Genomic DNA, 55,892 nt, shown 5'->3' with positions numbered 1-55,892 from the left:
CCAGTGGATCAGATGCCGAAGAAAAAGACCTGCGCGTCGGGGATGTGGTTCTGGAAGTGAATCAGAACGCGGTATCGACCCCGAAAGATGTCGAAACCGAAGTTCAATCAGCCCTGGATTCAGGCCGGTCTTCGGTCCTGCTGAAAGTGTTGCGCGGGGATCGTAAGATCTTTGTCGCGGTGCGCTTCGCCCGATAAGAGGCTGCGCATCAAGGTCTCTCCTGTCCGGCGCTCGCCATAAGCCCGGTTGGGAACAAAGCCCCCGGACCCGAAAGGGCCGGGGGTTTTGCATTTCTGGGGGCTTTGCTTTTAGGATCAAACTATCTTGCCCCACTGCAAGGCTTCAGCTATGGCATTGACTATCGTGCTTGAGCTCATGCGAGCGCATGATGCTCGTATCCTTTTATGACTCTTAACAGGATTCCCATGACAGAGGCTCGCAACAAAGAATATCCCGTTTCCTGGGAAGAATTGCACCGTAACGCCCGTGCCCTGGCATGGCGATTGGCAGAATTGCAGCCCCTGGATGGCGTTGTCGCAATCACGCGGGGCGGATTGGTCCCTGCCGCCATTGTGGCGCGGGAACTGGATGTGCGGCTGATCGATACGGTCTGTGTCGCGTCCTACGACCATAAAAAACAGGGCGCAGCCTCCATCCTGAAGAATGCCGGACAGGCGGGCGATGGCGAAGGCTGGTTGATCGTGGATGACCTGGTCGATACCGGAAACACCGCCAAGATCGTGCGGGAAATGCTGCCCAAGGCGCATTTCGCCACCGTCTATGCCAAACCGGCGGGCCGCCCGCTGGTCGATACCTTCGTTACCGAAGTATCCCAGGATACCTGGATCCTATTTCCCTGGGATGTGGAACTGGCCTATGCCGAACCAATCCGCACACGGGGGCAAAAGCGCTGATCAAACGGCGCGCAGGGATCGCAGTTTCGGGTCCAGCGCATCGCGCAGCCCGTCGCCCAAAAGGTTAAGCCCCAACACCGTCCAGACGATGGCAAGACCCGGCAGGATCGCCTGCATCGGGCTGAGATACAGCAGGGTCTGGGCGTCGGCCAGCATTTTGCCCCAGCTGGGATCGGGCGGCTTAATACCCAGCCCCAGATAGCTGAGCGCGGCTTCCGCCAGAATGGCTGCGGCGAATTGAACCGTCGCCTGCACCGCAACGACGCCCGCAATATTGGGCAGCAAATGCACCAGTGCGATGCTGGGCCAGGGACGCCCAATGGCGATGGCGGCCTGAAGAAAGGGTCTGGCCATGATGGACAGCGCCGCCCCCCGCACCACACGGGCAAAGACGGCGATGTTAAAGATCCCCACCGCCACAATCACATTGATCATGCCGGGCCCATGAATGGCCGCGATCAATACCGCCGTCAGCAGCGCCGGAAAGGCGAAGATCAGATCAGACCCCCGGGCAATCGCCGTATCGATCAGACCATTCCGGTTCATCGCGGCAGCCAGACCCAGGGGCAGCCCCCCCGCCAATCCAACCCCAATTGCCGCCAGCCCGACCCACAAGGCCGTCTGGGCCCCCCCCATAATGCGCGACAGGATATCCCGGCCATACAGATCGGTCCCCAGCCAGTGGGCCATGCTGGGGCCTTGCAGGCGGTCGATGATGGATTGCTGATCCGCCGGATATGGGGTCCAGAAACCAGCCACCAGGGCGGTGATCAGCACGATCGCCGTCAGGGTCCCGCCAACCCACAATTGCGGCAGGGCTCCCTGTGCTTTTCGTCCCAGCATCAGCAACCGCATCACCGCACCCTCCGCAAGCGCGGATCGATAAAGCCATAGGCGATATCAACGAAAAAGCTGAGCACGATCACAAATCCAGACAGCATCAACACCAGATCGCGCACCAGAATAAGGTCCCGCTCAAAAATCGCCTTCAACAGCAATTGACCGATGCCCGGCAGGTAAAACACATTCTCGACAATCACCGACCCCGCCACCAGAAAGGCAAATTGCAGGCCCATCAGGGTGGCAATCGGGATCATCGCATTGCCCAATGTGTGCCCGAACAAGACCCGCGAGACGCTCAATCCCTTGGCACGGGCCGTCCGGACATAATCTTCCCCAAGCGTCTCCAGCATCGCGGCACGCACCATGCGGGACAAAATCGCCGCCTCAGAAAAACCCAAAGCCAGGGCTGGCAGGAACAGCGCCTTCAGCGATCCGACAGGATCATCCTGCCATCCGGGAAAGCCCCCCGCATTGAACCAGTTGTTCAGAACCGCAAAGACAAGGATCAACAATAAACCGAACCAGAAATTCGGCACAGCCAGCCCAATTTGCGCAAAGCCCATCAGGATCAGATCCGACAAACTGCCCCGACGCATCGCAGCGACCATTCCAACGGGCAGGGCAATTGCGGTCGCGATGGTGAAGGCCATCACCGCCAGGGGCAGGGAAACCGCCAATCGATCCCGCACCATGTCCCAGATCGGGATTCCATAAACCAGACTGTCGCCCAGATCGCCCGTCAGCAATCCGCCAATCCAGTCGCCATATCTCAGCAAGGCCGGGCGGTCCAGTCCAAGCTGGGCACGGATCGCCGCCAGCGTATCGGGCTGAACTTCGGTTCCCAACAGCAATTGGGCAGCGTCACCCGGCAGTAACTCCAGAACCCAGAACACCATCAGCGAGGCAACGAACAGGGTCAGCACCAACATCATCAACCGATGGGAGATGAACCCTGCCATGGCCTAGTTACAGGCTCCCAACCCGGATGGAATATGGCCTCTTCCCGCTCCTACTCCCACTCCTACTCCCACCGGGCACCGGTCATATCATTGGCCTGGATCGGCGCATTCTGCCACAGGCCTTTCAGATCCTTGCGCTGGACTGTGACCTTGGCCAATTGGAACAGAAACGCGTTTGCCGCATCATCGGCCAGCATTCGCTGCGCTTCCTTATACAGCGTATTGCGTCCCGCCGGGTCTGACACGGTATCAATCTTTGACATCAATGTTTTAAAAGCCGGATTGTCATAGCCAAAATAGTAATCATCCCTTGCATAAATGCCGATATCCAAGGGTTCCGTATGTGAAACGATGGTCAGGTCGAAATCATGATCGCCCTTGAACACCTCTGACACCCATTGGCCCCAATCGACTGGAATCTGTTCAACGTCAAAGCCTACGGCCTTCAATTGTGCCGCCACAATTTCCCCACCCCGCCGGGCATAGGTTGGCGGTGGCAATTTCAGCACCAGCTTTGTTCCAGGCGCAACGCCAGCCTGGGCCAACAGGTCTTTCGCTTTTTCCGGATCATACGGGGTGGCTTCGGTCAGATCGGTATAAGCCGGATTATGCGGCGCGAAATGCGACCCGATCGGCGTGCCAAAGCCAAACATGGCCCCATCAATAAGCGCTTGGCGATCAATTGCATGCTGGATCGCCTTGCGGACCCGAACATCCTGTAACAGCGGGCGGCGCTCATTCATCGCCAGAATGGTCTCTCCCTCGGTCGTGCCCTGAGTGACCACAAATCGCGGATCAGCCTCAAACTGTGCAACCGATTCCGGCGCGCCGATATATGGGACCGCATCGACATCCCCCGCCAGCAGGGCCGTCACCTGCGCGGAAGGATCGGCGATAATTTTGAAGGTGACGCTGTCCATCGCGGGCTTTTGCCCCCAATAATTTGAACTGCGGACCAGACGGATTGAATCACCGCGCGTCCAGTTGTCCAATTTATAGGGACCCGTCCCAACCGGATTGGTCTTGTTGGTCTCAGCAGAGGCGGGATCGACGATCACTGCATCGCCCCAGCCCAGATTCCACAGGAACAGACCTTCTTTCCGCTTCAATTTGATCACGACGGTTTGTGGATCGGGGGTTTCTATTGTCTCAATGGCGGAAAAAAGACCCTTCTGCGCATTCTCTGACCCTTCGGCAACCGCCCGGTCGAAGGAGAATTTCACATCTGACGAGTCAAGGGATGCACCATCGTGAAACGTCACACCCTTGCGCAGGATAAAACGATAGGTCAGCCCATCATCTTCAATGACCCAGCGTTCCGCCAATCCAGGCTTAACCTGACCCAGCGCATCAATGCGGGTTAATCCCTCAAACAGATTGGCATAGACAACTTCATCGATGGCAGCAGGCGCGCCCGCCGTCGGGTCCAGATGCGGCGGTTCCAGCGTGATCGCCAGGACAACACCCGTCTTTGCCGATGCCGGACCGATCAGGGCCATTGCCATAAAGCCGCCGGCGACCAGCAACCCCATGGTCCGAAACAGGACGCGACCAATACCCGAAACAGATTTAATGCCGTTGTTCTTTGTCATTGCTTTCCATCCCCACACCGCTGTTTCCAAGTATCCAGTGTTTCCAAGTATCCAGGCCTTCAAACGGCCCTTTGCGCGGCGCGATTAAACCCTATTCCAACGCACCGCGTCTACAGTAACCCACTGATAGCCTTATGTCATAGCCCCTTGTTGAATTTATCACGCCAGGCAGGCCAGCTATTGCCCAGAGACCGGGCCTCATAAACGCCACGGGCGATGGCGCGCGCCAGGACATCCGCACCGATCGCCCCTAATCGCGCAAGACCAATGGCATCAACCGACGGACCCTGTGCCGTCGCCAGGGCAAAAACCGTGTCCCCATCAAACGGCGTATAGACAGGCCGCACGGCCCGTGCCAAACCGGCCTGGGCCATTGTTACGAAGCGTTGGGTATCTTCATGCGACAGCGCGGCATCTGTCGCGACCACGGCGATAGTCGTATTGCTGCGCGCATAGGGTTTTGCATCGGCCCCCAGCTTTGGAAATACCGGGCCTGATGGAACCTTTTGCGACGGGCCGCACCCGCCAAATTCCTCACCAAGCTCGAACGGGGCGGCATAAAAGCGACCATCGTCGCCACAGACATCGCCAAAGCAATTCACCGCCACCAAGGCCCCAACCGTCGCCCCCGTGACAGGATCAACTGCAGAGGCACTGCCCAGCCCGCCTTCCAGACCCCCTGCCCGCGCGCCATATCCGGCCCCCGCCTTGCCCTGGGCGAACTCAACCCCCGCCGCTTCTATCGCCTGCAGTCCCAAGGCCCGATAGGGCGCATCCATGCCCCAATCCTTGTCACCGCCATTGACCAGATCAAACAGAATTGCAGCAGGCACGATGGGAACAATTGGCCCGCCCGTTTGATACCCGAACCCATGGGCCGCCAGCCAAAGCTGAACCGATCCCGCCGCATCCAGACCAAAGGCCGACCCGCCCGACAGGACCACCGCATCCACCGACTGGACCAGCCTGCCCGGGGCCAGCGCATCAGTCTCGCGCGTGCCGGGCCCGCCGCCCCGCACATCCACGGCGGCCACAGCACGATTTTCACCACACAGAATGACAGTTGTGCCGGTCCGACATTTCACGTCATGCGCATTCCCAACGGTTAAACCGGCGACATCTGTCAGGGCATTGCGGGACCCGGGGCGCACATCGCTCATAACGCGTCCTTCTCATCCCCCACGGACCAATCCAGGTCTGGGTCCAGCGGATAGATCGGCCGACGCAGGGCCTTATACTCCAGTTTGGCGTTATCCGACGTCGTCACACCATCGCCATCCAATGTCAGGGTATGTTGAGCCAGAGCTCCAAAACCCGCCCGATAATGAATGCGGGATTTTAACAACAGGTACTTCGTCCGGGTCGGATCAATACCCATCATTCTGAAGACACCGATATCCCAGGGTTCATGGTGCAAAGAGGTAACGATCAACCGCACACCCTGGACTCGCAGCAAGGCTGTTGGACCGCAGGAGACTTCTACGCCGGTATACATTGGCCCTTCGACAGTAAATCGCCCATCCGACAGGCCTTCGACAATGCCGGTCACGGGCAGCGGCTGTCCCGTTCTGTTCAGGCTGGGCATATCGGTCTTGCCTCCCAGATCCAGCGATACAGTTGCACCCGGCCCGGCCTCTTTCATTGCCGCCACCGCCGCTGGATCCCAGACGGTGGCCACCGCCACGTCCTGCAAATCCTGATGCAGAACTTCCGCGATCACGGTCATGACGTCCTGCGTTGCGCCGGATCCACAATTATCCGCGTGATCCAACAATATGACGGGTCCGGTATTGTATCCTTTTGCCAGCGCCACCGCCTGACCCAGATCATGGGGTTGATAAATGAAGTCAGCTCTGGCGTCCCAGCATTTGGTCAACAGATCATCCCGCGCCGCTTCTGCCAGATCAAAATCCCCCTGATCGGCAATCACGATGGCGCTGGTTCCTGCATCTTCGATATCAGACAGGGCAAATCCGCCAAAGACAGTCGCCGCCCCGATCCCGTCTCGGGCTTCCCAATGGCGGCACTGGGCGATGATATCGCGCATTGGGGCGTCATCGGTCCCCTGCCTCAAGGTCTGCGATAACAGCGGCACCTGGCCCCAGGCCATGACCGGCCGTGCCTCCCCCCTTGCCGCAGCCAGCACAATCCGCCCCACCTGATCGGCGACCTCATACATATCGACATGGGGATAGGTCTTATACCCAATCAAGGCGGTGCAGTTTTCCACCATCTCTGCGGTCAGGTTACAATGCAGGTCACAGGTGACCGCGATGGGAAGCTCGGGGGCAATCTCTCGAATGGCGCGCAGCAGGGCGCCCTCTCCATCCGGCGTGCCGTCCGCCACCATGGCCCCGTGCAGGTCCAACAGGGCAATATCACAGCCGCGGGCAACTTCTTCCAATATCTGATCGGTCAAATGCTGATACGCCTCTGCCGTCACCAGGCCGGCGGGCATTGCTTCGGCGGCAACCGGGGTGACAATCTCCGCCCCTTCCGCCTCTGCCAGTTGGAAATAGGCGGCCAGCGGCATCCGCGTGTCGCGATAGGTGCGCACCACATCAGCCCCATACTGCAACCCCCAATCCTGAAACCGCGCCAGATCGGTCGGAATGGGCGAAAACGTATTGGTCTCATGCTTCAACATCGCACATAAAATGCGCATGGTCAGGCTCCATCCGTTTTTTGCATCATGCCAATCTGTCAGGACATTACAATGCGCGTTGACCGGAAATCAGCCATCATCGCTGCGGGCGCGTTCGGGGAGGGTTAAGGTAAAAACGGTGCCCGTCGAGCCGGTGGTGCGCAAAGCCAGGTCCCCGCCATGGCTGCGGGCCAGTTCACGGGCGATAGACAGGCCAAGGCCGGTGCCCCCTGCTTTTCCAGATCCTTCAAAAGGCAGGAAGATGTTTTCCAGGGCGCGGGGTGACAGGCCCGGACCATCATCCTGCAGCGTGATTTCCACCACATTATCCTTGCACCGGCCCGTGACGGTTATGCATATCGCCCCCGCCTCTGCCGCATTGCGCAAAAGATTGTTCATGATGCGGAACAATTGTGCCCGGTCGCCATGCACTGACAGCCCTTCATCCACGCCATTTTCCAGTTCCGCCCCATTGGGCAGGCCAAACCCGGCCTCTGTCACGACACTGGCGATCTTCACATCGCTGAGCATCAGATCCGGCGTATCATGGCCGACATAGTTCAGCGTCCGGGTGCACAGGGCGACCGCGCGGTCTATTGCATCCAGGATACCAGGGGCAATACGTCGCACCTCAGGATCTTCAGAGGTTTCCAATCGATCCGACACGACCAGGGCGCTGGACAGGATGCCGCGCAGATCATGATTGATCTTAGCCACCGCCGTGCCCAGGGCGGCCAGATGTTTTCGCTGGGTCAGCGCATCGCGGATTGTAGTCTGCATTGATGCCAGTTCCCGTTCCGCGACACCAATTTCATCCAATCGCGTGCTGGGGCGCATGACCAGGCTTTGGTCTTCTGGATGGGACCGAAACTGAATCATGTTCCGGGTGATGCGCTTCAACGGCCTTACCAATTGCCGCCGCAGCACCAGAAAAACCATGAATGCCGTTGATACCGAGATTGCGAGGCTGAGAAAGAAAATCCGCACCGCAAAGGCCCGGATCGCCTCCCGCAAGGGCGCATCGTGGAACACAATCTCGATCTCTACATCCGGATTCCGGGGTGACGGGCCAATGACGCGCACAACTTGTTCCTTGTCCTGAACCAGAGCCAGCAAAGCCTGACCGATCATGGTCATGGGGCTTTCCTGGGTCGGAATCAGGGTTGCCGCAATAGGGGGGGGCATTTCCTGCATCAGCGATAATTTTGAATCGCCGCGTTTTGCCGCCACAGAATAAGCGCCGACGAAACCAAGCAGTTCCGCTGTCATTTCCTGTGACACCATCCCGTCTGGCGAAACCTCCAGAACCAGCACCGCCAGATGCGCGGCCTGCAACCGGTCTGCCAGATAGGTTTCACGAAAACGTGCCACAGAAGGGGCGAAAATCAGCACTTCCGCCAGCATCACAAATATCACTGTCAGCAACAAAAGTCGTGCAGAGAGACTCTTCATAAACACCCCTAATTGCGCATTCTCAGGCTATTGACCCCTATCACAACACGAATCATGGCTGATTCGTCTTGCAACGCGTTGACTTGCGCGCCTCACCCCACTATACAGCGGCGTCGAAATCCGGGGCGCAACCCCAAAGACGTCGGAGACGGAACTGTGAAACGTACTTTTCAACCTAGCCGCATTGTTCGCAAGCGCCGCCATGGCTTTCGCGCGCGTATGGCAACAAAATCTGGTCGTATCATCCTGGCAAATCGTCGGGCTAAAGGCCGCAAGAAGCTGTCCGCTTAAGCCATTGAACAAGCCCGTTGTCTAACAGCCCACGCGCCGGTAGCCATGCTTTTACGGACGATCACGCTGGACAGACTGAAAAAACGGGCGGACTTCTTGCGTGTAACGCGTGAGCGGAACAGCGCGGGTATGCCTGGTCTGGTCTTACAAGCAGCCCCTTCCGGGGTGGCTTCCAGAGCAGTCGGGCCCGCTGCGGCGATGATCGCGGACCAGAACGCGCATTCAGACCAGACTGAACCAGCGGGCGGCGGAGACGGCGCCCGCATTGGCTTTACAGCAAGCCGAAAGGTTGGCAATGCTGTTGCGCGAAATCGGGCCAAGCGACGCCTCAGGGCATTATCAATGGAAGTGATGACACAACATGCCATGCCGGGACGGGACTATGTTCTTATCGCGCGGCAAACCACACCAACACGGGACTATAATGCGCTTCGGGGCGATCTGGAACGGGCGCTTAAGCGGTTAAAACTTTGGCGGTAGCACAGTTAGCGCCCCACAGGTGCAGAGGAAGAGGCAAGGCGGATGAACGAGAATAACAGGAATCTGGCGCTGGCAATCGGCCTGTCGATGTTGGTCTTATTCGGCTGGCCTTTCATCCAGGGTCATTTCTTTCCCGCGCCCCCGAAGCCCGTTCAAACCCAATCTTCCCCATCCAACACATCCTCTTCTTCCAAGGGAGACCAGGCTGGCACGGGAGAACAGGCTGGCGTTCCAGGTCTGCCCAACACAGGTGACGCGACTGCTACAGGCGTGGTGTCGCGCGATGAAGCGCTGACACAATCCCCCCGCATCACCATCAATACGCCCCGCCTTAGCGGATCGCTTAATCTAAAAGGCGCGCGGCTGGATGATCTGATTCTGAATGATTATCATCAGACCATCGAAGAATCGTCTCCGAAAATTGATCTGTTACAGCCGACGGGCGGCACCAATCCCTATTTCGCACAATTCGGTTGGACTGGCGAAAGCGGCTTGGATGTCCCGACCAGCGATACGGTGTGGAGCGCAGACAGCCAAGAATTGGATGTCGGCAAGCCGGTCACCTTAAGCTGGACCAACGATGCCGGAGTTCGGTTTGAACAGGTGATCAGCCTGGATCAGAACTTTATGTTCACGGTGGATCAACGGGTCATCAATAATTCAGGCGACACCATTTCCGCCACGCCCTATGGCCGGATTTTCCGGGGCGAAAAGCCGGAAACCCTTGGTTTCTATATCTTGCATGAAGGCCTGATCGGCGTTTTCGACGGCACGCTGCACGAACGTAAATACGATGATCTGCCCGACGAACCGGGCATGAAGGAGAGCTTCCCCACCACCGGCGGCTGGATGGGCATTACCGATAAATATTGGCTGGTTGCCCTGATCCCGGACCAGAACAATTCTGTTACCGGCACCTTCCGTCAGACCGGCACCGCGGACCCGCAATATCACGTGAATTATATCATGACGCCACAGGCCATCGCGCCGGGTGACACGATGGAACAAACCGGGCGGATTTTTGCCGGGGCCAAGGAAACAACGCTGCTAGACAGCTATTCCGAAAACCTGAACATCACCAATTTCGACCTGGCGGTTGATTTTGGCTGGTTCTATTTCCTGACCAAGCCGATCTTCTACGTCATCCATTGGCTCAACAGCGTGCTTGGTAACTTTGGTCTCGCAATCATCGGCATGACCACCTTGTTCAAGATTTTCTTGTTCCCGCTGGCGCAGAAATCCTACAAATCCATGAGCAAGATGAAGCTGTTGCAGCCGAAGATTGTCGAAATGCGCGATCGCGCCGGCGATGATAAGCAAAAACTGCAACAGGAAATGATGGCGCTGTATAAGAAGGAAAAGGTAAATCCCCTGGCTGGGTGTTTGCCGGTTCTGGTTCAGATCCCGATTTTCTTCTCGCTGTATAAGGTCTTGTTTGTCACCATCGAAATGCGCCATGCGCCGTTCTTTGGCTGGATTCACGATCTTTCCGCCCCGGATCCCCTGGGCATGCTGACCCTGTTCGGACTGATTCCCTGGGATGTGCCAACCCTTCTGCACATTGTGAATATCGGACCCTGGCCGCTGATCATGGGCTTTACCATGTGGTTCCAGCAAAAACTGAACCCGCCCCCTGCCGATCCGATTCAAGCCAAGGTTTTTGGCCTTATGCCGATCTTCTTCACCTTTATTCTGGGCGGTTTCCCCGCCGGTCTGGTGATCTATTGGGCCTGGAACAACTCGCTGTCGATCTTGCAGCAATATGTCATCATGCGTCAGATGGGCGTCGCGATTGGCGGCGGTAAGGCTGATACGTCAGACAGCACTGAAGGGACGAAATCCGTAGCGGGCAAATCCGCATCCCCGAAGGCGATTTCTGACGACAGCGCACAGAAAGCCACCTCAAAAGACCCTGATGTTTCAAATGCCGCTGCAAAAAAGACCGCTGGCAAGAAAGCCGCCGGTAAAAAAGCATCGGGGAAAAAGGCATCTGGCAAAAAGGCGCGTGGTAAGAATGCTCCGCCCGCAAAACCCAGCAACGACGACAGCGCGGCTGACTAACACCCCGCTGCACAGAGGCGCCATTCGCTATGGTCGATTTCGACGCCAACAGCCAGGATGAGGCCGCGCTGGAAACAGGGCGCCTGCTCTTTGCAAAAGAATGCACATTCATGCTGGGCTGCGTGACATTGGAGCAATTGCCAGCCCCGACCCTGCCAGAAATTGCCTTTGCGGGGCGGTCCAATGTTGGAAAATCCAGCTTGATCAATGCCCTGACGGGCAGGAAAGCCTTGGCCCGGACCTCCAACACGCCGGGGCGCACACGAGAGATCAATTTCTTCGAATTCCGCGACAGGCTTCGGCTGGTCGATATGCCAGGCTATGGCTTCGCCAAAGTGCCCAAAGCCGTGGTTGAAGGCTGGACACAGCTGATCCATGATTATCTGCGCGGTCGCGCCGTGCTGCGCCGCCTGTGCGTGCTGGTCGATGGTCGCCACGGCCTGAAGCCCAATGACGATCAGCTGATGACCCTGCTGGACAAGGCCGCTGTTAACTATCGTGTGGTCCTGACCAAGGCGGACAAGCCCCATTCCGCCGAAATACGCAGAATATACGACGATGTCGTGCTGGCGCTGAAGAAACACCCCGCTGCGGTTCCGGAACCCATGATCACCAGCGCCGAAAAGGGTCTGGGGATCGCAGAATTGCGGGCAGAACTTGCAAGCTTTGCGGAGCCCCCGGTATCGGGCTAATGTGGCAGCGGATCAAACAGGAAAACGGAATTGACCATGACTGAGGACGGAACGGCAGCAAGTCATCATCCAGGGGCGGGCGACAAGGCGCGACGCCGGGTAGAATGGCTGGCGCAAGCAGGCATCTTAACGGAAGCCCTGCCGTTTATGCGGCGTTACAATGACAAGACACTGGTCATCAAATACGGCGGCCACGCCATGGGTGACGCCCGATTGGCCAGCCTGTTCGCGCGCGATATCGTTCTGCTGAAGCAAGTCGGCGTGGATCCAATCGTGGTGCATGGCGGCGGCCCGCAAATCGGCCAAATGCTGAACCGAATGCAGAAAGAAAGCGTCTTTGTCGATGGCTTGCGGGTCACAGATCAGGAAACCGTCGACATTGTTGAAATGGTTCTGGCGGGCAGCATCAACAAACAGATCGTCGCCTCCCTGCAATCCGAAGGCGGGCAGGCAATTGGCCTGTCTGGCAAGGATGGCGGGCTGATCAAGGCACGCAAACTGTCACGCACGACGAAGGACCCTGAAAGCAATATCGAAATGGTGTTGGATCTGGGCTTTGTCGGCGAACCCTATGAATGCGACACGACCATTCTGGAAATCCTGCGCAAAAGCGATTTCATCCCCGTCATCGCACCGATCGGCATGGGGGAGAATGGCCAGACCTATAACATCAATGCCGATACAGCGGCGGGTGCCATCGCTGGGGCCGCAGGCGCCAAACGCCTGTTGTTACTGACCGATGTTGCAGGCGTGCTGGACAAACAAGGCCAGTTGATTCCTGAAATGACAGTATCCGAAGCGGAAAAGCTGCAGGAGCAAGGTATCATCAGTGGCGGTATGATTCCAAAGATCCAAACCTGTATCGATGCAGTCCGGGGCGGCGCTGATGGCGCGGTTATCCTGGATGGTCGATCACAGCACCAGATTCTGCTGGAACTGTTCACCGAACACGGCACAGGAACCCTGATCCGCGCGGATTAAAGCATTAGGGGAGCATGGTGCGGGCGACATCCTGTAACATGTGCAACTGATCGCGCACCGTCCGGATTTCATCCAGATCAAGGGTTGTTGTGATCAAGGCTGGCGTCAAATTCGCCCGAATCAGATCGCGCCCATCGGGGCCGCACACCTTACTGAGCCCTGAAAAACCCGGCCCCTGGTCTGAGGCCGCGAAATCGCAATAAGCAACGAAAATGCTATTCTCATAGGCGCGGCTGGGGATCACGACATCCGACACGATCCGCCATTTCGCATTCAATGCTGTGGGGATCAACAGGACGGACGCCCCCGCCAGTGCGGCCTTGCGGGCATTTTCCGGAAACTCGATATCATAACAGATCAACAAGGCGCATTGAACGCCCGCAACGGTGAACAGAGACCCCGAAGATCCGGTCGAAAAGCATTCCTTTTCATAGTCACAGGGCAGATACTGTTTACGATAATTATGGGCCAAAACGCCCGATGGATCGAAATAGGCCGCGCTGTTATAGCGCTGTGCACCTGCCTGTTCAGAATAGCCCAGCACCAACCCGACCCCATGGGCCTTCACAAGGGCACCAACCTGGCGCAGGAACGGGCTGTCCTGGGATACCGCCATAGCCCTGGCGCGGTCTTCCTGACCATAGCCGCAGACAAACAGTTCCGGCGTCAGCAACAGATCCGCCTGCTGCGCGGCCGCGTCCTTCAGGGCGGCCTCCAGATCGTTCAGAACATCAGAAAAACCGCGGTCCATGGGGGCCGCCTGCAAAAGCGCCAGGGTCATCATCGTCATAAAAATACAATCCGCATTCAATGCAGGCCCAAAAATTGTGGCAACCACAGGGACAGGGCGGGGATAAAGGTCACCATCAACATTACTGGCAGGGCGACGAAGAAAATCAGGGACAAAGCCGGTGCAACAGCCTTATGAATCGACACTTTCCCGATCCGACAGGCCATATACAGGATGGGTGCGACCGGGGGGCTGTTTGCCCCGATGACAACAGAACAGGCAACGATGGAGGCGTAATGTACCGGATCCACCCCGTTCGCTATCATCAAGGGCATCATCAGCGGCGCGATAACAACAGTGACGGACAAATCATCCATGATCATGCCCACAAAGATCAGGAAGGCATTGACCAACAACAGGATCAGGATGGTGTTTTCGGTCACCTGGGTAACCGCTTCTGTCAGTTCCTGTGGCACGCTTTCCGCCACCATGATGCGCCCGATCATAAAGGAAAACAGCAGGATCAGAATAATTGTCCCGGTTGTTTCACCTGCTTCCAGCAGACTCTTCTTAAATCGTGCCAGGGTTAAATCCCGATAGATGAAAAATCCAATCAAGATAGCCAGGAACAAAGCCACCGCCGCCGCCTCTGTCGGGGTGAAAACACCCCCATAAATGCCGCCTAGAATAACAACCGGCATCATCAGGGCTGGCGCCGCCCGAACCATAGCGCGAAAGCCCGTATCGCCATTCTCTTGCGCCTTCAATGCAGCAAGGCGTTCTGGCGTATCCTTCAGAATGCGACGCGTCGTCCATTTGTTGAACAACAGCAATCCGACCATCAGCATCAGACCCGGCACGACTGTTGCTGCGAACAGGGCCGTGATCGACTGTTTGGTCACAACCCCAAATAAAATAAGAGTGATAGAGGGGGGAATAAGAATGCCCAACAAAGACGAAACCCCAAGCAAGGCGCTGGTATAGCCCCTTGGATATCCTCGTTCCGCCAGGGGATCGATCATGATCGTGCCGATGGAGGCGACGGCGGCTGTCGCGGTCCCTGAAATCGCGCCAAATACCCCTGAAGACAGGATCATCGCCCCGCCCAGACCGCCCTTGCGGCCCTTCAGGGTCAGCGACATGAAACGGATCAAGCGCTCCGCCACCCCACCGCTTTGCATCAGATATCCCGCCAGAACGAACAGCGGCAGCGCCAGCAGAATGACGGAATCAAGCGATCGGAACCCCTGTAGCAACAGGGTCGATGTATTCACATCATACGCCCAGACCAGATACATCAGCACACCGGCAAAGGACCAGGCGACGGGCACACCAAACACCATAAGCCCCATCAACAACGCAATTGCCCAAACCGCTTCCATGGGTCAACCCTCCCTTGACGGGGACCGGACACAGACCAGTCGGACCGCATGGATAAAATCACGCAGGGCATAGACCGAACACAGCACCGCGGCCAACACGATGGCCGATTGCGGTAACATCAAAGGAAGGCCCAAGGCGGCGGTCGTCTGCGGCCGTTTGATCGACCAGGCGACCATATCCTGTGCCAGGCTGAGAAAGAACAGGCTGAGCACCACCATGATGACCGACACGGCCAGCGTGTGGAAGGCGCGCACCCGATCACTGCGAATGGAATTGGTCAGGAAATCAACAACCAGATGCTCTTTGTTTCGGGCGGCGATAACCGCCCCGCACATATACAGCCAAATCGCCGACAGCGTTGCCATTTCCAGCACCCCGACGACGGACCAGCCCAATACGAAACGGGCCAAAACCAGAAACAAAATAAACCCGGTGACAGCGAGATTGGTGACAATCACAACCAGGCCCATAATGCCCATAATCACCCGGTCGACTTTTTCAAGAATCTGCAACACGCGCACACCCCCACCAATAGCCCAAAGCAATGGGCCGCTGTCATTTCGACAGCGGCCCAGTACCTTTATTTCACATTCGCACGGATCAAGTCCATGAGTTCCTTACCAACATCATTGTCCATTTGTGCCCAGACTTCGGCCCGTACCTTTTTGGCAATCGGGGCGATCTGTTCATCCGTCAGTTCGATATATTTCATCCCTGACTGGATCGCCAAATCCACATAGTGCTGGTCTTCCGCTTGTGCTTCTTCAAACTGCTTTTCCATTTCAACAACAGCTGCATCCTGAATCAGCTTCTGATGTTCCGGCGACAGCTTTTCAAAGCTTTCCAGATTGGCCAGCAGGTTGCCGGTCACGAAAGTGTGCTTGGTGCGGACGTAATAATCCAGAACATCCCGGAAGTATTCATAATCCCAGTAAATGACATTACCGGCATCCCCATCCACAACCCCGGTCTGGATCGAGGTATAAACTTCGCCCCAATCAATCGCAGCCGTTTGATATCCCATGGCTTCCAGAGTTTGCGGGAAGGGGAAAATCGGCGGTGTGCGAACTTTAATATTCTGCGCACCCGCAATGTCCGTCGCATAACTTCCCCGTGTGGCAACACCGTTGAAGCCTTCCGGCCAGGCGCCAAAATATTTCAGTCCGATATCGTTGAAGACCTGATTGACGGCACCATTGACCCAGCCGCCTGGCTTATAGGCCTCAAAGGCCTCATCCCAGGAGGTGACCATATATGGGGTATTGAGGATACCAATACGCTTGTCATAAGAAGTAGACGGCCAAGACAGCATCAAGTCCACTTCCCCCGCAACAAAGAGGTCAAAAACCTCCAACTGACCGCCCAGTTCATTCTGATAGAATAGCTTTACCTTGATCTCCCCGTTTGAGCCTTCCTCAATGGCCTTAGCCCAACTGGCGATGGCCTGACCGGATGGTGAATCCCGGTCCCCGGAATCGGTTGCGATTTTCAGTTCGGTTTCGGCGAATGCCGGTGCGGCCATCAGGCCGGCGGCCATGGTCGCAGCGACGAGCATTTTCTTAATCATCTGAGTCTCCCATTTAGAACCATGCCCCATATAATTGGACATAACGATTGTTACGCTATTTGCATAACGTGCGTTATGTGGTTAATTGAGTCAATGATAAATTTCCAGACAGCATCGGTCGATCAAGGATATAAATTTGAATCAGAAGGATGCTTCCAGCGCAACGCGCACCCTGACACGAGACGATTGGGTCAAGGCGGCACGCACTGTTCTAATCGAAAAAGGCATATCGGGCGTCCGATTGCGCAGTCTGTCCGAATCTTTGAACGCAACGACAGGTGCGTTTTACTGGCAATATCGCAAATTGGAAGACCTGCTGGAAGACGTGCGTCAGGATTGGGCCCGAACCAATAGTGATCCCTTTACTGAGGCCATCGAAGCAGCAGGCCCGGACGGCATGCGCCAATATCTGGCCTATGTGCGTGTGCTGGTCTTAGACGGCACTGTGGATCCGCGCTATGACAATGCAATCCGGGACTGGGCCCACAGTTCCCCGCGCACCGCTGAGGTCCTTAAGACAATTGAAATCAAACGGATCGACCAGTTAACATCGGTCTTCAAAGCCATGGGTTTTCAGGACAAGGCGGCCATCATTCGGGCGCGCGTTACCTATTTCCACCAAACCGGCTATAACGCGATGCAAATCAAGGAAACTCAGGAAGAGCGCCTGCGCAACCTGCCCTACTATGCGGAAGTTCTGACAGACAGCACAGTGATGCACAGGCTGCCTACGCCCGATGATGTTCGGAATTTTCTGCTGACCGGTGGATTTCCGGATTCCGGGGTTGAAAAAAGCTAAAGCCCGACAGCCGCCTCTTTCTCCGCCCGCAATGCAGCAATGCGATCCCGCTCCCGCTTGCCAATCCGTTCACTTTCAGACTTAAGCTGACCACAGGCGGCCAGAATATCCTGACCGCGTGTCTTGCGGATCGTCGCCACCATCCCGGCCTTGTGCAGGATGGCCAGAAAACGCTGCATCCGATCCGGGTCGGAACATTCATAGTCACTGCCCGGCCAGGGATTGAACGGAATCAGGTTCATTTTCGACGGAATGCCTTCCGTGATGCGCAGCAAGGCCCGGGCATCGGCATCGGAATCATTCACGCCCTTCAGCATGACATATTCCCAGGTCACACGCCTAGAATTGGTCAGGCCTGGATACTCCTTCACCGCTGCCATCAATTGCGCGATGGGATATTTGCGATTGATCGGAACGATCTGATTGCGCAATTCGTCGCGCACAGCATGCAGCGACACAGCCAGCGACAGGCCCATTTCCTCGCCCACGCGCTTGATGTCGGGCACCACGCCGGACGTCGACAACGTGATCCGGCGGCGGCTGATCGCAATGCCATCCCCGTCGGCGACCAGGCGCATCGCGGCCAGCACGTTATCGGTATTATACAGTGGCTCCCCCATCCCCATCAGAACGATATTGGTGATGCGGCGGTCGCCATCTTCTGCCTTGCCCCAATCATTCAGGGAATCCCGGGCCAGCATGACCTGACCAACGATATCGCCTGGCGTCAGGTTTCGCACCAGCTTCTGCGTGCCGGTATGACAGAAAGTGCAGGTCAGTGAACACCCGACCTGGGACGAAATGCACAATGTCCCCCGGTCAACTTCCGGGATGAACACCATTTCCGCCTCATTGCCATCTTCATAGCGCAGCAGCCACTTTTCCGTGCCGTCCGTAGATTTCTGATGCATCGACACGCGCGGGCGATTGATATGACAGGTTTCTTCCAGGCGCGCCCGAAAGGCCTTGGACAGATCTGTCATCGCGCTGAATTCCGACGATCCACGATAATACATCCAGCTATACAGCTGTTTCGCCCGAAAGGCTGGTTCGCCCATATCCGCGACGACCTTGGCCAGACCTTCACGATCCAACCCGATCAGGGGAATGCGCGTATCCACCAGGGGCCCTGAAATGGGCGCAAGGGCACCCCCTGGCAGAAAATCATTGAGTTGGGCGACGTCGCTCATCATCTATCCTAAAGAAATCCATCGCGTTTGATGCAGGTCATACCGTCCAAAGGGGGTCTGTGTAAACTGGCGACCAACAGAACCAAAGGAGACGATCCCGTGGCATTCGAAGAATACAAGGCTGAAATCTCGCTTCTACTGTCCCAGATCAGCGGAGATCCGGGCAACGCCCATGAAATACAAATGCGCCTTCATACCCTGTTTGGCACAATGCGCGCAGAAGGCCTGCCCGTCCCGGAAGACCTGAAAACACTGGAGGCCGAATTAGAAGAAAGCTTCGGCCCCGCCGCACCCAAAACCTGATGGGCCGGTGTCTTATGGAACGCCACAGGCCTTGTTTATCGTCTCATTCGCCGCAGTAAAGCCGGTCAGCGAATAGATATCCTTGGTCACCGTGCCCCGGGTGGACGTGCCGGTCACCGTCATTGTTGCCCCGGCGCGCATGGTCTGGACAATTCTGGGCTCATCCTCGCGCCAGGCATAGGCACCTTCCCCGCTGGTATACAAATCGAACTTCGCCCCGCCGATTTCCAGCTTCACCAAAGAGCCCTCCTTAATCGGATAACCCATCTGGAATCCGACTTCACCGGTCGCCCCTTCCTTCGGACGGTGCATCACAAAGGCCCAGATCGGTCCGCGTTTGGAATAATCCCCTTCATCCTTCAAGGGCTTGGACGCCATCGTACAGCGTTCGCCGCCACCCTGCTGATAGGTATAGGCTTGCCAATCCCCAAATTCGCCCAATGATTTATGGTCTTGCGCATAACCAGGGCTGGTCACAACCAATAACAGGGCAAAAGCCCCTATCAGCATGCGCGAAATAGCCTGGGGCAGGATGGGCATAAGTCTTTGAATGCGGGTCATGGTCTCACTTCATTGCCGGTCTGAGTTTAATCCAAGCCTATCACCCTTCCCTGTGTAAGGATGAAGACCACTTTACCATGCCTTCTAAATAAGGCTATTTTTTGAATATGCCAATGATCCGGCACAGCAAAGCTTTCGTATTCCCCATTATGGATCAGTCAACGGTAGTCATAGAGGGAATAGGCCTGTCTTCACGATCTCACAATCGTCTTCGACAGCCACGCTCTCACGTCATCAGGACAGGGTCCAAGAAAAAGTTTATGACAGACGCTCACCATGCCGACTCGCAACAGCTTGTAGAATGGATGCAGCGCCTGGCCGGGTGTCAGGATCGGGATGCGTTTGCGGGCCTGTTTGCCTATTTCGCGCCCCGCATCAAGGCGTATATGATGCGCAGCGGATCAGACAATGCCGCTGCAGAAGAATTTGCCCAAGAGGCAATGTTGATGGTGTGGCGTAAGGCAAACAGCTTTGACGCCAGTCAGGCATCGGTGGCGACCTGGGTGTTCACAATTGCGCGTAACAAGCGCATCGACGCCTTTCGCCGGATCAACCGGCCGGAACTGGATCCGGACGATCCCCTGCTGCAACCCGCTGCGGAACCAATGCAGGACGATAAGGTGGTTGAGGATCAAACGGCACGAACCATTGCAGCGGCGATGGATCAGTTGCCGGAAGAACAAGCGGTTATGTTGAGAATGGCATTCTACGAAGACAAGGCCCATAGCGAGATCGCGGACGAAACCGGGCTGCCCTTGGGCACGGTGAAATCCCGGCTGAGGCTGGCAATGGGCAAGCTTCGCAGTCTTTTAGGAGATACGGAATTATGACGGCTGCACATTCTGTCGCGGTAAAGCCGCGCACGGCCGAACCGGTCCATCATCTGTCCGAAGATCTGTTGCTGGACTATGCGGCTGGAACCCTGGACGAGGCGGCATCCCTGGTCGTCGCATCCCATTTGACGCTGTGTTCGGCCTGCCGATCCGAGTTATCCCGGCTGGAAGCCATCGGGGGGGCCCTATTCGCCACCATGCCGCCGATGGACCTGTCGGCAGGTGCCCTTGAGGCCGCGCTGGCTGCATTGGATTCATCTGATCTGGATGGCCTGCCGGCCTCCGCAAGCCAAAAGCATGCTGTTGTCGACAGACAGGCATCGATCCTGCCGCGCGCTATTCAACGCTATCTGGGCGGGGATTTGGACACGGTGGCCTGGAAACGATTGGGGATGGGCATTGAAACAGCGGAAATTACCCTGTCCAACAGTGATGAATCCAAGGCCGGAAAGCGATCCTTCCTGTTGAAAGTGCCCGCTGGGAAAGCCGTTCCGCAGCATACGCATGATGGAAACGAATTGGTTCTGATCCTGCAGGGCAGCTACAAGGATGAAATCGGCACTTTCGCCAAAGGCGATGTCGCCATCAGCGATGGCAGCATTGACCACCGCCCCGTCGCAGGAGAAGGCGAAAGCTGTATCTGTCTTGTGGCGACGGATGCTCCGCTGCGCCTGACCGGGCCGTTGGGTGCGATCATCAACCTGTTCGTGCGGGTATAAGACGCCCTGAAGTCGTAAAATTCTCGTCGCCTCTGGTGCAAACACGTCCTAAGCTAACAGGATGTTACGCGCCTTTACCTTGCTCCTGATCTGCCAATTGGCCGGCGAAGTCACCGCCGTGCTGACAGGATTGCCTATTCCCGGGCCTGTTGTGGGGCTGTTCTATCTTCTGATTGGTCTGATGGTGTATCGGACGCCCACGCCGTGGTTGGAAACAACATCCTCTGGCCTGTTGAAGCATCTGTCCCTGTTATTCGTTCCCGCCAGTGTTGGATTGATCCAGCATGCGGATCGATTACAAGTGGAATGGCTGCCCCTATTGGCGGCTGTTATCATCAGCACGGTCGCAGCGATTGCCGTGGGCGCGCTGACATTCGTCGCCGTCGCGCGCCTGACCGGCCACCCCGCACAGGGGGAGGATCACAAGCCATGATCGCCAGCACACCCGATGATATCTGGGTCTATCTGGCCCAGACACCGCTGTTATGGCTGACCGTGACACTGATTGCCTATGGCATGGGCTATATCGCCTTCACCCGATCCGGATCAAACCCGATCGTAAATCCCGTCGCCATCGCCGCAGCCTTGCTGATCGCCCTGTTACTGATCACCGACACGCCCTATCAGACCTATTTCGAAGGCGCGCAATTCGTGCATTTCCTGTTGGGACCCGCCACTGTCGCCCTGGCGGTTCCGCTGTACAACAATTTACCCCGGGTCCGACGCGCCGCTCTGCCGATGGCCGCGGCCCTGGCGGCAGGCGTTATTACCGCCGTGACCGTGGCGCTGGTTGTGGCCGCCGCCCTGGGCGCGGAAACGCAAAGCCTGCTGTCCCTGGCCCCGAAATCCGTCACCACCCCCATTGCAATGGGGATTTCAGAACGGATTGGTGGCTTGCCGTCCCTGTCGGCCGGATTGGTGGTTGCGACCGGCATCACGGGGGCGATTGTTGTCACCCCACTGTTAAACCTGCTGCGCATTCATGATTGGCGCGCAAGGGGCTTTGCGGTGGGCATCGCCGCCCATGGCATCGGCACGGCACGCGCTTTTCAGGTCAACCAGATCGCCGGTGTCTTTGCCGCCGTCGCCATGGGCCTGAACGGCCTGACCACCGCCATTCTGGTGCCGGTCCTTGCCAGCCTGTTCTTCTGAAACCCTATTCCATAATGTCCAACAGGCGGCGCACCGTTTTTGCATCCAGCCGTCGGATTCGTTGAGACAGGCGATTGGCCAGTTCCGTCGCATCCGGTGACAGGCCCGTCGTATCAATGGTGATGCGGGGCTGGGACAGACGGGCCAAGTCTTTCAGGGCTTCCGCCTCGTCCCAGATGATCCCGAAATAGGCGCAGATCTGGTCCACCCGTGCAGGTGTTGGACGCGGCCTGCGCCCGGTCTCAAGCGCGCTGAGATAAGCCTGACTGACACCCAGCGCGTCGGCCAGGTCCTTCAGTGTGGTGCCTGTCTCGTGCCGCATTTCCCGGACCTTCTGACCAAAGGGGGTTGTCATCCACTGATCCCCCGATCCCGTTTCAACAGCACATAAACGGCCCCGCTGCCCCCGTCCTGAGGCCGTGCATGGGAAAAGCTGAGGATCTGGTCGCGCAGGGGTGGCAGGTTCAACCAATGGGGCAGATCCGACTGAAGAATCCCCTTGCCCTTGCCGGTGACGATCAGGATGCAGCGTTTACCAGACAGCCGCGCATTGGTGACAAAACCCAGCGTCGCCTGATGGGCGGCATCGCGGCTCATGCCATGCAGGTCCAGACGCCCTTCGATAGACATCTTCCCCTTATGCAGGCGTTCTGCCGTGCGGCGATCCACGCCCGGCGCACAGCCATGGCTCAGGAAATGTGGTTTCGGATTGGGGCGCGCCGGGGGAAGGACCGTCGATGGGGCCCGAAAGGGCGCCGCCCGTTTCGTCTTTGACACTTTCGCCGCAGGCGGGGCGGCCTTTTCCAGGGTCCCCAGGCTATCGCGGAAAATCGTATCCCGGCGTACAGGCTTGGCGCTGGCCTTCACCGCCTCCCACAAGCTTTTGTCATCTTGCCGGGTGTTCTTAAGGGCGGCCTCTTTTGCCTTTTTCGCCTTGCCCATGCGCCCAAACCCCTAATCAGCGAGGACGAGGATATGCAGCCCCAGCGGGCCATGGGCCCCCAATTCGATGGTTTGTTCAATATCCCCCGTGCGGGACGGGCCGGTGATCATATTCACCACCCGTGTCAGTAAGCCATCCGGACCCAGCCGATCGCGCACGGCGTCCCACGCATCCTCATACGCCCCGACAATTTCGGACCGCTTCAGGATCACAATATGATGTTCCGGCAGAAAATTCAGGGTGGTTGGCGCATCCGGCCCGGCCAGCAACATCAATGTCCCGGTCTCTGCAATACCGGCAAAGGCGCGGGTCAGGCTGACCTTGTCCTGACCAAAGCTGCGCCCTTCCGACAGGGTCAGGGTGGGGCGCTGGGACCAGTCGATCTGTGCCAGATCGGCATGCGGGGCCATTTTCACAGCAGCAGGCAGATTGTGATCGGCCAGATACTGTGCCACGGCGTCCGGCACCTCTGATAAAGAGGAAATATCCTGAACCGTTGCCTCGACCGCCCGCGCCCGGGTGATGAAATCCTGCACCAGGGCCGCGCCGGTATTGCGGGCCTTTTGCGGGATAATCCCCCGTGGGCGACTTTTCAATCGCGCTTCCAGCCGCTCTCTCTCGGCACCTGTAACAGGGCCGGATCGACCCCGCGCCGCGCGAATTTTGCCTAAAATCTCATCGCGGGAAGACGGGGGGCTCATTGGGCTGCCTCCCGCTTTAAATCTTTCGTGGTGCGAGCCCCGTGGCGTTTGTCCCACAAATCCTGGAAGGTCTTGCCGGACGGGGCTGCCATATCCCGGTGATCGGTCCAGCCAGATGCCAAAGGCAGAGTTTTGAACCGACCCTGCCGACGGCCCCGCCAGCCCAAGACACCCATCGCAAGACGGGTTGCCAATCGATACAGGCCTGGACGTTTTGCGACGAAACCCCAGATATCCATGCCAAATCGCATGGCAGGCGGGGCCAGACCCGCCTCATACTCCTTACGGCGATAGGCGCGCATCATCTTGGGCAGGGGAATGCGCATCGGACAGACATCCTGACACCGGCCACAGAAGGTTGACGCATTGGGCAGGTGCCCCCCATCCGCCACACCGATGAAACTGGGGGTCAACACCGCGCCCATCGGTCCTGGATAGACCCAGCCATAGGCATGGCCGCCGACCGACCCATAGACCGGGCAATGGTTCATACAGGCACCACAGCGGATACAGCGCAGCATGTCCTCAAATTCCGTGCCCAGCATATCGGTGCGGCCATTGTCCAGCAGGATCACGTGATAGGCCTCTGGGCCGTCCGGGTCGGCGGCGCGTTTCGGGCCGGTCGAAAATGTCGTGTAAGAGGAAAATTCCTGTCCCGTGGCAGACCGCGCCAAAACCCGCAGAATGGCCGACGCATCATCCAGCGTCGGCACGATCTTTTCCATGCTGGCGATGACGATATGCACCCGTGGCAGAGTCTGGGTCAGGTCGCCATTTCCTTCATTGGTGACGATCACACTGGTGCCGGTTTCCGCGATCAGGAAATTTGCCCCGGTAATCCCAACATCGGAATCCAGGTATTTCTGACGCAAAACACCGCGCGCCTCTGAAATCAGTTCCTTGCGTTCCACCAGGGATCGTTTCGGGTCCAGATGCAGATGTTTGCGCCGGAAATCATCGGCGACCTGCTCTTTTAAGACATGGACGGCGGGCGCGATGATATGGCTGGGGGCCTCCCCCCGGATCTGGATGATATATTCCCCCAGATCAGTTTCGACGACCTCATATCCAGCCGCTTCCAGCGCCTCGTTCAGGGCGATTTCTTCCGACACCATGGATTTTCCCTTGGTGACGGATTTCGCCTTCTCCTGGGCACAGATATCCAGCACAACCTGGCGGGCTTCCGCCGCATCCCGTGCCCAATGGACCACACCGCCGGATTTCTGGACCGCCGCCTCATAGGTTTCCAAATAGTAATCGATATTGGCCAGGGTATGGTTTTTGATATCGCGCGCCTGATCGCGCAGCGCGTCGAATTCAGGCAGCGCGGCGCGCGCCTTTGCCCGTTTTTCAACAAAGCCGACCTTCATCTTGCCCAGCGCCTGTTGCAGATTGGGATCGGCCAGTGCCTTGATGCTGTTGGCTTTGAAATTCTGCGACGTGGTTTGCATCTGAATCAGCCTTCCTGTCCGTCAGGGAAAGCCGACAGGTCTTCCCCGGCCTCCCCAATGGCGGGACCGTCCCCCATCCCGGCAAGGATTTCCGCGACATGAAAAGCCCGGATCGGGCGGCTTTCCCGGGACATCTTTCCCGCCATATTCAACAGGCAACCCAGATCGCCCGCCAGCAGCGTATCAGCCCCGGTATCGGCAATGGCGGCTGTCTTTTCACTGACCATCTTATTGGAAATATCCGGATATTTCACACAGAATGTCCCGCCAAAGCCACAGCAGATTTCCGCTGAGGGCAATTCTGTCAGGGTCAGGCCATCAACACCTTTCAAAAGGCGGCGCGGCTGGTCCTTGACTCCCAATTCCCGCAGACCGGAACAACTGTCATGATAGGTGACCGTCCCCTGATAGCTGGCAATCGCAGTGGGCATGCCCATCACATCGACCAAAAAGGAGGTTAGTTCGTGCGTCTTGCGACCCAGAGCGACCGCCCTGTCGGCCAGCACCGGATCATCGGCGAAAAGCTCTGGGATATGGTCCCGGATCATACCGGCACAGGAACCAGAGGGGGCGACAACATAATCAAACCCGTCAAAGGCGTCCAAAAGCGTGGCCGCCACGGCGCGGGCATGGCCATTGTCTCCCGAATTATAGGCGGGCTGACCACAGCAGGTTTGCGCCTTTGGAACGGCGACCTGACAGCCGGCACGCTCCAACAGCTCAACCGCTGCGAATCCGACCCTGGGCCGAAACAGATCCACCAGACAGGTGACGAACAGACCAACTGTCACAGGGGGCTTATCCGCTAATTTTTCAGGGGTTTGTGTATCAACCATAAAACTCGCCATCCCGGTTCTTTTCACTGCCAGCAACAATGGCGCTGACCGCCCTGAAAGGCAAGCTGGGCCAGAAATTTACCCTTTTGCGTCTGTGGTTAAGAGGTGGCTTTGACCCGGTCTGCCAGGGGATTGGGCAGCAGCAGGAAATATCGACCCGACGATTTCATGCGACCAGCCTGCGCCAGTGCATCATCCCCATAGCCCCAGAAGAAATCGCCGCGCACCACGCCTTTGATCGCGCCGCCCTTGTCCTGGGCGACCATCAAACGCTGCATTGGTTCCTTTGAGCCACCGGGCCGCACCGTATCCAGCCACAGCGGCATGCCCAACGGGATAAAACGGGTATCCACCGCCATGCTGCGTTCCGGTGTCAGGGCGACGCCCTCTGCCCCGATGGGCCCTGGCCCGTCCAACAGCCGGAAGAAGATAAAGCGCGGATTATAGGCAAACAGTTCTGAAGCCCGGTCTGGATGCTCTTCTATCCAGCCGCGAATGCCGTCCCAACTGGCCTCATGCGCCTGCAATTCCCCCTGATCGATCAACCACCGACCAATGGAGTGATAAGAACGACCATTATGGGCGGCGAACCCGACCTGGACGACATTTCCATCCGGCAGAATGACCCTGCCCGACCCTTGTACCTGCAGCAGGAACACATCGACCGGGTCATCAATCCACAACAATTCCAGACCTTTATCCGCCAGGGCGCCGGATTCAATTGTTCCCCGATCCGGATAGGGTATCAGCCGTCCCTCATCCACCTGACCGACAACACCCTTGCCTTTCAAACTTTCATCAAACTGACCCAGATCAACTGTGATCAAATCTTTCGGGCGGGCGTATAGCGGTGTTTTGAAGGTGTCATCTCTGGTCAGGGATCCATTCAGCTCCGCTTCGAAATAACCGGTGAACAATCCTTGGTCGGCCTGTGGATCGTCACCGTCCGCCGCATCCTTTGCCGCAAAGGGTTGAAAATGCGCCTCAAAAAAAGCGCGGATCAGATCGGGGTTTTGTTCCGCCTTCAGGGCATCCAGCGCGGTGCAGGCCTGGGCCCAGTCCCCAGCGACGGTCTGCAGGGAAGATCCGCTGCTGACATCCCGGTCCGGGGCCAGCGCCATCAGGCGCGTGCACGACCGCCACAAGGCCTGAACCGCACCGACCATGTCATCCTGTTGCCAACCGGGCAGATCCGTGAATGCGGCGGGCGTCAGAACCATGCCTTCTGTCGCAGCGTGTTCCTCAACAGGCGCAGGTTCAGGGGCGTGGGTCTCTTCCTGCTGATCGCAACCAACCACGACCAGCCCCAACACCAGACACAGAGTCAGGCGACGAAGAGAAACAAAAAGCGCCGTCATCAGATAGTCACTCCGCAGTGGTGCGGGTTTCAACCAATTGCCAGTTAGGATCCTTGGATTTCACGCTGCGCGCAAAGGTCCAGACATCAGAGACCGTTTCAACCGTCGAAGGATCACCTTCCTGAACGCGCCCTTCGGAATCATAGGTTACATTGACCTGTTGGCTGACAAATCTCAGCGTCACGCGGGCTTCATCGCCCTGCATACCCGCTTCCAGGATTGTCGTTGAATCAATGCCCACCAAAGTGTCTTCCATACGCTGGCCGGCCTTTTCACGGGCATCGATCGCGCCTGCAAAACTGTCATAAGTGACCTTATCCAACAGCGGCTTCAACGCCTTGCGATCCCCTTCCGCATAGGCGGTAACAATCATTTCAAAGGCCATAGCAGCCCCCTGAACGAAGGAATCCGGGTCGAAATTCGGGTCCGCCTGGGCAATATCGCGCAAACCGTCCCCGGCCGGTCCGTTGAAATGGGCGCTTTCTTCTACCGGATCTTCAAATCCCGCTGGCATACGCACAACATTATCGTCGCGTTCGCCAGACCGATCCCGGGTTTCAGGGCGCGCATTGTCCATATTATTGGGAAATTCGGGCGGTTTTTGATGGCCAGTGCGTTTTCCCAAAACACTTCCCAGTCTGAAAATCAGAAACAAAGCGATTGCGGCAAATATCAGAAGATCAAAGGGCATCCGGCTCTCTTAACATATGAGTGAGGGTCGCAGTCCATCCTATTAACCCGGTATTGGGCCTTTTATGAAAGGTCAGCAATTTTCTTAAGGCCATTGTCATGGTGGATATCATAACATACCTGTAAGACATTGAACTGACCAAAACCCAATCGGGCTTAAAACGACGATAACTTTACGGATGCAATATCCGCGCTACGCCTTGAGATGTAAGCGTTCACCTGCGAAAGGGCAAGATGCCACTCCTTCTTCTGCTGCTTTTCATCGGTATTCCAATTGCGGAAATCGCCGTTTTTATCGAAGTTGGCGATCAGATCGGCCTTGGCTGGACCCTGGCGTCGATTTTCGCCACCGCGATTATCGGAACCGCGCTGGTTCGCCATCAGGGTCTGCAAACCCTGGCTCGGGTGCGGGCCTCGATGGATCGCAAGGAGCTTCCTGTACAGGATCTGATTTCCGGCGTCTGCATATTGGTCGCAGGCTTGTTGTTGGTAACGCCTGGTTTCGTGACCGATACGATCGGTTTTCTGTTGTTGATCCCCCCGTTCAGACTGGCCCTTGGAGCGTTTGTCTTGACCAGCCTGATGCGCAATGGGCGTTTCACGATGCGCAGCGCCGGGGGCATGGGGGGTGGGTTCCGCCAGCCGCCTAAAGGTCGCGGTCCGATCATAGACGGGGAATTTGAAGAAATTGATGAAGACGCCCCCAAGAATCCAGACTCCCCCTGGACAAAGGGTTCAGGCAATTCAATTGAAAACAAGGAGGATGATCGGTGATTCTGATCCGTCACGGTCAGTCCGAATTTAACGTCCATTTTGCCGAAACCCGAACCGATCCTGGCATCCGCGACCCAAAACTGACAGAACTGGGGCGACAACAGATTGCCGCCGGGGCTGCCTTTATCAAGGCCCATCACGGCGACCGGGTGAAACGGATCATCACGTCGCCCTATACACGCACCCTGCAATCAGCGGAAATCATCGCAGACGCGCTGAACCTGCCGGTCATGATCGATCCCATGGTCGGGGAGCAGGCCTATTTCACCTGTGACATCGGTACGCCGACCACGATGCTGCGCAGCCAATGGCCCCTGCTGGACTTTCTGAATCTGGCCGAGGAATGGTGGCCGCTGGGCGAAGAAGAGCATCATGTTGACCTGAGAGCGGCCCATTTCAGGGATCGTATGGCCGCGGATCAGGCCTGGCCTGAAACCATTGTGGTCAGCCATTGGGGCTTCATCCGATCCTTGACCGGGCATCGCGTTAAGAATGCGGCAATTTTGCATTTAGACCCAACACAGCCCCATCCCAACGGTGCTGAGGTTGTCTGTGTGCCCGATCTGTGATAGCCACGCATCCCACCGTTAAGGGCCCTGACAGCGGTCCAAACCCTTTAAAAATGGAATACGTTCATGGCAGATGACCGCGACGAACCCACAACCCCACAACCCGCGTCTTCTGACGCGCCACCCCCCTCTGACACACAATCCGCAAATGCCCAATCCGGCCAGGCGGAACCGCCCTATCAAATTCTGATTCAATATATCAAGGACATGTCCTTCGAGAATCCGAATTCTCCGTCGGTCTTCTCTCTCGGAGAACAACCAAAGGCCGCCCTGACACTGGATGTCGCGACAAATCCGCTGACCGGTCGGGATGTAGAGGTTGTCCTGACCATCGAGGCGAAGGCAGATGTGAACGGCAAAACCGCCTATGTTCTGGAATTGGCTTATGCCGCCGTCGTGCGCATCGGCAATGTCCCGAAAGAGGCCCTGAACGCCCTGCTATATGTAGAGATTCCGCGCATGCTGTTCCCGTTCCTGCGGGAAATTGTCTGTGACACGACCCGGCAGGGCGGTTTTTCCATGCTGATGCTGGCACCGTTTGATTTCGTGCAGATCTATCGCCAGCGCATGGCCCAGGAACAACAGCAGTCAGAAACCGAAACCGTTTAGAGCAAATCCCGAACAAACGGACAGGTTTGTGACGACGTATTTGCTGACAAAACAATCGGTTAGAGTATCCTGTGTGAGCTCATGCGAACGCAGGATACTTTAATCTGTGACCCAGATTGGGGCGCTGATTTTCGCAAGAAAGGCCTTGTGACGGGCCAATTCTTCCGGCGTCGCCGAATGGGCGCGTGGCGGACGATGGGGACGTTCCGCCTGTCTGGCCGCCTCTGCCGCCAGGGCAGCAGCAGCCCCGTCTTTAGAACCAGCCTTTGCGGAATCGTCTGCGAAAGACAGGCCGACCTGTCGTCCGCCGGTCAATTCGATATAAACTTCCGCCAGAAGCTCCGCATCCAGCAGGGCCCCATGTTTGGTGCGCGCAGAATTGTCGATTTCAAAGCGTTTACACAAGGCATCCAGGCTGGCCGCAGCCCCTGGAAACTTCGCCCGTGCCATGGCGACTGTATCGATGGTCTGCGACATGGGCAGGGTCGGGCGACCACAGGCCTTCAATTCCGCATTCACGAATTTCATATCAAAAGAGGCATTGTGGATCACCAGGATCCCATCGCCGACAAAGGCCAGGAAGTCTTCCACGATATCTGCAAATAGCGGCTTGTCGGCCAGAAAGGCCTCACTTAATCCATGCACATTAAAGGCTTCCGTAGGCATATCCCGTTCGGGATTCAGATAGATATGATAGACTTCGCCCGTGGGAACGCGATTGACCAGTTCGACACAGCCGATTTCCACCAGACGATGGCCGTCCTTGGGATCCAGTCCGGTGGTTTCCGTATCAAAGCAAATCTCGCGCATGGAAAGTCCTTAGCCGCAGGTTACAGGGATTGATCCGCCAGTGTGAGGGTGTTCTGTAATTGACGCAAGACCGGCCGCCGCCCTAGGGAGGTCCAGATTATCACATCAGCCCGGCGTCGCTTTTCCGCTTCCGGCATCTGACGCTTGCGAATATCGCGCAGCTTGTCCTGTGTCATGCCGGGCCGGGCCAGAACGCGCTGTGCCTGAATAAATTTGGGGGCGGTGACCAGAATGGTGAAATCACACCGCGCATCCCCCCCGGTCTCAAACAACAGCGGCACATCCAGAACCGCAAATCTTTGATGATGCAGCGCACAGTGTTTCAGGAATTTATCCCGTTCGCGCGAGACCAGTGGATGCAGGATGTTTTCCAGACGCTTCAGAGCGGCAGCATCCCCGAAAACCTGTGGACCCAGGGCTGAGCGATTGACCGCGCCGTTTTCAGTTGATCCGGGAAAGGCTGCTTCAATCGCCGCCACCGCGTCACCACCGACCCCAGTCAACCGATGAACCGCAGCATCCGCATCATGTATTGCACAGCCCAGCCGCTTCAGCATCGCAGAAGCCGTGCTTTTTCCCATGCCAATCGACCCGGTCAGACCAATCACAATCATACGGCCATCGCCTTTAAGATATTGTCACGCAATTCCTCATCCACAACCGGGGTGCTGGGTGGATCAAACCAGGCCTGAAACCCAGGGACCGCCTGATATAAAAGCATACCCAATCCATCGACAACCCTATTCCCCCGTGCCCGTGCCTGGGTCAGCAGGGCTGTTTCCAGCGGCTTATAGACGATGTCGGTCACAAAGGCGCCGGTCGGCAGCGGCGTCAGATCAATCTGCAACGGAGGTTGGCCCACCATGCCAAGACTGGTCGTATTGACCAGAAAATCGCATTTGGGCAGCAGGCCGGAAATGTCCGCCCAGGCCACAGCATGCAAAGAATTGGAATGATCCAGTGCAAGCGCCAGATCCTGCGCCTTATCCAGGCTGCGATTGGCGATGAATATCTGTCTGAAACCCAGATCCTGCGACGCGGCGACAACCGCCCGTGCCGCGCCGCCAGCGCCTAATACCAGGGCGGCGTCCCGACCGGTTCTGGACCATCCCGGTGCATTTTCCAGATTGGTACGGAAGCCATACAAGTCCGTGTTGCGCCCTTCGAACCGACCATCCGACAGGGTAACGATGGTATTCACCGCCCCCAGGCGACGGGCGGCCGGGTCCAGGCAATCACAGAAGTCACAAGCGGCCTGTTTATGGGGCAGGGTAACATTCATCCCCACCCAACCTTCCTGTGTCAGGAGGGATCGCACATCCCGATCAAAATATTCCGGCGCGATTTCCCGGCGCTCATAGCAACCCGGCAAACCAAACCGCTTCAACCAGGTATTGTGAATCAAAGGAGAAAGGGAATGGGCAATCGGTTGTCCGATAACACCAGCAACAGGCCCGCTTGTGGATCCAGCATCCGTCATTGCGCAATCGCCCCGTTCTGGCGCAGAAACCCTAACAAGGGCAACAACGGCAGGCCCAGGACGGTGAAATAATCCCCCTCAACCCGCGTGAATAACTGTGCGCCCAACCCTTCCAGGCGATACCCCCCCACAGAACCCAGCGCATCCTCCCCCACCGCCTGACAATAGCGGGTGATGAAATCAGGGGTCATTTTGCGCATGGTCATAGGGGCGGGCTCTACCAGACCCCACAATCGCTGTCCCCCCTTCATGACGGAAACCCCGGCATAAAGGCTGTGTCGATTGCCGCTGAGCGCCTGTATATGACCATGCAGATGATCCATATCCGCCGGCTTATCGAACCAGACCCCGTTACAATCCAATGTTTGATCCGCCCCAATGACCAGGGCATCTGGAAAGCGCTGACTGATTTTCAGGGCCTTCAGGTCGGACAATGCTTCAGCGACGCGATCCGCCGTGGCCCCTTCGGCCCGTAAAGACTCTTTTACCGCATCTTCATCCACATTGGCAGGCACGATCTGGATCACCAGGCCCGCCCCCCGCAATAGATCCGCACGGGTCTTGCTGGCAGAAGCCAGAATAATTTCTGTTGTCTGTCCCAGCATCATCTTCAAATCACCCTCAGACACCTGTGATGGTTCCATTTTCCTGACGACGATCAAAATGCTGGATAATCGTTGCGGCGGTTTCTTCGATGGAGCGCCGGGACACATCAATAATCGGCCAGTTGCGTTCCTGGCACAGGCGACGACACATTGTTACTTCCTGGCGCACGGTTTCCAGATCGACATAATCGGTTTCATCATCCTCTGCGATCATACGCAGGCGGTTCTTCCGAATTTGCACCAGACTGGCCGGGTCCTTTGTCAGGCCCACAATCAAAGGCATATTTGGACCGGTCATGCCCAACAATTCTTCCGGCAGGCCAATTCCCGGGACAAAGGGCACATTCGCCGCCTTTAATCCCCGATTGGCTAAATAGATACAAGTTGGTGTTTTGGAGGTCCGCGATACCCCCGTCAAAATCACATCGGCACTGGTCAAATTCCATAACCCCTGGCCATCATCATGGGTCAGGGCAAATTGCATCGCATCAATTCGGCTGAAATAATCCGCATCCATGGCATGCTGACGACCGGGCTGTTGTCGCGCTGGCGTCCCCAGATAGTTTTCAAATGCATTGATAAAGGGATCCAGCACGGAAATACAGGGGACCCGCAACTGACGGCATCCTTCAATCAAATGTTGCCGCAATTCCTGATTAACAAAGGTGAAAAGAACAATTCCCGGCGCATCCGCAACCTTGCTGAGAATCTGATCCACACGGGCGGTGTTGCGCACCAGGTTCCAATGATGCTCGATCCCTTCCACATCTTCAAACTGCACGATACAGGCCCGCGCGATGGCTTGCACCGTCTCACCCGTAGAATCTGAAACCAGATAGAGCTGAACATTCCGAGAATCGTCGACCATTTTTATACAATTATCCTGTCTGTAACCTGTGTATTGTTTATGGGATAAATCTTAGGGGCGATGCAATCCCGGAAAAATCCTCATTGACCTTGATTCACTAAGAACGGTTATACAAAGGGGAAAACTTGTGACGCGCCGGTTACGCTTGTGGACCAATACACGAAACTGGTCCTATTATCCCCAAACTTAGACGATGTTGGCAAATTCGAAAAAGATCAGGGAATCCGCTATTCTGGAAATCTTTATCCCGGTGTTAGACACAGGACACAGAAATTTGGTCCAATTTGTGGATGAACGCGTATAAAATTTAATCCCCATTGTTCCACCCCCCAACCACAACCACTCTCTTTTCTTATATTTAATTATATTTATAAGAGAGAAACGGGATCCTGACTGAAAGAGCGTTCATGACCTTCAAACATTCTCCTAAACCATTTCTGTGCGCCCTTGCGGGGGAGACACAATCTGTCCCGCCGATTTGGCTAATGCGCCAGGCCGGTCGTTATCTGCCTGAATATCGCGAAGTCCGGTCTCAGGCGAATGGTTTCCTGGATTTGTGTTACAGTCCAGATAAAGCCTGTGAAGTCACAATGCAGCCGATCCGGCGCTATGGCTTTGATGCGGCAATTCTGTTTTCGGATATTCTGGTAATCCCCCACGCACTGCAACAAAATGTCTGGTTCGTTGAAGGCGAAGGACCAAAGCTGGAACCGTTGAAAAGCGATGCAGATTTGTCGATCCTGAAACCGGATGCGGTTTTGGGTCATTTGCAGCCAGTCTTTGAAACAGTTTCCAAGATCTGCGCAAATCTGCCGATGGAAACCGCTCTGATCGGATTTGCTGGTGCGCCTTGGACGGTGGCGACCTATATGATCGAAGGGGGATCGTCCCGCGACTTTTCCAAAACCAAAATCTGGGCCTATCAAGATCCTGAAAGTTTTCAGCGTCTGATCGATATCCTGGTCGATGCAACAGCCAACTACCTTGTGGCACAGATTGATGCGGGCGCCGAAGCTGTCCAGCTTTTTGACAGTTGGGCGGGGGCTTTGGATGAAGCCGGCTTTTACACATGGTCCCTGGCACCGGCGAAAGCACTTGTTGCCAAGGTGAAGGAACGCCATCCCACTGTCCCGATCATTGGTTTCCCGCGCGGTGTCGGGCCCTTATATGCAGATTATGCCAAGGAAACCGGCGTTGATGCGGTTTCGATGGATCAGGGATTGCCGGTCGCCTGGGCGGCGAAAGAACTGCAACCCCATGTGACGGTCCAGGGAAATCTGGACCCGATGGCGTTGCTGGCCGGGGGGGATGCGCTGGACACTGCCGTTGATTATATTCTGGAAAATCTTTCAGGCGGCCCGTTTATTTTCAATCTGGGTCACGGAATTATCAAGGAAACACCGCCCGATCATGTTACCAGACTGGTTGAGCGTATTCGACGTACCGGGTCCTAAAGCGACTTTAATCCAGTTTGGAAAGAATGCGGTGATCTTGCCATGACAGACACTCTGCCAACTGGGCATCCATCACTGCAGACTCCAGCGATTGGCGTGTTGCTGGTGAATTTGGGAACACCGGACGGGTATGATGTTAAATCCATGCGTCGGTACCTGGCGGAATTTCTGTCGGATCCCCGTGTCATCGAAGCCCCGAAATGGATCTGGTGGCCGATCCTGCATGGCATCATCCTGAACACGCGCCCCCGCAAATCAGGGGAGGCCTATCGGAAAATCTGGATGGAAGAGCAAGGCGAAAGCCCGCTTCGATATTATACCCGGGCTTTAACCAATGCATTGGCGCCGCGGTTTTCCAATCAGCATGTGATTGTGGATTGGGCAATGCGCTATGGAACGCCGTCCATTCCTGAGAAACTGGAAGAGCTACGCAGCCAGGGGTGTGAGAAAATTCTGATCTTCGCACTCTATCCGCAATATTCTGCGGCAACGACAGCATCAGTCTATGACAAGGCATTTGACCAGTTGAAAGCTATGCGCTGGCAGCCTGCTATTCGCACTGTTCCATCTTTTCATGACGAACCCCGCTATATCCAGGCCCTGGCGGACAGTGTTCGTGAAGCGCTGAAAGACAAACCAGACCCGGAAATGCTGTTATGCAGCTTTCATGGCCTGCCAAAAGAAAATCTGGACAAGGGTGATCCGTATCATTGCTTTTGCTTGAAAACCGGTCGGTTGTTGAGGGAAGCGCTGAATTGGCCGGAAGACCGGTTTGGCGTTGTTTTTCAATCCCGGTTCGGACCGAAAGAATGGCTGCAACCCTATGCAGATCAAACCGTAGCAGCGCTTGGGGATCGGGGCGTTAAAAGTCTGGCCATTTTGTCGCCCGGCTTTGTTGCTGATTGCGTTGAGACCCTGGAAGAATTAGCAATTGGCCTGAAAGAAACATTTGAAGAGCATGGCGGTGAGACTTTCGATTATATCCCCTGTCTGAATGACAGCGATGGATTGATCGATACATTAGAAACCGTGACACGCCGCGAATTATCCGGTTGGATCTGACATTTAGAACGGGAGTGCGCGTAGATGGGTGATTTATATTCCTGGTTGAAAGCATTGCATGTGATTTCCATCATCGCCTGGATGGCCGGTTTGTTGTACCTGCCGCGCTTGTATGTCTATCACTGTCAGGCACCCGTCGGTTCCGCCCAGTCGGAAATGCTAAAGACCATGGAACGCCGTTTGCTGCGCGCCATTATGAACCCCGCAATGATCGCCGCCTGGGTCTTTGGCCTGTGGCTGGCAGTGGAAATCCAGGCCTTCAGCCAGCCCTGGTTTCATGCGAAATTTCTGTTGGTGCTGCTGATGACCGGCAGCCACATGGCGATGGCAAAATGGCGTAAGGCGTTTGAGGCGGATAAAAACACCAATAGTGAGAAATTCTACCGTGTCGCCAATGAAGTTCCGACCATTCTGATGATCGTTATTGTCTTTTTGGTGATTGTGAAGCCGTTTTAAGCTGATTTTAGAGTGTTTTCACAAAACATCCATTTGACACTGGAAGCAATGCACCTTATGTGATGGGTGTCGGGCGCGAGGTCCGACATGTCGAATTCGCTGCCGGACGATCCGGTTTTCCAAAAACGCGTGCTTTTGTAACCCTAAGCCACCGTTCAGGTAGAGCCGTTCCCGATTATAAATGTCAATCGGGATTCATCGCTACAGCGTATCCAATCTGACTGATTTCCTGACAATCCCTGCGTAAGAGCGCTATCCCCCCATGCATCTAAAAGAACTGAAAAAGAAAACCCCACCGGAACTTCTCGCCTTCGCGGAAGAACTGGAAATTGAAAACGCCTCTAATCTGCGCAAGCAAGAACTGATGTTCGCCTGCTTGAAGCAACTGGCGATGAATGACGTCGCCATTTATGGGGAAGGCGTTTTGGAAGTGCTGCAGGATGGCTTCGGCTTCCTGCGCTCCCCGGAGGCCAACTATCTGGCCGGTCCGGATGATATTTATGTTTCCCCCAGCCAGGTGCGGCGCTTTGGTTTGCGCACCGGCGATACGGTTGAAGGCCAGATCCGCGCGCCAAAAGATGGCGAACGGTATTTCGCCCTGTTGAAGGTCAATCAGGTTAATTTCGATGACCCGGATCAGGTGCGCCATCGCATTAATTTCGACAATCTGACGCCGCTCTATCCCAATGAAAAGCTGCATCTGGAAATCGAAGGCCAGGACGACAAGAAGAAAAAAGAACTGTCGACCCGCGTCATCGATCTGGTCGCCCCGCTTGGGAAAGGCCAGCGGGCGCTGATCGTTGCCCCGCCGCGCACCGGTAAGACGATGCTGATGCAGAATGTCGCCCATGCGATTTCCCAAAACCATCCAGACATTTATCTTCTGGTCCTGCTGATCGATGAGCGTCCGGAAGAAGTGACCGACATGCAGCGCTCTGTGAAGGGCGAAGTTGTATCCTCCACCTTTGATGAGCCCGCCCAACGCCACGTTCAGGTCGCCGAAATGGTGATCGAAAAGGCCAAGCGTCTGGTTGAGCATAAGCGCGATGTGGTGATCTTGCTGGATTCCATCACCCGCCTGGCGCGCGCTTATAATACCGTTGTGCCGTCATCGGGTAAGGTTCTGACCGGGGGTGTGGATGCCAATGCGCTGCAACGCCCGAAGCGGTTCTTTGGGGCCGCGCGGAACATCGAAGAAGGCGGATCGCTGACCATCATCTCCACCGCGCTGATCGATACCGGCAGCCGCATGGACGAAGTCATCTTCGAAGAATTCAAAGGCACCGGTAACTCTGAAATCATTCTGGACCGCAAGCTCAGTGACAAGCGCACCTTCCCGGCCATCGACATCACCAAGTCAGGCACCCGGAAAGAAGAACTGCTGGTCGACAAGGGCACATTGTCCAAGATGTGGGTCCTGCGCCGCATCCTGATGCCGATGGGCGTCACCGATGCGATGGAATTCCTGCTGGAGAAACTGAAGCATTCGAAGAACAACGACGATTTCTTCGACAGCATGAATCAGTAATCGGCGGGGTTGCTTACAGGCAACCCTTCGAGACGCTACGCGCCGGATGAGGAAGTTTTTCGTCATCCCGGACTTGATCCGGGATCCAGAGCGGCGGGCGCGATTAGTGCCTTTGGCCCTGGATTCCCGCCTTCGCATTCCACAAAACGTCCCATTCTCGTCCTGAGGAGGCGCTGCAAGTCCAGTGCTTGCAGAGGGCTCACCCTTCGAGACGCTTCGCTCCTCAGGATGAGGAGACACTTGCTTAATGCACCGTCACCCCGGACTTGATCCGGGATCCAGGGCGGTAGGCGCAGTTGGTGCCTGCGGTCCTGGAATTCCGCCTTCGCATTCCACAAAACGTCCCATTCTCGTCCTGAGGAGGCGCTGCAAGTCCAGTGCTTGCAGAGGGCTCACCCTTCGAGACGCTTCGCTCCTCAGGATGAGGAGACACTTGCTTAATGCACCGTCACCCCGGACTTGATCCGGGGTCCAGAGCGGCGGGCGCGATTGGTCCTGGATTTCCGCTTTCGCGGGCGAGACTCGTTTAAAGCAATTCAAACCCGCCGCAGCCAAACAGCGGATTCCGGGGCGCCTTCTGCAAGGGGGAGCGCCCCGATCGCGTTTTGGGCGAGCAGGTCGGCGCAGCGTGTCGCGACCCAATGGCTGGACCACAGCGGTTCAAAGCCACCCCCGGCCAATAGCGTGGCGACCGGCAATTGTTCGTTATAGCCACGCCAGGCCCAGTTTTCGGGATAAGGGTCGGGCAGGAATATATCGTGGATCTGGATCAGAACACCCTTGGACAGGCGGGGCAGGATGCGGCCCAGCAGGATATCAACATCGCTGCCGGGCATGGCGATATGGCTGGAATCGATCATCACCATATCATTGGGGCCAAGCCCGTCGAATATCGATACATCCGCCTGTTGCAGCGTGGTCCGATGCACTGTCACACCGGGCAGGTTCGCAATATCCGCACGCGGGGCGGGATCGATGGCGGTTATTTGGGTCGATAAGGCCCCATCCTGAACAGCGGCCGCAATAAAGCGCGTGGAATGGCCGCTGCCGATTTCGACAATTCGCGCCGGTTGATGTCGGCGTACCATCAGATAGGCGGCCAGTCCATCCAGCCTGGGAAACCAGGTCTGCTGCCACCGTGGCAGGGGGGGCGCTGCCCTATCGAACCGGGTTGCGACATCCGCGATCAGATCGGTGTCTTTCAACAAATCCAGAAAGACCGGCTCTGCGGCCTTAAACAGTGTTTCAACATGGGGGAAGGGGTCCCGCGCACTGCTATCCGGGATCGTCCCTGCATAGCGATAGGGGATGAAATAGCCCCGCTGTGCCCAGCCAAACAGTGTTGGCAATCCCAGTGTCAGGCGTCGCCATGTCGTGCGCAATGGGTGATGTGCAATACCCATGAATCAATCAGGGCCGCAGGATCATGCCCTCGCGGGCAACTTCGGTGCCGGGCCGGACCTTTGCAACATCCGCGGCGATTTGGTCCATGATGTCATCGGTATGGGTCGGTTCGTGGTGAAACAGCACCAGGGTTTTGACATTGGCGGCATCGGCGACCCGCACGGCCTCCTGCCAGGTGGAATGCCCAAAGCCGACGAAGCGGGGATATTCTTCCTCTGTATAGGTGGCGTCATAGATCATGATATCCGCGTCGCGCACCAGATCCACAACCGCCGGGTCGCGGCCTTCCGGATAATGTTCGGTATCGGTGATGTAACAGATCGACCGGCCATCGAAATTGATGCGATAGCCACAGGCCCCGTTGGGATGGTTCAGCGGCGCGGTTTGCAATGAAATTTCCGGGCTGGGATACAGAGTTTCCCCGCAGGCGAAATCATGAAATTCAACCTGAGCGCGGAAGGTTTCCGGCGGCACCGGGAAAAGCGGGGCCTGCATCATTTCTGACAGCGTTCCCTTAAGCGTGCGATCAGGCAATAGATGACCGGCCCATAATCTGGGATTTAAGCCTGGAATGTGGAATGGCACGAAAAAGGGCAGGCCGATAATGTGGTCCAGATGCGTATGGGTCAGGAACAGATCAATTTCAGTGGGCCCCTGCTGGGCGATTTCGCGGCCCAGTTTTCGCAACCCCGTACCCCCGTCAAAAATCAGGCGTCTGTCTGCGCACATAACTTCCAGACAGGCCGTATTGCCGCCATAGCGCAGCGTATCGGAACCGGCGCAGGCGATGCTGCCACGCGTTCCCCAGAACTTGACGTAAAATTCTTGATGCTTATCGCTTAACACGCGGTAATCCTGCTTTGGCTTTTAGTCTTTTCGCCCCAATCGTTCGGTCGTGCAGCGAGGCGCAAAACCAGACGGGACAGGTTGATGTCAGAATGCTATAGCGGGGTTCGTCTTAACGCAAATTCCCATCCTGCTGTTATCGCGTCTATTTCGTATCCTGAGTTCGGATTGAAGGGGTTTTTATGTCATCAGACCGTCTTGCGCCGCGCCTGCACAGCGATTGGGTGGGAATCTGGTTCGGGTTATGTGTTGCCCTGCTGGCTGCGTATCAACAGTTCAAATTGCCGCCGGTCCTGCCGGAGATGCTGGATCTGTATGGATATGGCGCCGGAATGGCGGGTGGTTTCATGTCGATTTTTGCGGTCATTGGCCTGGTGTTGTCCTTCCAGTTCGGACGGTTGATGAGCCGTCAGGCAACGGCTGCCTGGTTGATTGGGGCCTGTGGTCTGGTGGGGCTTGGTGCCATCCCTATTTTGACATTCCCGGAAAATGGCTGGGCCATTCTGGTGGGGCGCGCCTTTGAGGGAACGGCCATGGCGATTTTGGCGATAGCCGGCCCCACCCTGATGACCCGTAATGCGGCACCAAAACACATACCCTTTGCAGCCGCGCTGGCGGCGACCTGGGTCCCTTTAGGGGGCTTGATCGCGACCAGCATCGCCCGATTGGCGGAATATCTGATGCCAGGCGATCAGATCTGGTCGTCGGTCTGGTGGGCCGGGTTGGTTTTTGCTGTTCTGATGGCGGGATGGACGATGGTCCTGGCGCGTCAGAATGATGGCAACCGGATTGCCTTGCCCGCGACAAAAGGGGGTGCGCCGGATCTGTCCAAAGCGGATCGGCAAGCGTTGATGATGTTGTCGGCGTGCTTTGGTTTATGGGCGTTGCAAAATCTGTCAGTGCTGAGTTGGCTGCCCGAATATCTGGTCGCAGATCGCGGATTATCGATGGCTGTATCGAAAGAGTTATATGGGGTGACGGTCATCGCGATTGCGGGGTCCAATCTGTTGGCAGCGGCCATCCTGCGGGCCGGATTTCCCATCGCCCGGTTGTTAACGGTCGTTCTGATTGGGCAGGGAACCGTTCTGGTGATTGGCCCCTATGCCGGAACCGATATCAGCGGTGTCGCAATTTTACTGGCTTATGGATTTTTTGCCGGGATTACACCGACCTGCATTTTTGGACTGCCGGGGCGTCTGTTGGGTCCGGATCGCACCGGCCCGGCGGCTTTTGGATTGATGATGACCGGGCGCAATCTGGGCCTGTTGACGGGGCCAATTCTGGTGGGCTGGGTCGCGGGCAGCAGTTTGGGTTGGTCGGCTGGATGGTGGACAGCGGCCGCAGCGACCGGCTGTGCCGTGATTGCCGCCCTGGCCATCCAGCGTCAGGTCCGGCGCGCGGATGCGATCGCGCAGGATATGATCTAGGGAACCAGCTTATAGCCGCCGGGTTCTGTCACCAGAATTTCCGCATTTGAGGGATCTGGTTCGATCTTCTGGCGCAGGCGATAAACATGGGTTTCCAGCGTGTGCGTGGTGACGCCAGCGTTATAACCCCAGACTTCCCCCAACAGCGTGTCGCGCGATACGGTGCGGTTGCCCGCGCGAAAAAGATATTTCAGGATTGAGGTTTCCTTTTCCGTCAGGCGGATTTTTTTGTTGGTTTCTTCGGTCAGCAATAGCTTCTGGGCGGGCCTGAAACTGTAGGGGCCGATTGTAAAGACCGCATCTTCGCTTTGTTCATGTTGGCGCAATTGCGCGCGCAGACGGGCCAAAAGGACACTTAAGCGAAAGGGTTTGGTGACATAATCATTCGCGCCGGCATCCAGGCCCAGGATCGTATCGGAATCGGAATCATGGGCGGTCAGCATGACGACGGGGCATTTAACGCCGCTGCGGCGCAGAATACGACAGGCCTCGCGCCCATCCATATCGGGCAGGCCGACATCCAAAACGATGGCATCGAAATGCCCGGCCTTTGCCGCTTCTATCGCTTCGGCGGCGGTTGAGGCTTCCTGTGTTTCAAATTCCTCATGCAGCTGCAATTGTTCCGCCAAGGACTGGCGCAGGGCGTCGTCATCGTCACATAACAGGATCTTTTTACCGCTCATCGCGTCTTATCTCGCTTTCAACCAAATCATTACCGGGGATCAGGATAACACGATCTGCAGGCATATGGGAAAAGCAAGATATCGTGATCGCCAGATTCAGTGTGTTCTGGCATGCGGCTTGCTTAGCTTGTGGGAGAGAGACTGTCGACGTGGGAGAGCGTCGATCATGCGGTTGGTGAAGAGAGAGTCGATGTCCACAGCGCAAACAGCCCCTTGGTCCCTGATGACCTCTAATGCGACTGCGATGGCGCCAGATGTTGCCATGCGTCGACCGCGGGCAGGTGAGGGTCAGACGGAATCCCGCTTTTCCGATGCTTTGACACAGGCCGAGGGCGCGAAAAAGGCCCCCCAATCCTATCAGACCCCACAACGCCCGGAAGATAGAATGCCACAGCCGGTGGCAGCGAATTCACAGGTTTTTGCCGCGCGCGACGAGGGAACCTTTACCGACTATCGGCGCTTTACCTCTGCAGATCCCACATCTGTGGACGTCGCGGCGGCAAATCGTGCCGATGAGGCATCCGAAGCGACAGGCAAGAATTTCTTCGGCGAAGATGGCCTGACACTGGGGGATGTTGTCGATATCGTGAACCCATTGCAGCATATCCCCATCGTTTCATCCGTGTATCGCTATGTGACCGGGGATGAAATAAGCCCTGGTGCGCAGTTGGCGGGCGGGTCGATTTATGGCGGCCCGATAGGGTTTGCCAGTTCTCTGGCCAATGTGATTATGAAAGATCAGACCGGGGATGATATGGGGGGAACGGCCCTGACCGCCCTGTTTGGCGCACCGGGAACGTCAGACACGGGCACAGCCCTGGCCCAGGACGGGGCGCAAAAAGCATCGGTTCAGACCGCGCAGTTGGATCCTGAAAGTCAGAATGGCGCAGACCAAGCGGTGCAGAACGGTGTAAGTCCGCTTTTCGCGGCGCAACCTGGACTGAATGCGGCGGGTCAACGGTCGGCCCCGTTTGCCGCGACGCCGGTTGGATCGCCGATTGCGTCCGTGCAGCCGATCCTGCCGGGTCAGAACAGCGTCACGTCTGGCGCAAATCCTCAATCCAGCCCGGGTACGGCCGCTGCACAAGGGGTGCCAAATCTGTCGGCGGATGCCGCGACCGCCCTGATGCGGATGGCGCAAAACAGCCAGCCTAAGAACAGCCAGTCTATGAACAGCCAGTCTATGAACACCCTGTCTGACAACAGTCAGCCACCATCAGCAACGCCCTCAAATCAAGCATCCCAGTCGGCTTTACCCAATCAGAACACGACGACCATCAAGCATCTGCCCGGCTCGGACGCAGAACCGAAATTCTTCAGTTTGCGCAATGCACCGGTCGCGCCGACACAATTGCCCAGTCATTCCGGCATCACGCCCCCACCCCCTACCCCGTCTGCGCCATCTCCCGCAGGGACCGCTGATTCAACAATCGTTGCCGACAATTCCGACGCGCCGGAATTCCTGGAGCCTGTGCCGTCCAAGGATTTGCCCAGCGCAATGATGGATGCCCTGGCAAAATATGAGAAAATGAAGTCCCCCAGCTGATTTCAGGTTTGATTTCTGACTGGATTGATCACCATTTAGGGCATCATGCAGGGAATGATGTTTTTAGGGCGTAAGGGGGAGGCGGAGTATGACCGACCTGGTGACCGACGGGCAGCGATTGATTCTGCCGAATGGCGACAGTGTGCCGTGTTCCATGGGTCGGTCGGGCCTGATCGCAGCACAGGATAAACGCGAAGGCGACGGGGCGACACCGCTTGGTCGTTGGCGGCTGGTGCAGGTGTTCTATCGACCAGACAGGATCCTTGATCCGATCCGGACCGCATTGCCGATCCAGCCCTTGACTGAGCATTCTGGCTGGTGCGATGCCCCGGACGATCCCGCCTATAATCAGTTTGTTTCGCGACCCTATGCCGCGTCGCATGAGGCAATGTGGCGAGACGATGGGCTGTATGACATCGTGGTGACGACAGACCACAATACCAACCCCGCCCTTCCCGGTCTGGGCAGCGCCATCTTTTTGCATTGCCGTCATGAAACCGGAAAGCCGACAGCGGGCTGTATTGCAATAGCGCGGGACGAATTGCACCGCCTCCTGACGGATCTGGAACCGGAGTCCTGGCTGGTCATCCAGCAGGAGATTTGAAGAGGCGCAGTCAAGTCTGGGCTGGGCGCGCCCCAAATATTGCGCTGCCGACGCGGACATGGGTGGCCCCCAGGCGAATGGCGGTTTCATAATCGCTGCTCATCCCCATCGACAGGCCGGAAATTCCGTTCCGTTCTGCAATTTTCGCCAACAGGGCGAAATGCGGGCTGGGCTGTTGATCGACCGGGGGGATACACATCAAACCCTGGACGGACAGGCCGATCGTGTCGCGCACTTCCTGGATAAAGGCATCGGCCTCCATCGGCGGTATTCCCGCCTTCTGGGGTTCTTCGCCGGTATTGATCTGAATGAAAATACCAGGGTTGCGGTCCTGCTTCTCACATTCGCGGGCGATGAACTGGGCAATTTTCAAACGGTCTATGGTCTGGATCACATCAAACAGGGCAACGGCGTTTTTGGCCTTGTTGGATTGCAGAGGACCAATCAGATGCAGCACAGTCTGAGGATATTGCTGCTTAAGAGCTGGCCATTTTTCCTCCGCTTCCTGAACTTTGTTCTCGCCGAAATGTGCATGTCCAGCCTTCAGGAGTGGAATAATCGAATCAGAATCGTATGTTTTAGAAACCGCGATCAAATTAACATTTGCGTTTTTTTTAACAGAGTCAGATTCCGCCTGTTTTATATTTTCCAATACTTGATTATATCTTTCCAGTAATTGCATTGGGCACCTTTGTTGGGAAATGACCGATTGTCTTTCGGATGGTCCAATTTTATAACGACTCGATTTTATACAGCCTGACTTGTCCATAAAAGGATTTTAGTGTGGTACGCGGTTATTTGGGATCGACCAGGACGCTGTTTGCGGTGCTCCGGTTAGGAGCGTTTCGCGAAGCGATGCGGGGCATCGCAAGCGGAAGGCGACGCGGCCCGGAGCGCCGCAAAAAGCGCCTTTGGTCCCTTTATCGGCCCGTCGGACGGCGTCGAGGACGTTTGACGATGAACCACATCGCCTGCACGCCCTCTCCTAGCCGACAGGCCGATAAAGGGATCCTGGTGAGTCCAAATAATCGCGCACCACACTAAGGACTGCCATGCCAGCGCCGGATATTCAGATAAGACAAGAATTGCAAAAGGCCTTTGGCGATTTCAATCAGGGTCATCCTGATGCGGCGCAGGCTCGGGCTGAGGCGATTCTGAAGCGGCTGCCCCGGGAACCAAATGCGCTGTATCTGATGGGGATCATCAATCATCAGGCGGGACGTCTGGATCAGGCATCCAGATTTTTTGAGAAAAGCTACAAGTCCGACCCGAAAAATCCCGCGGCCTTAAGTGGCATCGGCATCGTGCGTCTGGATCAGCAACGCTATGCGGAAGCGGTGCGCGCCTTTCAGGCCGTGTTAAAGCATATGCCAAATGATGCCTCGGCCCTGAACAATCTGGGGATCGCGCAGAAGAATCTGCAACGGTTTGATCTGGCGGTTCCTTTGTTCCAGAAGGCGATAGGGATCAACCCACGGTTTGCGGATCCTTATGTGAATTATGGTTCTTTGTTGAACAGCCTTGGTGAAGCACAGGCTGCGCGTGATGTGTTGGAAGCTGGGCTGCGGCATAATGCCGGTGACCAGACCTTGACGTTGAACTTGTTTGACGCCCTTGTGGGGTTGGGTCTGTTTGACCGGGCAAAGAACCTGATCGATCCGATATTCACGAAAGATCCCAGTAACATTGAAATTCGCAATCGCTATGGGCAATTGCTGGTGTCGATGGGGGATGTGGATGCGGCGCGGGACGTGTTTGTGAAAACGATCGACCATCATCCCCAGGATGCCGCCGCATATTTTGATCTGGCGGACCTTCTGGAGGCAAAGCGCGGTGCCCAGAAGGCGGAGGCGGCAGAGATGCGCCAGAGGGGTATCGCGGTCTTTAATGCCAGCCATGCCACCCTATCAGACGGTACGCCGGTATTGGTTCATCGCGCCGCCCAGGCTTATGAAGGTTTGGGGGAGGTTGAAAAGGCCTATCAGTGTTTCAAGCGGGCGCAGGATCAGTTCAAGGCGCGCCTGGCCAGCATCGGGAAGGCCTATGACCGCCGCGCGACTGAGTCGCTGTATGACAATCTGATCGCGCGATTTTCCAAACAAACGCCAGCGGCAGTGGCACTGCCGGACGGTGAGTCTATTCCCGCCCCTATCTTTATCGTTGGCATGCCACGATCCGGCACCAGCCTGATTGAGCAGATATTGGCGTCACATCCTGCCATTTTTGGCGGGGGGGAATTGATGGTGCTGCCCGATCTGATCGATGCCCGCCTGAAGCCGGGGGAGGATCTGACCGGTTTGCTGGATCGCCTGTCCTTGGAACAACTGGTTGAAATTCGAGATGGGTATCGCGCTGGTCTGGCGGAATGTTCTGCGGGTCAGGCGTTTGTAACGGACAAGCTGCCGTTTAACTTTATCAATGTTGGTCTGATCCGGATGCTGTTTCCGAAGGCCCTGATCATTAACATCGAACGCTATCCCCTGGATGTGTGCTGGTCGATCTTCACGCAGCGCTTTTCCAGCGCCATGCTGTTTGATCATGATCTGCGGGATATCGGGCATTATTACCGGCACTATGATCGGTTGATGCAGTTCTGGCGCGGTTGGGATTCATCGATTGTTCAGATACAGTATGAAGGGTTGCTGGACGATATGGCGGCTGGCGTTCTGCCCATGCTGGATCAGTTGGGTCTGGACTGGGACCCGGCGATGGAACGCTTCTTTGATAATAAAAGAACGGTGCAAACTGCCAGCCGTTTGCAGGTGCGTCGGCCGATCTATAAGACATCGGTGGGGCGGTGGAAGGCTTTCGAGTCAAAAATGGATGGTCTAAAGTCTGAGCTGGGCGATGTGCTGGGACGGTATTTATAGGGATAAGGTGTATGCCAATACTCAAGGATGACCGGGATACGATCACATTGGCCGATATTCTGGCCCCGATGACAGAGGCGGAATTCTTTGAAGACTATTATGATAAGAAACCCCTGCATATCCCGGGCAGCGCCGATAAATTCAAGGGGATCATGGATTGGTCCATCCTGAATGAGCTGTTGAGCAATGGCCCCCTGTGGTCTGCGAAATCGCTGGGCTTGCAAATCGACAAGCAGCCGATCCCCGCCGCTTTGTATTGTGAATCGCGGGAGGACCGGTCGGGATCCATGGTTATGCAGCCGATTGCCGGTAAGGTGATGGACCTGTTGCATCAGGGGGCATCCCTGATTGCCAATGATATCGATATGATGAGCAGGCCTTTGCGCCAGGTCGCATCTGCATTTGAGGCGGCGTATAATGGCAAGGCGCAAGCCAATCTGTATTGTTCCTGGGATAGCAGGCAGGCCTTCAGCAGCCATTTTGATACACATGATGTATTTGCCCTGCATATTGAGGGGGAAAAGACCTGGCGCGTCTTTGAAACACGCATGCCCCATCCAATCCGTCACGCCCGTCACAGCAATGGTGCCTATACGGACGCGCAGCATATGGAGCAGCGGGGCAATCTATTATTCGACGTGGTCTTGAAGCCAGGTGATATTCTGTATCTGCCCCGGGGCCAGTATCATGATGCCTTGGCGGTTTCCAGCGGGACGGTTCATGTCGCATTGGGGATCGTCAGCCTGGTTGGACTGGATATCGTTGATGCCTTGAAGGATTTTGCTGTTGAGGACGAGGCCTTCCGGACGAACCTGCCTCGATTGGCGCAGGGGGAAGCGGTCACACGATCTGTATTGGAAGATTTAGGGAATAGACTGCATCAATTGTCCAGGGATCCAGATGTACTTACCGCATTGTTAAAGTATCAGGCGAATTATTCCTATGATCGCAGTCAATATACGTTACCGATCGAGTCATCGGATAAAACGTTTAATTTGGTCGGTGGCCCGTTCCGCCTTGTGAAGGACAAGGGGACCTTTATGCTGACGGGACCACGTGGTGCCGTTCCCATTCCTCCGGGCAGCGAAGGGCCAATTTCGTGGGTGCTGTCTCAGAAGAGTTTCCGGCGCGGCGCATTTCTCAGCGCGCATGAAAGAATCCCTGCGACGGTTGCGGATCGATTATTGTCGGATCTGCAGTCCATGGGGGTCTTGAAATCCGTGTGATTCTTTAGAGTTGGCCTTGGTTGCGCGGTCATGTTGTATAATTATCACATTACTTACGTTTTTGCGGTTAACTGTATTGGAATTCATTGCTTTCAAAATTCATGCGTGGTCAAAACAACCCATGGCGAGCGCCGGAACTGCCTGAACAGGCTAATTCGTTTGGCACGCAAGATGAAGTGAATGAGTTCTAGGGGCAAACGCCCAAACGATCAAAATGGAGATGACCATGAAAAAAGTTCTTCTCGCATCCTCAGCTCTGCTGGGTGCGTCCGCTTTCGCAGCGGGTTCTGCATATGCAGAAAAGCCTGTAATGACCTTCTCTGGTAGCTTGGCTTACGAAATGATTTTCGCTGACGGCGACCAGGCTGATGCCGGTGTTGGCCACAGCATTTCTGCCAACGACCAGATGTCCGAACTCGTGTGGGATGCCAAAGGCTCCACCGATGCGGGTCTGAACTACCGTGCAAACGTTCAGTGGCGTTACACGAACGGTGGTTCGGGTTCTTTCGATGAAAGCTGGCTGCAGTTCTCCGGCGGCTGGGGTAGCATCGTCCTTGGTGGCGACGACCCTGTGTCGGATACGGTCGCTGGTACCGCTGGTCACACCTTCCAGGCTGGTACCTGGGGTACGGACGGCAACAACGCCCTGCGTAACGTAAACTTCCTGGGCATTTCCACCGCCACCCACTACTACCAGTCTTCTGCTGGTATGACCGGTGATGCGAACAAGATCTCCTATAGCACGCCTAACTTTGCTGGCTTCCAGGCTGGTGTGTCGTACACCCCGCAGGGCGCTGCTTTCCAGCAGACCCAGCAGGTTAACAACAATGCGAACGACCAGGTTCTGGACTTCGCAGCTGGTTGGGGCGGCGAATTCGGTGGCGTTGGCCTGAAGTTCGACGGTTCTTATCAGATGGGTGAAGATAACAGCGCAACCGCTGGTGCCGCTGACCGTGAAGACCTGCGTTCCTACATGCTGGGCGCATCTATCACGTTCGCTGGCTTCGGCTTGGGTGCTGGTTTCTTCGACAACCAAGAATCCAACACGGCTAAAGGCTCAAACGGTGACGGTGGTCAGGGCTTCAACGTTGGCGGTAGCTACAGCTTCGGCCCGGGTTCAGTCTCTCTGATGTACCAAAACAGCACCGACGATCTGGACGGCAACAACCTGGAAGATGAAGCAACCATCTACCACGCTGGTGTTACCTACACGATCGCTGATGGTCTGAACGCCTATGGTTCTTACTACAACATGAGCATCGACAATGAAGGCGGCAACACTGCTGCTAACCAGAACGATGCACAGGTTGTGATCATCGGTACGCGCGTAACCTTCTAAGGTTATTCGGGTTGCATCAAATGGGGGGATGGGCAAGATTGCTCATCCCCTCATTTCTTTTTGGTGGTGCGTAATGATCAGACGAATTTTTGCAGTCCTGTTTTTGACGGGATTGGTTTTTGTAAGCGGCTGTTCCGGCTTGTCTTCCGGGCCCAGTGTCCTGAACGAGGATCCGGCTGAACGAACCCGTAAGCAGGATGGCTCTGTTTTTGGTAAATCTGTTGTTCTGGGTGGGGAGTCTCAGCCCGGCGCCGGAACATCGGGTCTGGCCGTTAATGGCTATCTGTGGCGCGCATCGCTTGATACGATTTCTTTTCTGCCTTTGGCTCAGGCCGACGCGTTCGGCGGTGTAATCGTGACCGAATGGTCCTCTTTGCCCAGCGCACCAAACGAACGCTATAAGCTGACCGTGTATATTCTGAATCGGGAATTGCGTGCCGATGGTGTGCGCGTCTCGGTTTTTCGCCAGGAACGGAATACCGCGGGCGAATGGGTTGATGCCGCCGTTTCAGATGGTGTTCCAGCCAGAATCGAAAACGCGATTCTTTTGCGGGCCCGTCAGTTGCGAATTGATAGCCAGGCGTCGCTCAAGTAAATCATGGGTCCGCCGAACGGATTTGGGACTCTGTGAGAGTCTGTGAGGATTCGTTTGGTCAGTCTCCAAATACGATCAGGCTAAAACCTATCAGGCCAAACCTACCAGGATAGAGCAATGACCAGGTACAATCCGGTTGAAATCGAACGCAAATGGCGCGACCGATGGGAGTCTGCGCAGTCTTTTCGGACCGATGATTCGTCGGATGCCGAAAAGTACTATGTCCTGGAGATGTTTCCCTATCCGTCCGGGCGCATTCATATGGGCCATGTGCGCAATTATACTTTGGGCGATGTGATTGCCCGGTATAAACGCGCCACTGGTTTCAGCGTTTTACATCCGATGGGGTGGGACGCCTTTGGGTTGCCGGCCGAAAATGCCGCCATTGAAAACAAGGTTCATCCGGCCAAATGGACACGGGAAAACATCGCGACCATGCGGTCCCAGTTAAAGACCTTGGGCCTGTGTATCGATTGGGATCGCGAAATTTCGACCTGTGAACCCGACTACTACAAACATGAACAGAAGATGTTCCTGGATTTTCTGAGGGCTGGTTTGGCCTATCGCCGGGAATCCTGGGTGAATTGGGATCCGGTCGATAATACCGTGCTGGCCAATGAACAGGTGATTGATGGTAAGGGCTGGCGAACCGGTGCGGTCGTTGAAAAGCGGCGGCTGTCCCAATGGTTCCTGAAAATTACGGCGTTTTCTGAAGAATTGCTGGCCGGCCTGGATGATTTGGAGCGTTGGCCGGAAAAGGTTCGGCTGATGCAGCGCAATTGGATCGGGAAGTCCGAAGGGGCACAGATCCAGTTTGAAATCGTCGGGCGGGATGATCGACTGGACTGTTTCACGACGCGGCCAGATACGCTGTATGGCATGTCATTCTGTGCCATCGCGGCCAATCATCCGTTAGCGGAAGAAGCATCGCGCACCAATCCTGATCTGGCAGCCTTCATTGCGGAATGCAATCAGATGGGCACCAGCGAAGAAGCCATTGAAACCGCAGAGAAACGTGGTTTTGATACGGGCCTGACGGTGCGTCATCCGTTTATGCCGGACAAGACATTCAAGGTGTTTGTCGCCAATTTCGTGCTGATGGAATATGGCACAGGCGCGATTTTCGGCTGCCCTGCGCATGATCAGCGGGATATGGATTTCGCCCGAAAATATGGTCTGGATGTCACGCCTGTTGTGCTGCCACACGATGCAGAGGCGGCGACATTTGCGGTCCAGGATGAGGCCTATACCGGGGACGGAACCTTGTTCAATTCAGATTTTCTGGATGGCCTTGATGTGCCGACGGGCATTCGCACCGCCATTGATCGGTTGGAAGACATTGGGATAGGCACCGGTAAGATAACCTATCGTCTGCGCGATTGGGGCGTATCGCGCCAGCGCTATTGGGGATGCCCCATTCCAGTTATCCATTGTCCGTCATGCGGTGTGGTTCCGGTTCCGGATGCCGCATTGCCCGTGGAATTGCCGGAAGATGTCGATTTTGATCAACCGGGCAATCCCCTGGCCCGCCATCCGACATGGAAACATGTGTCCTGCCCAAGCTGTGGCGGTGCTGCGGAACGGGAGACCGATACATTCGACACATTCTTTGAAAGCTCGTGGTACTTCGCACGCTATCCAGACAGCAAGAATGAGGAGCGGGGATTTAGTGCAGAAAGTGCTGCGCGCTGGTTGCCGGTTGATCAGTATATCGGCGGTATCGAACACGCTATTCTGCATTTGTTGTATTCGCGGTTTTTCACACGGGCGCTGAAACAGTGTGGTTATCTGGATCTGGACGAGCCTTTTGCCGGGTTGTTTACCCAGGGCATGGTCTGTCACGAAACCTATCGGGATCCATCAGGCGCATGGTTGTTCCCCAGTCAGATTCAGCGGGACGGCGATCAGGTTGTGCGGGTTGATACCGGCGCGGCCGTGACGGTTGGTCGATCTGAGAAGATGTCCAAATCCCGCAAGAATGTTGTGGACCCTGTTGATATTGTTCAATCTTATGGGGCCGATACGGCACGTTTGTTCATGTTGTCGGACAGCCCGCCTGAGCGGGATCTGGAATGGACTGAAGGCGGTGTTGAAGGGGCCTGGCGTTTTCTGGGTCGTTTGTTCCGCGCGATTGCCGGGGACGAGGCCACGATTGCGCCCTTTGGAACCCAGCGGCCGGCTGTTTTGACCGATGAATTAGCGGCCACAGAGCGCGCGGTGCACAAGGCCATAGACGGCGTGACCCAGGATTTGGAGCGTTTCCATTTCAATCGCGCCATTGCGAGAATTCGGGAACTGTCTAACGCCCTGTTCGCCATCAAGGGTGAGGATGAGGGTGCGCAATGGCTGCGCCGGTTTGGTTTTGAATCTCTGGTTCAGGTCCTGTCACCAATGACCCCGCATGTGGCGGAAGAGTTGTGGCAGGCGTTGGGTCATAAAGAGATGCTGGTCAACGCCGATTGGCCGGTTGCAAATCCTGGCTTGCTTGTTGAAGAAACAGTCACCATTGGCGTTCAGGTGAATGGTAAGCTGCGGGCAACAATTGAACTGGCGCGGGATGTTTCCCGTGAAGAGGCAGAGGCCGCTGCGATTGCGGAAGATAATGTTCAGCGCATCCTGGATGGCAAAACACCACGTAAAATTATTGTTGTGCCCAATCGGATTGTGAATATCGTCGCTTAGGGTTTCTGACGTTAAGAGCGGGTAAGGGATTGGCATGAGGTCTTTTAATGCAAAGATGGATCGTCGCGCAGTGACCCTGCTCGGCTTGGGGGGCGCAGTGCTGGCGCTCTCTGGCTGTGGTTTTCGGCCTGTTTATGGTACCGGCGGGTCCGATAGCGGTGTCGATGCAATGGAAGATCTGGAGGCGACGAAGATTAACCTGATCGAAGATCGGGAAGGTCAGGTGCTTCATAATCTATTGTTGGATCGCTTTAATCCCAAAGGACGCCCTACCAAATCCCGTTACACTCTGGATGTTACCCTGAATTTTTCGACAGTGGATCGCGGGACGCTGATTGATGCAACCGTGACCCGCGCGGAATTGACGGTAGTTGCAGAGGCCGCCCTGACCATTGTTGAGGAAACAAAATTGTTTAAATCCCGGGCGGTATCAACGTACTCCGTGTCGACATCGGACTATGCCGCTGAAGTGGCGAAGAAGAATGCCCTGGACCGCACGCTTGTCGTTATCGCGGATGATTTGCGTATTCAGATCGCAACATTTTTCGAAAAGCAGCGATTGCTTAAGGGCTGATTTGGCATGGTGAAAATCGCGACGGGCTCGATTGAGGGGTTTGTAAAGGCCCCACCGTCTGAGATCCGCGCCGTTTTGTGCTATGGGCCCGATGCAGGTCTGGCCCGTGAACGTATGCGGGCGGTCGCGTTGACGGTCGCGCCAGATCTGGAAGATCCTTTCCAGATATGTGATTTATCCAGCGATGCGATCAAGGCAGATCCCGCCATCTTGGGGGATGAGGCTGCAGCGATTTCCATGATGGGTGGGCGGCGCGTAATCTTGATCCGGGATGCCAGCGACGCCTGTGCCGATGCTTTGGCTGGGTTTCTAGAAGACCCGGTCGGGGATGCGCTGATCGTCCTGTCGGCGGGCGATTTGCCCGCAAAATCAAAGCTTCGTAAGGTATTTGAAGGCTCCAAGCTTGGCGCTGCGATTGCCTGTTATCTGGATGAAGCAGGTGGAATAGATCGGTTGATAGAGGAAGGGCTGCGGCCGCTTTCCGTGCGGATAGAGCCGGAAGCGCGGGAATTTCTGGTGGATAATCTAGGGTCTGATCGCGGCGTCAGTCGGTCCGAGATCGAGAAGCTGGCGCTGTATGCCGGGCAAAATGGCACATTGGATTTTGACACGGTCTCGACCCTGATCGGCGACAGCTCGGTATCCACGTTGGATGATGTGATCCAGGCTATGGCGGAGGGAAATTCCAGATCGCTGGACCGGGCTCTTGATCTGGCGGCTCAGGATGGAACGGCCCCGGTTGCCCTGTTGCGCACAGCGAGCAATCACATGCTGAGACTGCGGCGAGTTCAGGATCTTGTATCGGGTGGAATGCCGCTGCAAGGCGCGATGAGCAGCCTGCGCCCGCCCGTCTTCTACAAATCCAAGGCACGGTTTGAGGCGGGGGTGAAACGCTGGCCTCCATTGGCTGTGGCAGAGGCATTGTCGCTTTTGATCGAGGCGGAAGCAGCCTGCAAACGCAGCGGCGCGCCGGATTGGATTTTATGTCACCGCAGCCTGCATCAGGTCGGCGCCTTAGCCAGGCGGCACGCGTCCGGTCGTCGCGCTTCCAGATAGGTGCATGCCACAGCATCATGCGTGCGCATGATATTCTTACGGCTACATTTCGACGACATTCTTAGGTCTCTGCACGCCCCCACGATTCAGGCGTTCCACCACGTCGTCCAGCTGGTCAAAATCCTCAAACGCGACAACCAGGCGTCCGGATTCGCCACCGCCTTTCAGGTCTATGGAAACGGTCATGCCCAGAAGATCCGACAGGCTGCGTTCCATCGCAACGGTATTGGCATCTTTTTCGGTCAGGCTGGCCCCGCCCTTTTCAATTTTGCCTTTCAGGCGCTGCAACCCGTCCTGTGTCTTATTGGCATTGGGCTTGGCATCCTGAACCAGGCGTTCCGTCTGGCGAACATTATAGCCCTTCTTTATGACTTCCTGGGCCAGGGCGTCGGCATTGCTGGCACCCAACAGGGCACGGGCATGGCCGGCGCTGAGCAAGCCGTCATCCAGCATGCTTTTCAGCTCTTCCGGAAGCGATAGCAGCCGCAGCATATTGGCAACATGGGACCGGCTTTTGCCGACAGATTTTGAAAGCGCGTCCTGAGTATGGCCGAATTCTTCCATCAGGCGCTGATACCCTTCTGCCTCTTCCAGGGGTGTCAGGTCTTCGCGGTGAATGTTTTCGATCAGCGCAATTTCAAGGGTTTCGGTATCGGTCAGATCCTTGATGACAACCGGCACTTCATACAATTGCGCCCGT

Annotated in this window: 59 protein-coding genes (2 of these 59 only partly in view); 30 read left to right on the top strand and 29 right to left on the bottom strand. The window is 56.2% G+C overall.

The features are described from left to right. Together ACOSDR_RS05445 and gpt are read left to right on the top strand one after the other, a co-directional pair. Positions 1-197, top strand: the final stretch of a protein-coding gene (locus ACOSDR_RS05445; protein ID WP_420723190.1) for a DegQ family serine endoprotease. 1,327 nt of this gene lie to the left of the window's left edge; the window shows 197 of its 1,524 coding nt (coding positions 1,328-1,524); its start codon lies beyond the left edge, outside the window; the stop codon is at positions 195-197. 228 nt (positions 198-425) lie between these two features. After that, positions 426-914, top strand: coding sequence for a xanthine phosphoribosyltransferase (gene gpt, locus ACOSDR_RS05440; protein ID WP_420723191.1), 489 nt, complete (start codon positions 426-428; stop codon positions 912-914). On the opposite strand, the gene ACOSDR_RS05435 is transcribed toward gpt, so the two are convergent. From ACOSDR_RS05435 to ACOSDR_RS05410, 6 genes are all read right to left on the bottom strand, one after another. Next, positions 915-1,769, bottom strand: coding sequence for an ABC transporter permease (locus ACOSDR_RS05435; RefSeq protein WP_420723192.1), 855 nt, complete (start codon positions 1,767-1,769; stop codon positions 915-917). After that, positions 1,769-2,716 carry an ABC transporter permease gene (locus tag ACOSDR_RS05430; RefSeq protein WP_420723193.1) on the bottom strand — a complete coding sequence of 316 codons (948 nt, stop codon included), beginning with the start codon at positions 2,714-2,716 and terminating at the stop codon, positions 1,769-1,771. Before ACOSDR_RS05430 ends, ACOSDR_RS05435 begins: the two co-directional genes overlap by 1 nt. A 62-nt stretch (positions 2,717-2,778) precedes the next feature. After that, complete coding sequence (locus ACOSDR_RS05425; RefSeq protein WP_420723194.1) at positions 2,779-4,308, bottom strand: ABC transporter substrate-binding protein; 1,530 nt, start codon at positions 4,306-4,308, stop codon at positions 2,779-2,781. A gap of 137 nt (positions 4,309-4,445) precedes the next feature. After that, a complete protein-coding gene (locus ACOSDR_RS05420; protein WP_420730618.1) occupies positions 4,446-5,468 on the bottom strand; it encodes a P1 family peptidase in 1,023 nt (340 codons plus the stop codon). Next, positions 5,465-6,973 (bottom strand): M81 family metallopeptidase, encoded by a 1,509-nt coding sequence (locus ACOSDR_RS05415; protein ID WP_420730617.1) that lies wholly within the window; start codon positions 6,971-6,973, stop codon positions 5,465-5,467. Before ACOSDR_RS05415 ends, ACOSDR_RS05420 begins: the two co-directional genes overlap by 4 nt. A gap of 69 nt (positions 6,974-7,042) precedes the next feature. Beyond that, complete coding sequence (locus tag ACOSDR_RS05410; protein WP_420730616.1) at positions 7,043-8,404, bottom strand: sensor histidine kinase; 1,362 nt, start codon at positions 8,402-8,404, stop codon at positions 7,043-7,045. Positions 8,405-8,560: 156 nt separating this feature from the next. Between ACOSDR_RS05410 and rpmH the strand changes: the two genes are divergently transcribed. The 5 genes from rpmH to argB are packed head-to-tail and all read left to right on the top strand — an operon-like array spanning position 8,561 to position 12,909. Then, positions 8,561-8,695: a 50S ribosomal protein L34 gene (gene rpmH, locus ACOSDR_RS05405; RefSeq protein ID WP_420723198.1), complete on the top strand. Its 135-nt coding sequence runs from the start codon at positions 8,561-8,563 to the stop codon at positions 8,693-8,695. Positions 8,696-8,740: 45 nt separating this feature from the next. Next, the gene (gene rnpA, locus ACOSDR_RS05400; protein WP_420723199.1) at positions 8,741-9,175 is read left to right on the top strand and encodes a ribonuclease P protein component; all 435 of its coding nucleotides are present in this window, start codon (positions 8,741-8,743) and stop codon (positions 9,173-9,175) included. Positions 9,176-9,217: 42 nt separating this feature from the next. Then, positions 9,218-11,236, top strand: coding sequence for a membrane protein insertase YidC (yidC, locus tag ACOSDR_RS05395; protein ID WP_420730615.1), 2,019 nt, complete (start codon positions 9,218-9,220; stop codon positions 11,234-11,236). Positions 11,237-11,265: 29 nt separating this feature from the next. Beyond that, positions 11,266-11,928, top strand: coding sequence for a ribosome biogenesis GTP-binding protein YihA/YsxC (yihA, locus tag ACOSDR_RS05390; RefSeq protein WP_420723201.1), 663 nt, complete (start codon positions 11,266-11,268; stop codon positions 11,926-11,928). 36 nt (positions 11,929-11,964) lie between these two features. Continuing rightward, positions 11,965-12,909, top strand: coding sequence for an acetylglutamate kinase (gene argB / locus ACOSDR_RS05385; protein WP_420723202.1), 945 nt, complete (start codon positions 11,965-11,967; stop codon positions 12,907-12,909). 4 nt (positions 12,910-12,913) lie between these two features. On the opposite strand, the gene ACOSDR_RS05380 is transcribed toward argB, so the two are convergent. The 4 genes from ACOSDR_RS05380 to dctP form a co-directional block, all read right to left on the bottom strand. Beyond that, positions 12,914-13,699, bottom strand: coding sequence for a nitrilase-related carbon-nitrogen hydrolase (locus ACOSDR_RS05380; protein WP_420723203.1), 786 nt, complete (start codon positions 13,697-13,699; stop codon positions 12,914-12,916). A gap of 17 nt (positions 13,700-13,716) precedes the next feature. After that, on the bottom strand, positions 13,717-15,021 hold the full coding sequence (locus tag ACOSDR_RS05375) for a TRAP transporter large permease (protein ID WP_420723204.1): 1,305 nt from the start codon (positions 15,019-15,021) through the stop codon (positions 13,717-13,719). 3 nt (positions 15,022-15,024) lie between these two features. Further along, positions 15,025-15,537, bottom strand: a complete 513-nt coding sequence (locus tag ACOSDR_RS05370; RefSeq protein WP_420723205.1) for a TRAP transporter small permease — start codon at positions 15,535-15,537, stop codon at positions 15,025-15,027. A gap of 65 nt (positions 15,538-15,602) precedes the next feature. Then, positions 15,603-16,589 carry a TRAP transporter substrate-binding protein DctP gene (gene dctP, locus ACOSDR_RS05365; RefSeq protein ID WP_420723206.1) on the bottom strand — a complete coding sequence of 329 codons (987 nt, stop codon included), beginning with the start codon at positions 16,587-16,589 and terminating at the stop codon, positions 15,603-15,605. Positions 16,590-16,725: 136 nt separating this feature from the next. Between dctP and ACOSDR_RS05360 the strand changes: the two genes are divergently transcribed. After that, complete coding sequence (locus tag ACOSDR_RS05360) at positions 16,726-17,388, top strand: TetR/AcrR family transcriptional regulator (protein ID WP_420723207.1); 663 nt, start codon at positions 16,726-16,728, stop codon at positions 17,386-17,388. Here the strand turns inward: ACOSDR_RS05360 and rlmN are convergent. Continuing rightward, complete coding sequence (gene rlmN / locus ACOSDR_RS05355; RefSeq protein WP_420730614.1) at positions 17,385-18,581, bottom strand: 23S rRNA (adenine(2503)-C(2))-methyltransferase RlmN; 1,197 nt, start codon at positions 18,579-18,581, stop codon at positions 17,385-17,387. The genes ACOSDR_RS05360 and rlmN overlap by 4 nt on opposite strands. Positions 18,582-18,677: 96 nt before the next feature. Here rlmN and ACOSDR_RS05350 point away from each other — a divergent pair, with 96 nt between their 5' ends. After that, positions 18,678-18,881: a hypothetical protein gene (locus tag ACOSDR_RS05350; RefSeq protein WP_420723209.1), complete on the top strand. Its 204-nt coding sequence runs from the start codon at positions 18,678-18,680 to the stop codon at positions 18,879-18,881. Positions 18,882-18,893: 12 nt separating this feature from the next. Here ACOSDR_RS05350 and ACOSDR_RS05345 read toward each other — a convergent pair whose 3' ends face one another. Then, a complete protein-coding gene (locus ACOSDR_RS05345) occupies positions 18,894-19,442 on the bottom strand; it encodes an invasion associated locus B family protein (RefSeq protein WP_420723210.1) in 549 nt (182 codons plus the stop codon). Between the two features lie 260 nt (positions 19,443-19,702). Here ACOSDR_RS05345 and ACOSDR_RS05340 point away from each other — a divergent pair, with 260 nt between their 5' ends. The 4 genes from ACOSDR_RS05340 to ACOSDR_RS05325 all read left to right on the top strand — a co-directional run bounded on the left by ACOSDR_RS05340 (position 19,703) and on the right by ACOSDR_RS05325 (position 22,146). After that, positions 19,703-20,272, top strand: coding sequence for a sigma-70 family RNA polymerase sigma factor (locus tag ACOSDR_RS05340; RefSeq protein ID WP_420723211.1), 570 nt, complete (start codon positions 19,703-19,705; stop codon positions 20,270-20,272). Continuing rightward, complete coding sequence (locus tag ACOSDR_RS05335; protein WP_420723212.1) at positions 20,269-20,994, top strand: ChrR family anti-sigma-E factor; 726 nt, start codon at positions 20,269-20,271, stop codon at positions 20,992-20,994. Before ACOSDR_RS05340 ends, ACOSDR_RS05335 begins: the two co-directional genes overlap by 4 nt. A 61-nt stretch (positions 20,995-21,055) precedes the next feature. Next, on the top strand, positions 21,056-21,427 hold the full coding sequence (locus tag ACOSDR_RS05330; RefSeq protein WP_420730613.1) for a CidA/LrgA family protein: 372 nt from the start codon (positions 21,056-21,058) through the stop codon (positions 21,425-21,427). Beyond that, positions 21,424-22,146, top strand: coding sequence for an LrgB family protein (locus tag ACOSDR_RS05325; protein ID WP_420723214.1), 723 nt, complete (start codon positions 21,424-21,426; stop codon positions 22,144-22,146). Before ACOSDR_RS05330 ends, ACOSDR_RS05325 begins: the two co-directional genes overlap by 4 nt. A 4-nt stretch (positions 22,147-22,150) precedes the next feature. On the opposite strand, the gene ACOSDR_RS05320 is transcribed toward ACOSDR_RS05325, so the two are convergent. From ACOSDR_RS05320 to ACOSDR_RS05290, 7 genes are all read right to left on the bottom strand, one after another. Next, positions 22,151-22,501: a helix-turn-helix domain-containing protein gene (locus tag ACOSDR_RS05320; protein WP_420723216.1), complete on the bottom strand. Its 351-nt coding sequence runs from the start codon at positions 22,499-22,501 to the stop codon at positions 22,151-22,153. Next, positions 22,498-23,088 (bottom strand): Smr/MutS family protein, encoded by a 591-nt coding sequence (locus tag ACOSDR_RS05315; protein ID WP_420730612.1) that lies wholly within the window; start codon positions 23,086-23,088, stop codon positions 22,498-22,500. Before ACOSDR_RS05315 ends, ACOSDR_RS05320 begins: the two co-directional genes overlap by 4 nt. 12 nt (positions 23,089-23,100) lie before the next feature. Next, positions 23,101-23,790, bottom strand: coding sequence for a LutC/YkgG family protein (locus tag ACOSDR_RS05310; protein ID WP_420730611.1), 690 nt, complete (start codon positions 23,788-23,790; stop codon positions 23,101-23,103). Then, positions 23,787-25,241, bottom strand: coding sequence for a LutB/LldF family L-lactate oxidation iron-sulfur protein (locus ACOSDR_RS05305; protein WP_420730610.1), 1,455 nt, complete (start codon positions 25,239-25,241; stop codon positions 23,787-23,789). The genes ACOSDR_RS05310 and ACOSDR_RS05305 overlap by 4 nt, the downstream gene beginning before the upstream one ends. A gap of 5 nt (positions 25,242-25,246) precedes the next feature. After that, entirely contained in the window at positions 25,247-26,077 is an 831-nt protein-coding gene (locus ACOSDR_RS05300) for a (Fe-S)-binding protein (RefSeq protein WP_420730609.1), read from the bottom strand. Positions 26,078-26,175: 98 nt separating this feature from the next. Then, positions 26,176-27,435, bottom strand: coding sequence for a murein transglycosylase A (locus ACOSDR_RS05295; protein WP_420730608.1), 1,260 nt, complete (start codon positions 27,433-27,435; stop codon positions 26,176-26,178). Positions 27,436-27,442: 7 nt separating this feature from the next. Further along, positions 27,443-28,126, bottom strand: a complete 684-nt coding sequence (locus ACOSDR_RS05290; RefSeq protein ID WP_420723222.1) for a Tim44/TimA family putative adaptor protein — start codon at positions 28,124-28,126, stop codon at positions 27,443-27,445. Between the two features lie 233 nt (positions 28,127-28,359). On the opposite strand from ACOSDR_RS05290, the gene ACOSDR_RS05285 reads away from it, so the two are divergent. From ACOSDR_RS05285 to secB, 3 genes are all read left to right on the top strand, one after another. Next, the gene (locus ACOSDR_RS05285) at positions 28,360-28,899 is read left to right on the top strand and encodes an FxsA family protein (RefSeq protein WP_420730607.1); all 540 of its coding nucleotides are present in this window, start codon (positions 28,360-28,362) and stop codon (positions 28,897-28,899) included. Then, positions 28,896-29,468 (top strand): histidine phosphatase family protein, encoded by a 573-nt coding sequence (locus tag ACOSDR_RS05280; RefSeq protein ID WP_420723224.1) that lies wholly within the window; start codon positions 28,896-28,898, stop codon positions 29,466-29,468. Before ACOSDR_RS05285 ends, ACOSDR_RS05280 begins: the two co-directional genes overlap by 4 nt. 66 nt (positions 29,469-29,534) lie before the next feature. Then, complete coding sequence (gene secB, locus ACOSDR_RS05275; protein WP_420730606.1) at positions 29,535-30,077, top strand: protein-export chaperone SecB; 543 nt, start codon at positions 29,535-29,537, stop codon at positions 30,075-30,077. Positions 30,078-30,176: 99 nt separating this feature from the next. Here secB and dnaQ read toward each other — a convergent pair whose 3' ends face one another. From dnaQ to ACOSDR_RS05250, 5 genes are read right to left on the bottom strand one after another with little or no spacing between them, the layout of a single operon-like run. Continuing rightward, positions 30,177-30,887 carry a DNA polymerase III subunit epsilon gene (gene dnaQ / locus ACOSDR_RS05270; protein WP_420730605.1) on the bottom strand — a complete coding sequence of 237 codons (711 nt, stop codon included), beginning with the start codon at positions 30,885-30,887 and terminating at the stop codon, positions 30,177-30,179. A gap of 20 nt (positions 30,888-30,907) precedes the next feature. Further along, the gene (gene coaE, locus ACOSDR_RS05265) at positions 30,908-31,501 is read right to left on the bottom strand and encodes a dephospho-CoA kinase (RefSeq protein WP_420730604.1); all 594 of its coding nucleotides are present in this window, start codon (positions 31,499-31,501) and stop codon (positions 30,908-30,910) included. After that, on the bottom strand, positions 31,498-32,367 hold the full coding sequence (locus ACOSDR_RS05260) for a shikimate dehydrogenase (protein ID WP_420730603.1): 870 nt from the start codon (positions 32,365-32,367) through the stop codon (positions 31,498-31,500). Before ACOSDR_RS05260 ends, coaE begins: the two co-directional genes overlap by 4 nt. Continuing rightward, positions 32,364-32,996: a Maf family protein gene (locus ACOSDR_RS05255; RefSeq protein ID WP_420723229.1), complete on the bottom strand. Its 633-nt coding sequence runs from the start codon at positions 32,994-32,996 to the stop codon at positions 32,364-32,366. Before ACOSDR_RS05255 ends, ACOSDR_RS05260 begins: the two co-directional genes overlap by 4 nt. Then, positions 32,989-33,840: a pyruvate, water dikinase regulatory protein gene (locus ACOSDR_RS05250; protein ID WP_420723230.1), complete on the bottom strand. Its 852-nt coding sequence runs from the start codon at positions 33,838-33,840 to the stop codon at positions 32,989-32,991. Before ACOSDR_RS05250 ends, ACOSDR_RS05255 begins: the two co-directional genes overlap by 8 nt. 407 nt (positions 33,841-34,247) lie before the next feature. Between ACOSDR_RS05250 and hemE the strand changes: the two genes are divergently transcribed. The 4 genes from hemE to rho all read left to right on the top strand — a co-directional run bounded on the left by hemE (position 34,248) and on the right by rho (position 38,340). Further along, positions 34,248-35,294: a uroporphyrinogen decarboxylase gene (gene hemE / locus ACOSDR_RS05245; protein WP_420723231.1), complete on the top strand. Its 1,047-nt coding sequence runs from the start codon at positions 34,248-34,250 to the stop codon at positions 35,292-35,294. Between the two features lie 42 nt (positions 35,295-35,336). After that, a complete protein-coding gene (gene hemH / locus ACOSDR_RS05240) occupies positions 35,337-36,356 on the top strand; it encodes a ferrochelatase (protein ID WP_420723232.1) in 1,020 nt (339 codons plus the stop codon). 24 nt (positions 36,357-36,380) lie between these two features. Continuing rightward, positions 36,381-36,812, top strand: a complete 432-nt coding sequence (hemJ, locus tag ACOSDR_RS05235) for a protoporphyrinogen oxidase HemJ (protein WP_420723233.1) — start codon at positions 36,381-36,383, stop codon at positions 36,810-36,812. Positions 36,813-37,074: 262 nt separating this feature from the next. Then, entirely contained in the window at positions 37,075-38,340 is a 1,266-nt protein-coding gene (rho, locus tag ACOSDR_RS05230) for a transcription termination factor Rho (protein ID WP_420723234.1), read from the top strand. Between the two features lie 536 nt (positions 38,341-38,876). Here rho and ACOSDR_RS05225 read toward each other — a convergent pair. Next, positions 38,877-39,743 (bottom strand): class I SAM-dependent methyltransferase, encoded by an 867-nt coding sequence (locus ACOSDR_RS05225; RefSeq protein ID WP_420730602.1) that lies wholly within the window; start codon positions 39,741-39,743, stop codon positions 38,877-38,879. A gap of 7 nt (positions 39,744-39,750) precedes the next feature. Next, positions 39,751-40,590, bottom strand: coding sequence for an MBL fold metallo-hydrolase (locus ACOSDR_RS05220; protein WP_420730601.1), 840 nt, complete (start codon positions 40,588-40,590; stop codon positions 39,751-39,753). A gap of 182 nt (positions 40,591-40,772) precedes the next feature. On the opposite strand from ACOSDR_RS05220, the gene ACOSDR_RS05215 reads away from it, so the two are divergent. Beyond that, entirely contained in the window at positions 40,773-42,017 is a 1,245-nt protein-coding gene (locus ACOSDR_RS05215) for an MFS transporter (protein ID WP_420730600.1), read from the top strand. Here the strand turns inward: ACOSDR_RS05215 and ACOSDR_RS05210 are convergent. After that, positions 42,014-42,700: a response regulator transcription factor gene (locus ACOSDR_RS05210; RefSeq protein ID WP_420730599.1), complete on the bottom strand. Its 687-nt coding sequence runs from the start codon at positions 42,698-42,700 to the stop codon at positions 42,014-42,016. The two genes, ACOSDR_RS05215 and ACOSDR_RS05210, sit on opposite strands and share 4 nt — an antisense overlap. 190 nt (positions 42,701-42,890) lie before the next feature. On the opposite strand from ACOSDR_RS05210, the gene ACOSDR_RS05205 reads away from it, so the two are divergent. Then, positions 42,891-44,246 (top strand): hypothetical protein, encoded by a 1,356-nt coding sequence (locus ACOSDR_RS05205; protein WP_420730598.1) that lies wholly within the window; start codon positions 42,891-42,893, stop codon positions 44,244-44,246. 88 nt (positions 44,247-44,334) lie between these two features. Further along, positions 44,335-44,850 carry a L,D-transpeptidase family protein gene (locus ACOSDR_RS05200; protein WP_420723240.1) on the top strand — a complete coding sequence of 172 codons (516 nt, stop codon included), beginning with the start codon at positions 44,335-44,337 and terminating at the stop codon, positions 44,848-44,850. Positions 44,851-44,860: 10 nt separating this feature from the next. Here ACOSDR_RS05200 and ACOSDR_RS05195 read toward each other — a convergent pair whose 3' ends face one another. After that, positions 44,861-45,532 (bottom strand): YggS family pyridoxal phosphate-dependent enzyme, encoded by a 672-nt coding sequence (locus ACOSDR_RS05195; RefSeq protein ID WP_420730597.1) that lies wholly within the window; start codon positions 45,530-45,532, stop codon positions 44,861-44,863. 370 nt (positions 45,533-45,902) lie between these two features. Between ACOSDR_RS05195 and ACOSDR_RS05190 the strand changes: the two genes are divergently transcribed. From ACOSDR_RS05190 to holA, 7 genes are all read left to right on the top strand, one after another. Beyond that, positions 45,903-47,720: a sulfotransferase gene (locus ACOSDR_RS05190; protein ID WP_420730596.1), complete on the top strand. Its 1,818-nt coding sequence runs from the start codon at positions 45,903-45,905 to the stop codon at positions 47,718-47,720. An 11-nt stretch (positions 47,721-47,731) separates the two neighbouring features. After that, positions 47,732-48,946, top strand: a complete 1,215-nt coding sequence (locus ACOSDR_RS05185) for a cupin domain-containing protein (protein ID WP_420730595.1) — start codon at positions 47,732-47,734, stop codon at positions 48,944-48,946. A 226-nt stretch (positions 48,947-49,172) separates the two neighbouring features. Further along, complete coding sequence (locus tag ACOSDR_RS05180; protein WP_420730594.1) at positions 49,173-50,285, top strand: porin; 1,113 nt, start codon at positions 49,173-49,175, stop codon at positions 50,283-50,285. A gap of 73 nt (positions 50,286-50,358) precedes the next feature. Next, the gene (locus ACOSDR_RS05175) at positions 50,359-50,880 is read left to right on the top strand and encodes a DUF3576 domain-containing protein (RefSeq protein WP_420730593.1); all 522 of its coding nucleotides are present in this window, start codon (positions 50,359-50,361) and stop codon (positions 50,878-50,880) included. Positions 50,881-50,997: 117 nt separating this feature from the next. After that, positions 50,998-53,562 carry a leucine--tRNA ligase gene (leuS, locus tag ACOSDR_RS05170; protein ID WP_420730592.1) on the top strand — a complete coding sequence of 855 codons (2,565 nt, stop codon included), beginning with the start codon at positions 50,998-51,000 and terminating at the stop codon, positions 53,560-53,562. A gap of 34 nt (positions 53,563-53,596) precedes the next feature. Beyond that, positions 53,597-54,136 carry a hypothetical protein gene (locus ACOSDR_RS05165; RefSeq protein ID WP_420730591.1) on the top strand — a complete coding sequence of 180 codons (540 nt, stop codon included), beginning with the start codon at positions 53,597-53,599 and terminating at the stop codon, positions 54,134-54,136. A 6-nt stretch (positions 54,137-54,142) separates the two neighbouring features. Beyond that, positions 54,143-55,192: a DNA polymerase III subunit delta gene (gene holA / locus ACOSDR_RS05160; RefSeq protein WP_420730590.1), complete on the top strand. Its 1,050-nt coding sequence runs from the start codon at positions 54,143-54,145 to the stop codon at positions 55,190-55,192. 42 nt (positions 55,193-55,234) lie between these two features. On the opposite strand, the gene ACOSDR_RS05155 is transcribed toward holA, so the two are convergent. Next, positions 55,235-55,892: the 3' portion of a ParB/RepB/Spo0J family partition protein gene (locus tag ACOSDR_RS05155; RefSeq protein WP_420723249.1), read on the bottom strand. The gene runs 314 nt beyond the window's last position; only the last 658 of its 972 coding nucleotides appear in the window; its start codon lies beyond the right edge, outside the window; it ends in the stop codon at positions 55,235-55,237.

Origin of the sequence: Hwanghaeella sp. 1Z406 (genome assembly GCF_048892425.1) — a bacterium.
Classification (GTDB): domain Bacteria; phylum Pseudomonadota; class Alphaproteobacteria; order UBA8366; family Aestuariispiraceae; genus Pacificispira.
Note: the sequence above shows the minus strand (reverse complement) of the source record. Positions and strands in the feature narration are given on the sequence as shown.

What these genes read in the sequence shown, in the direction of transcription:
- ACOSDR_RS05310 (WP_420730611.1), bottom strand. Translation starts at nt 23,790, where the DNA reads ATGAGCCCCCCGTCTTCCCGCGATGAGATTTTAGGCAAAATTCGCGCG.
- ACOSDR_RS05435 (WP_420723192.1), bottom strand. Translation starts at nt 1,769, where the DNA reads ATGCGGTTGCTGATGCTGGGACGAAAAGCACAGGGAGCCCTGCCGCAA.
- argB (WP_420723202.1), top strand. Translation starts at nt 11,965, where the DNA reads ATGACTGAGGACGGAACGGCAGCAAGTCATCATCCAGGGGCGGGCGAC.
- coaE (WP_420730604.1), bottom strand. Translation starts at nt 31,501, where the DNA reads ATGATTGTGATTGGTCTGACCGGGTCGATTGGCATGGGAAAAAGCACG.
- ACOSDR_RS05180 (WP_420730594.1), top strand. Translation starts at nt 49,173, where the DNA reads ATGAAAAAAGTTCTTCTCGCATCCTCAGCTCTGCTGGGTGCGTCCGCT.
- dctP (WP_420723206.1), bottom strand. Translation starts at nt 16,589, where the DNA reads ATGATTAAGAAAATGCTCGTCGCTGCGACCATGGCCGCCGGCCTGATG.
- ACOSDR_RS05320 (WP_420723216.1), bottom strand. Translation starts at nt 22,501, where the DNA reads ATGACAACCCCCTTTGGTCAGAAGGTCCGGGAAATGCGGCACGAGACA.
- rnpA (WP_420723199.1), top strand. Translation starts at nt 8,741, where the DNA reads ATGCTTTTACGGACGATCACGCTGGACAGACTGAAAAAACGGGCGGAC.
- yihA (WP_420723201.1), top strand. Translation starts at nt 11,266, where the DNA reads ATGGTCGATTTCGACGCCAACAGCCAGGATGAGGCCGCGCTGGAAACA.
- ACOSDR_RS05195 (WP_420730597.1), bottom strand. Translation starts at nt 45,532, where the DNA reads ATGCAATTACTGGAAAGATATAATCAAGTATTGGAAAATATAAAACAG.
- ACOSDR_RS05200 (WP_420723240.1), top strand. Translation starts at nt 44,335, where the DNA reads ATGACCGACCTGGTGACCGACGGGCAGCGATTGATTCTGCCGAATGGC.
- rho (WP_420723234.1), top strand. Translation starts at nt 37,075, where the DNA reads ATGCATCTAAAAGAACTGAAAAAGAAAACCCCACCGGAACTTCTCGCC.
- ACOSDR_RS05190 (WP_420730596.1), top strand. Translation starts at nt 45,903, where the DNA reads ATGCCAGCGCCGGATATTCAGATAAGACAAGAATTGCAAAAGGCCTTT.
- hemE (WP_420723231.1), top strand. Translation starts at nt 34,248, where the DNA reads ATGACCTTCAAACATTCTCCTAAACCATTTCTGTGCGCCCTTGCGGGG.
- ACOSDR_RS05300 (WP_420730609.1), bottom strand. Translation starts at nt 26,077, where the DNA reads ATGGTTGATACACAAACCCCTGAAAAATTAGCGGATAAGCCCCCTGTG.
- ACOSDR_RS05175 (WP_420730593.1), top strand. Translation starts at nt 50,359, where the DNA reads ATGATCAGACGAATTTTTGCAGTCCTGTTTTTGACGGGATTGGTTTTT.
- ACOSDR_RS05330 (WP_420730613.1), top strand. Translation starts at nt 21,056, where the DNA reads ATGTTACGCGCCTTTACCTTGCTCCTGATCTGCCAATTGGCCGGCGAA.
- ACOSDR_RS05425 (WP_420723194.1), bottom strand. Translation starts at nt 4,308, where the DNA reads ATGACAAAGAACAACGGCATTAAATCTGTTTCGGGTATTGGTCGCGTC.
- ACOSDR_RS05325 (WP_420723214.1), top strand. Translation starts at nt 21,424, where the DNA reads ATGATCGCCAGCACACCCGATGATATCTGGGTCTATCTGGCCCAGACA.
- ACOSDR_RS05415 (WP_420730617.1), bottom strand. Translation starts at nt 6,973, where the DNA reads ATGCGCATTTTATGTGCGATGTTGAAGCATGAGACCAATACGTTTTCG.
- secB (WP_420730606.1), top strand. Translation starts at nt 29,535, where the DNA reads ATGGCAGATGACCGCGACGAACCCACAACCCCACAACCCGCGTCTTCT.
- leuS (WP_420730592.1), top strand. Translation starts at nt 50,998, where the DNA reads ATGACCAGGTACAATCCGGTTGAAATCGAACGCAAATGGCGCGACCGA.
- dnaQ (WP_420730605.1), bottom strand. Translation starts at nt 30,887, where the DNA reads ATGCGCGAGATTTGCTTTGATACGGAAACCACCGGACTGGATCCCAAG.
- ACOSDR_RS05290 (WP_420723222.1), bottom strand. Translation starts at nt 28,126, where the DNA reads ATGCCCTTTGATCTTCTGATATTTGCCGCAATCGCTTTGTTTCTGATT.
- hemH (WP_420723232.1), top strand. Translation starts at nt 35,337, where the DNA reads ATGACAGACACTCTGCCAACTGGGCATCCATCACTGCAGACTCCAGCG.
- ACOSDR_RS05345 (WP_420723210.1), bottom strand. Translation starts at nt 19,442, where the DNA reads ATGACCCGCATTCAAAGACTTATGCCCATCCTGCCCCAGGCTATTTCG.
- ACOSDR_RS05305 (WP_420730610.1), bottom strand. Translation starts at nt 25,241, where the DNA reads ATGCAAACCACGTCGCAGAATTTCAAAGCCAACAGCATCAAGGCACTG.
- holA (WP_420730590.1), top strand. Translation starts at nt 54,143, where the DNA reads ATGGTGAAAATCGCGACGGGCTCGATTGAGGGGTTTGTAAAGGCCCCA.
- gpt (WP_420723191.1), top strand. Translation starts at nt 426, where the DNA reads ATGACAGAGGCTCGCAACAAAGAATATCCCGTTTCCTGGGAAGAATTG.
- ACOSDR_RS05225 (WP_420730602.1), bottom strand. Translation starts at nt 39,743, where the DNA reads ATGGGTATTGCACATCACCCATTGCGCACGACATGGCGACGCCTGACA.
- hemJ (WP_420723233.1), top strand. Translation starts at nt 36,381, where the DNA reads ATGGGTGATTTATATTCCTGGTTGAAAGCATTGCATGTGATTTCCATC.
- ACOSDR_RS05410 (WP_420730616.1), bottom strand. Translation starts at nt 8,404, where the DNA reads ATGAAGAGTCTCTCTGCACGACTTTTGTTGCTGACAGTGATATTTGTG.
- ACOSDR_RS05335 (WP_420723212.1), top strand. Translation starts at nt 20,269, where the DNA reads ATGACGGCTGCACATTCTGTCGCGGTAAAGCCGCGCACGGCCGAACCG.
- ACOSDR_RS05205 (WP_420730598.1), top strand. Translation starts at nt 42,891, where the DNA reads ATGTCCACAGCGCAAACAGCCCCTTGGTCCCTGATGACCTCTAATGCG.
- ACOSDR_RS05250 (WP_420723230.1), bottom strand. Translation starts at nt 33,840, where the DNA reads ATGGTCGACGATTCTCGGAATGTTCAGCTCTATCTGGTTTCAGATTCT.
- ACOSDR_RS05165 (WP_420730591.1), top strand. Translation starts at nt 53,597, where the DNA reads ATGAGGTCTTTTAATGCAAAGATGGATCGTCGCGCAGTGACCCTGCTC.
- ACOSDR_RS05420 (WP_420730618.1), bottom strand. Translation starts at nt 5,468, where the DNA reads ATGAGCGATGTGCGCCCCGGGTCCCGCAATGCCCTGACAGATGTCGCC.
- ACOSDR_RS05315 (WP_420730612.1), bottom strand. Translation starts at nt 23,088, where the DNA reads ATGGGCAAGGCGAAAAAGGCAAAAGAGGCCGCCCTTAAGAACACCCGG.
- yidC (WP_420730615.1), top strand. Translation starts at nt 9,218, where the DNA reads ATGAACGAGAATAACAGGAATCTGGCGCTGGCAATCGGCCTGTCGATG.
- ACOSDR_RS05215 (WP_420730600.1), top strand. Translation starts at nt 40,773, where the DNA reads ATGTCATCAGACCGTCTTGCGCCGCGCCTGCACAGCGATTGGGTGGGA.
- ACOSDR_RS05285 (WP_420730607.1), top strand. Translation starts at nt 28,360, where the DNA reads ATGCCACTCCTTCTTCTGCTGCTTTTCATCGGTATTCCAATTGCGGAA.
- ACOSDR_RS05185 (WP_420730595.1), top strand. Translation starts at nt 47,732, where the DNA reads ATGCCAATACTCAAGGATGACCGGGATACGATCACATTGGCCGATATT.
- ACOSDR_RS05295 (WP_420730608.1), bottom strand. Translation starts at nt 27,435, where the DNA reads ATGACGGCGCTTTTTGTTTCTCTTCGTCGCCTGACTCTGTGTCTGGTG.
- ACOSDR_RS05260 (WP_420730603.1), bottom strand. Translation starts at nt 32,367, where the DNA reads ATGACGGATGCTGGATCCACAAGCGGGCCTGTTGCTGGTGTTATCGGA.
- ACOSDR_RS05375 (WP_420723204.1), bottom strand. Translation starts at nt 15,021, where the DNA reads ATGGAAGCGGTTTGGGCAATTGCGTTGTTGATGGGGCTTATGGTGTTT.
- ACOSDR_RS05380 (WP_420723203.1), bottom strand. Translation starts at nt 13,699, where the DNA reads ATGACGATGATGACCCTGGCGCTTTTGCAGGCGGCCCCCATGGACCGC.
- ACOSDR_RS05340 (WP_420723211.1), top strand. Translation starts at nt 19,703, where the DNA reads ATGACAGACGCTCACCATGCCGACTCGCAACAGCTTGTAGAATGGATG.
- ACOSDR_RS05210 (WP_420730599.1), bottom strand. Translation starts at nt 42,700, where the DNA reads ATGAGCGGTAAAAAGATCCTGTTATGTGACGATGACGACGCCCTGCGC.
- rlmN (WP_420730614.1), bottom strand. Translation starts at nt 18,581, where the DNA reads ATGATGAGCGACGTCGCCCAACTCAATGATTTTCTGCCAGGGGGTGCC.
- ACOSDR_RS05430 (WP_420723193.1), bottom strand. Translation starts at nt 2,716, where the DNA reads ATGGCAGGGTTCATCTCCCATCGGTTGATGATGTTGGTGCTGACCCTG.